We start from the raw sequence: 50352 nt of genomic DNA, 5'->3' as shown, positions 1-50352 counted from the left end.
CAAGGAACACCTGGCCGTCGTCCTCGGCGACCCGGGCACGGACCCGCTGGCTCACGGCTGCGCGGACGCCCCTCGGGGGCCGCGGAAACCGGTGGCCCGGCCGGGCCCGGATTCGTACGCTGGTGATCTCCCGGTGCGCCGGCAGCGGTTACTTCGGTGGAGTGCGCCCCCTGGGCGTGCGGTGATTTCGGAACGGCAGTCCGCCGCCACCTCGATCTCGGGAGACCCGGCACCGCCGTGCCCGGTGCGATGGCCGCGGGTACTTCCGGGTGATGTCCCCTCGCAGGTTCGAATCCTGCTGCCGGTCCTGGACCGGTATGGCCGAGCGGCCCATGGCAGAAGAGCCACCAGGTCCTGGTGGCGTTCGCGATCCGCGGCCGGCCTGATCTCGGGCCCATGGCGGTGTCGGTGCGGTCTGGTAGGAATACTGCTGTGAGCAGCACGAACGGGCGGCCCGAGAGCGCTGGGGCCGACGCGGACGACAGGGGCGGCTCGGACGGTGCGCCGCCCGAGCAGCTCGCGCTGATCCGGGAGACGGTCCGCCGGTCGAAGGAGCCGAGGGCGCCGAAGGCCAAGCCGCGGACCTGGCGCGGGGCGGCGGTGGCGAAGGAACTGCCCGTCGCGCGCGTCCTCGTCGACAAAGGGGTGCTGCACCTCGACCGCTACTTCGACTACGCCGTGCCCGAGGACCTCGACGAGGCCGCTCAGCCGGGCGTGCGGGTGCGGGTGCGGTTCGGCGCCGGCGGACGCAACGTCCGGGACGGTCGGCGCGAGGGCGGCGGCCTGATCGACGGCTACCTCGTCGAGCGGGTCGCCGAGTCCGACTACGCGGGGCCGCTCGCCGCCCTCGCCCAGGTCGTCTCGCCCGAGCCCGTCCTCGGACCCGACCTGCTCGGACTCGCCCGCGCCGTCGCCGACCGGTACGCGGGATCGCTCGCCGACGTCCTGCAACTGGCCGTTCCGCCACGGCACGCCCGGGCCGAGGCACGCGAGTCGACGCCGCCTCCTCCGCCGCCCGCGGCGCCCGACCCCGGAACCTGGCGGCGGTACGGGCGAGGGGCCGACCTCCTCGCCTCGCTCGCCTCCGGCGGTGCCCCGCGCGCCGTGTGGACCGCGCTGCCCGGACCGGAGTGGGCCGAGGAGATCGCCCGGGCCGTGCAGGCGACGCTCGCCTCCGGGCGCGGCGCCCTCGTCGTCGTGCCGGCCGGACGCCCCACCGCCCGCGTGGACGCGGCGCTCCGGGCCCTGCTCGGGGAGGGGCACCACGCGGTACTGACCGCCGACGCCGGACCGGAACGGCGCTACCGCGAGTGGCTGGCCGTACGACGCGGCGCGGTGCGGGCGGTCGTCGGCACCCGTGCGGCGATGTTCGCCCCGGTACGCGACCTCGGGCTCGTCGTCGTGTGGGACGACGGCGACGCCGGACACAGCGACGACAACGCCCCCTTCCCGCATGTCCGCGAGGTGCTGGAGCTGCGCGCCTCGCGGGACAAGTGCGGCTTCCTGTTGGGCAGTTGGACCTGCACGGTGGAGGCGGCCCAGTTGGTCGAGACCGGCTGGGCGCTGCCGCTGGTCGCCGACCGGGAGCAGGTGCGCGCCGCCGCGCCGCTGGTACGGACCGTCGGGGACGGCGATCTCGCACGCGACGAGGCGGCCCGCGCCGCGCGACTGCCCACGGTCGCCTGGCAGATCGTGCGGGAGGGGCTGCGACAGGGCCCCGTGCTGGTCCAGGTGCCCCGGCGGGGCTATGTGCCGCGGATGGCGTGCGCCCAGTGCCGGGCGCCCGCACGGTGCCGGCACTGCGCGGGCCCGCTGGAGGCGCAGGACGCGCAGGCCCTGCGGTGTGCGTGGTGCGGACGCGACGAGACGGCCTGGCACTGTCAGGAGTGCGGCGGGTTCCGGCTGCGGGCCCAGATCGTCGGCGCGCGCCGGACCGCCGAGGAGCTGGGACGCGCGTTCCCGGCGGTGCCGGTGCGTACGTCCGGGCGGGAGCAGGTGCTGGACACGGTGTCCGGCACCCCCGCCCTGGTGGTGAGCACCCCGGGCGCCGAACCGGTCGCCGAGGGCGGCTACGCGGCGGCCCTGCTGCTCGACGGCTGGGCCATGCTCGGCCGGCCCGACCTGCGGGCCGGGGAGGACGCGCTGCGCCGCTGGATCGGCGCGGCTGCCCTGGTCCGTCCGCAGGGCGAGGGCGGCACGGTCGTGGTGGTGGCCGAACCGACCCTGCGGCCCGTGCAGGCGCTCGTGCGGTGGGATCCCGTCGGCCACGCGGTGCGTGAACTCGCCGAGCGGGCCGAGCTGGGCTTCCCGCCGGTCTCCCGGATGGCGGCCGTTTCCGGCACCCCTGAGGCGCTCGCCGGTTTTCTGGCCGGGGCCGAACTGCCGGGTGACGCGGAGGTGTTGGGGCCTGTCCCGATCCCGGCCGCCGAGGCGGCACGCGGACGTCGGCCCGGCGGCCCACCCACCGGGGAGCCCGCGGAGCGTGTGCTGGTCCGGGTGCCACCGGGCAGTGGCGCCGCACTGGCGGCGGCCCTGAAGAACGCACAGGCGGCACGCATGGCCCGCGGTGGCACCGAGCCCGTACGGATCCGGATCGATCCCCTCGACATCGGCTGACACCGACCGGCGCAGGGCGCCTTCCTTTGGCCCCAAGAGGAGTGGGACGGGTCCCGGTGCCGGATGAGGGGGGAGACGCACGACTGCCTCCCGGGGCCCTGGCCGGGAGGCAGTTCTCGGTCTGTGGTGGGGGAGTGGGTCAGCCGTTGCGCGGACCGGGGAAGGCCGTGGGCCTGACCTCGTCGCGGAAGGGGCTGCCCGCGGTGGGCTGGGTGGGCATGGAGCGGGCCGCGGGGACCGTGGGCACCGCGGGGAGTCCGGCGCCGACGGTGACCGTGCGGGTGCTCGCCGTCTCCGTGGCGCGCTCCGCCTCGGCTGCGGCCTGGGCGGCGGCGCGGCGGGCGCCGTAACGACGGTGCACCGCCTGCTTGGTGACCCCGAGAGCCGATCCCACCGCGTCCCACGAGAATCCGAGTGAGCGGTCGAAGTCCACGGCGGCCGTGACCAGGGTCTCGACACTGTCCCGCAGTTCCTGCGCGAGGCGGACGGTCGGGGCGGGGGCACGCCCGTAGACGACGAAGCCCGTGGAGGGGCCGGAGCGGCGCGGGCGGTAGACGTTGCCCAGTTGGGCGGTGAGCGTGCGCAGTGCGTCCACCTGCCGGCGGACCCGCTCGATGTCCCGCACCAGCAAGTGCAGGCTTGCGCGAGCCTGGGCGTCGTGGGTTGCGTGGTCGGCCATGAACAAGCCTCTCGAACCGGCGTTGAAAAGGATCGGGCCGCTCGTGCAGCCCGCTGTGGTCAACTCTTTCTTGACCAACGCGTGGACGGGTGAGTGGTCACGCTGCGGGGGCGTGAGGGCATATGCACGGGGCGCGCCGCAGGACGTACGCCCCCTGTCATGGGGTTGACGCGCCCCCGGTCCGGCGTCCGGACGCGTCACCCGCCCGGGCCCGTCGGACGGGGGCGGGAGAACCCCCGAGCCGCGGCGCCGCAGGCGGCATAGACTGGTGCGCTGCCCCGCGCTCCGCCCTTCCCGGCTCGCGCGTGGGCATGGAAGAGCTCCCGCCCGAGAGGCCAACCGCCACCCATGAAGCTCGTCTTCGCAGGTACCCCCGAGGTCGCCGTTCCCGCCCTGGACGCCCTGATCGCCTCCGGGCGGCACGAGGTGGCCGCCGTCGTGACCCGGCCGGACGCGCCGGCCGGCCGAGGACGGCGGCTCGTCGCGAGCCCGGTCGCCGTACGGGCGGAGGAGGCCGGGATCGAGGTGCTCAAGCCCGCGAAGCCCCGTGACGAGGATTTCCTGGCCCGGCTGCGGGAGATCGCCCCCGACTGCTGTCCCGTCGTCGCCTACGGCGCGCTGCTGCCCCGCGTCGCCCTCGACGTCCCCGTGCACGGCTGGGTCAACCTGCACTTCTCGCTGCTGCCCGCCTGGCGCGGCGCCGCCCCCGTGCAGCACGCGATCATGGCCGGCGACGAGATCACCGGTGCCTCCACCTTCCTGATCGAGGAGGGCCTCGACTCGGGCCCCGTCTACGGGACGGTCACCGAGGAGATCCGGCACACCGACACCAGCGGCGACCTGCTGACGCGGCTCGCGTTCGCCGGTTCGGGACTGCTCGCCGCCACGATGGACGGCATCGAGGACGGCACCCTCAAGGCCGTGCCGCAGCCCGCCGACGGTGTCAGCACCGCGCCGAAGATCTCCGTCGAGAACGCCCACGTCGACTGGGCCGCCCCGGCGCTGCGGGTCGACCGTGTGGTGCGCGGGTGCACCCCCGCCCCCGGCGCCTGGACCGTCTTCCGGGACGAGCGGCTCAAGCTCATCCAGGTCGCCACCGTGCCCGACCGCACCGACCTCGCCCCGGGCGAGCTGTCCGTCGCCAAGAACAACGTCTACGTGGGCACCGGCTCGTACGCCGTCGAGCTGCTGTGGGTGCAGGCCCAGGGCAAGAAGCCGATGCGCGCGGCCGACTGGGCCCGCGGGGTGCGGATCCCCTCCGGCGAGCGGCTCGGGGTCTGACGTCCGCCCCACGGCCGGCCTGCGCCGCGCGGCGTAGGCTGATGAACGCACCTTTTCCCGGATCCGGAGCACCTTTTTCGTGAGTGAGCAGTCCCGTCGGCCGAACAAGCCCGGCAAGCCCTATCGCCGCCCCCAGAAGGACCCGGTCCGCATGCTCGCCTTCGAGGCGCTGCGGGCCGTGGACGAGCGCGACGCGTACGCGAACCTCGTCCTGCCGCCCCTGCTGCGCAAGGCGCGCGAGAAGGGCGACTTCGACGGCCGCGACGCCGCGCTCGCCACGGAGCTGGTCTACGGAACGCTGCGCCGGCAGGGGACGTACGACGCCGTCATCGGTGCCTGCGTCGACCGGCCGCTGCGCGAGGTCGACCCGCCCGTCCTCGACGTGCTCAGCCTCGGCGTCCACCAGCTGCTCGGCACGCGCATCCCGACCCACGCAGCCGTCTCCGCCTCGGTGGAACTGGCCCGGGTGGTGCTCGGCGACGGACGGGCCAAGTTCGTCAACGCCGTCCTGCGCAAGGTCGCGAAGCAGGACCTCGACGCCTGGGTGGAGCAGGTCGCGCCGCCCTACGACGAGGACGCCGAGGACCACCTCGCCGTCGTGCACTCGCACCCCCGCTGGGTCGTCTCCGCGCTGTGGGACTCCCTCGGCGGCGGCCGGGCGGGCATCGAGGACCTGCTGGAGGCGGACAACGAACGGCCCGAGGTGACGCTCGTCGCCCGGCCCGGACGCACCACCGCCGACGAGATCCTCGGCACGCTCGACGAGGACTCGGCGCTGCCGGGTCGCTGGTCGCCGTATGCCGTGCGGCTCTCCGAGGGCGGCGAACCGGGCGCGATCGACGCCGTCCGGGAGGGGCGTGCCGGCGTCCAGGACGAGGGCAGCCAGCTCGTCGCCATCGCCCTCGCGAACGCGCCGCTCGACGGGCCCGACCGGGTCTGGCTGGACGGCTGCGCCGGACCCGGCGGCAAGGCCGCGATGCTGGCGGGCCTCGCCGCCCAGCGCGGTGCCACGCTGCTCGCCTCCGAGAAGCAGCCCCACCGCGCGGGACTGGTCGCCAGGGCACTTGCCGGGAACCCCGGCCCCTACCAGGTCATCACCGCGGACGGCACGCGTCCGCCGTGGCGTCCCGGCACCTTCGACCGGGTGCTCATGGACGTGCCCTGCACAGGTCTGGGCGCCCTGCGCCGTCGTCCCGAGGCCCGCTGGCGGCGCCGTCCCGAGGACCTCGACGGCTTCGCCCCGCTCCAGCGCGGGCTGCTGCGCACGGCCCTCGACTCGGTGCGGGTCGGCGGTGTCGTCGGGTACGCGACCTGTTCCCCGCACCTCGCCGAGACCCGAGCGGTCGTCGACGACGTCCTCAAGCACTACGACGGCGGCTCCGCCGAGCTCCTCGACGCCCGCCCGCTGCTGCCCGGCGTCCCGGCCCTCGGCGACGGCCCCGACGTCCAGCTGTGGCCGCATCTGCACGGCACGGACGCCATGTACCTGGCACTGATCCGCCGGACGGGCTGACCGCCGCCGCGCTCCCGCACGGCCGCCGCCTCAGTCCGGGGGAGCGGCCGGTCCCGGCGCCTCACCGGGCTGCGGCGAGGCTGGGTCCGGCGGGGGCCGGGTCCCGCCGTCCTCGTGCGCCAGCCGGTTCGGCCACCACACCTTCGGGCCCACGTCGAGGAAGAGCGAGGTCACGAGGACCGAGCGCACGATGAAGGTGTCCAGCAGCACGCCGAAGGCGACCGCGAAGCCGATCTCGGCGAACCCCACCACCGGCAGGGTGCCCAGCGCCGCGAACGTGCCCGCGAGGACGAGGCCTGCCGAGGTGATCACCGCCCCGGTGGTGGCCAGCCCGGTGACCACTCCGCGCCGCGTGCCCTGATGGGCCGCCTCCTCGCGGATACGGGTGGTCAGGAAGATGTTGTAGTCGATCCCGAGCGCCACCAGGAACACGAAGACGAACAGCGGGAAGGACACGTCCTCCCCCGCGTAGTCGAAGACGTGCCGGAAGACCAGCGCGCTCACCCCCAGAGCGGCGGCGAGCGAGAGGACCACGGTCCCGATCAGCAGCAGCGGTGCGACCAGGGCCCGCAGCAGCACGCTCAGGACGAGCAGGACCACGATCAGGACGAGCGGGATCACGAGGTAGTTGTCGTGCGTCTGGGCGTCCTCCATGTCCAGCAGGGCCGCGGTGCCGCCCCCCACCTTCGCGTCGGCGTCGGGCAGCGCGTGCACGGAGTCCCGCACCCGGTCGACCGTGGCCTTCGCCGCGTCGCTGTCGGACGGATCGCGCAGCGTCGCCTCGAACAGCACCCGGCCGTCGTGTTCCGGCGCCGTGCCCGGTGGCACCCCGATGCTCGCGGGCACCACCCCGGGATCCGCCTCCACGGTCCGGCGGACCTGCCCGGCCGCCGTCGCGTCCGACACCACCACCAGCGGATCACCGGCGCCCGCGGGGAAGTAGTGCTCGGAGATCTCCTGGCCGACGATCGAGTCGGGTTTCCCGGTGAACTGGTCGGCGGTGGGGATGCCCGCGGCTCGCAGCTCGACGAGCCCGATGGAGAGGGCCGCGAGCACCAGCGCCGTCCCGATCCAGGTGGTCCGGGGACGTCGGGCGATGCGGTGGCCGATGCGCGACCAGAAGCCGCTGCGGGTCGGGTCGGACGAACCGACGTGCGGCAGGGCGGGCCAGAAGATCCAGCGCCCGAACACGAGGAGCAGGGCGGGGAAGAGGGTGAGCATGGCCAGCAGGGCGACGGCGACGCCGATCGCCGCGACCGGGCCGAGGCCCCGCGTCGAGTTCATCTCGGCGACCAGCAGCACCAGCATGCTCAGCACGACCGTCGCACCCGAGGCGAGGACCGCGGGGCCCGCCCGGTTCATGGCGCGCGCCATCGCCTCGTGCCGGTCCTCGTGACGGCGCAGTTCCTCCCGGTAGCGGGCGACGAGCAGCAGGGCGTAGTCGGTGCCCGCGCCGAACACGAGCACCGTGAGGATGCCGGCGCTCTGCCCGTTGACGGTCAGCCCGGCATGGGTCGCCAGCAGATAGATCAGCGCCTGGGCCGTGAACAGGGCGACGATCACCCCGAGCAGCGGTACGAAGAGCAGGGTCGGGCTGCGGAAGGTGATCAGCAGCATCACGATGACGACGGCCATCGCGGCGTAGAGCAGCGTGGAGTCGATGCCCTCGAAGGCCTTCGAGGAGTCCGCGGAGGTGCCGCCGGGCCCGGTGATGTGCACGGCGAGCCCGTCGCCGCCCTTGCCCACCTGGTCACGGATCGAGTCGACGGCGGGAGCGATCCGCTGCCAGCCGGCCGCGTCCATGGTGATCGGCACGTAGATCTGCGCGGCGCGCGGATCGGCCGGCCGGTCGAAGAGCGGTCCCCGGGTCTCCGCCCCGCGGATGCCGTGGTCCCGCAACTTCTTGATCTGCTGTACGTCCTCGCCGATCTGCCGCCGGTCCTGCGCCGTCAGGCCGCTCTCCCGGGCGTAGACGACGACCGCGGGGATCTGCTCGGGACGGAACTCGTTGGAGACGTCGAGGACTTGGGTCGACTCCGCCGAGCCGGGCAGCCAGGACTGCGCGTCGTTGTCCTGGGCGTCGCCGAGCTTCATACCGAGCGGTGCCACGAAGAGCAGCACCAGCAGCCACAGGGCCAGCACCAACCACTTGGACCGGCGTCCGCACACGACGCCGACGGCCGCCCGCTTCCAGGCGTCGAGCCGCTTCATTCCCACCCCCGTGGTCGGACGCAGCGCCGTTGGGCCGCCCAGCATGGCACGCGGGACGCCCGCAGGACATCGGCGGAGAGACCGAGGTCCGGACCGAGGAGAGCAACCGGCCCGGGACATGGCAGGCTTGGGGCATGGCCGCGCAGATCAACCCCAGCATCCTGTCCGCCGACTTCGCCCGTCTTGCCGAGGAGGCAACAGCGGTGCAGGGGGCGGACTGGCTCCATGTCGACGTGATGGACAACCATTTCGTTCCGAACCTCACGCTCGGTGTGCCGGTCGTAGAGTCCCTGGCCAGGGCGACGGAGACTCCGCTGGACTGCCATCTGATGATCGAGGACGCCGATCGGTGGGCGCCCCAGTACGTGGAAGCGGGTGCCGGTTCGGTCACCTTCCATGTGGAGGCGGCCGCGGCGCCGATCAGGCTCGCCCGCGAGATCCGGGCCAAGGGTGCCCGTGCCTCGATGGCACTCAAGCCGGCGACGCCCATCGAGCCGTACGAGGATCTGCTTCCCGAGCTCGACATGCTGCTGATCATGACCGTCGAGCCCGGATTCGGGGGTCAGGCCTTTCTCGACATCATGCTCCCGAAGATCCGCCGCACCCGCGAGTTGATCAAAAAGCACGGCCTCGAGCTGTGGCTCCAGGTCGACGGTGGTGTCTCGGAGTCCACCATCGAGCGGTGCGCCGACGCGGGAGCCGACGTCTTCGTCGCCGGATCGGCCGTCTACGGGGCCGCGGACCCCGCCCAGGCGGTACGTGCACTGCGCACCCAGGCGGAGGATGCGACGGCCCGCGCCTCGTGGGCGTGCGGCCACTGAACCAAGGGAACGTGAACGCCGCCCTTCGGGGCGGATCAAGTGCGCCGGATCTGCGAGGATGAACGGCGAATCCAGAGTGTGAACAGCAGTGAGGAGATCGCCGTGTCGGGTATGTCGGCGGGCCGGTCAGCCATGCGGATGGGACCCGCTGAGCTGGTGCAGGCGGCGGCCATGGCCCGCCGCTTCTACCTCGAGGGCAAGTCCAAGATCCAGATCGCCGAGGAGTTCGGCGTCAGCCGCTTCAAGGTGGCCCGGGTTCTGGAGACCGCTCTCGAACGGGATCTCGTGAGGATCGAGATCCGCGTCCCCGCCGAGCTGGACGCGGAGCGCTCGGACGCGCTGCGTGCCCGGTACGGCCTGCGGCACGCCGTGGTCGTCGAGTCCCCGGCGGACGCCGAGGAGTCGCCCGACCCGGAGAACCTCGGTGAGGTGGCCGCGGACCTGCTCGGCGAACTGGTCAACGAGGGCGACGTGCTCGGCCTCGCCTGGGGCCGCTCCACGATCCACATGGCGGCGGCGCTCGACCGGCTCCCGCCGTGCACCGTGGTGCAGCTGACGGGTGTCTACGACGCCGGGACCGCCGAGCGCGGCTCCGTCGAGGCAGTACGGCGCGCGGCGCAGGTGTCGGGCGGCGACGCCCATCCCATCTACGCGCCGATGCTGCTGCCCGACGAGGCCACCGCGGCGGCGCTGCGCAACCAGACGGGGATCGCCCGCGCCTTCGAGTACTTCGACAAGGTCACGGTCGCCTGCGTCTCCATCGGCTCCTGGGAGCCCGGCATCTCGACGGTGCACGACATGCTCAGCGACGAGGAGCGCGCGCACTACGCGTCCCTCGGTGTCGCCGCCGAGATGTCCGCCCACCTCTTCGACGCCGAGGGCCGGCGGGTCGGACGTGACCTGGGGGAGCGCTGCATCACGGTCGAGGCCGACCGGCTGCGCCGTATCCCCGAGGTCGTGGCGATCGCGGGCGGCCAGCGCAAGGCGGCCGCCATCGACGCGGTGCTGCGTTCGGGGCTCGTCACCAGCCTGGTGACGGACACCTCGGCCGCCGACTATCTGATGACGGCGGGCACGACCCCGCGTCCGGCGCTGAACCGGGCGGACCCGGACGGCCCCTGAGAGCACCCCAACGCGCGCCCCGAGGGGACGGCCGTGGCAGCATCGACCCATGCTGCTGCGGCCGTCCCCTCGTGCGTTCGCGGGCCGTCTGACGGCCCTCCTGCTGGTCTGTCTGGTGGCGCTGCTGACGGGCTGCTCGTCGACGGACACCGCCGCGTCGGGCGACCGGGTGACGACCACCGCGAACCGCTCCGGGGACCGCCCGTCCTGGGCGGGCGACCTGGCGACCGTCCGCGCGGCCGAGCTGCCCGCCGAGGCCCGCACGACCCTCGCCCTCATCGACCGGGGCGGCCCCTACCCGTACGCCAAGGACGGAGCCGTCTTCGGCAACTTCGAGCGGGAGCTGCCGCAGCGTCCGAGGGGGTACTACCACGAGTACACCGTGCGGACACCCGGCGAGGGCGACCGGGGAGCCCGGCGCATCGTCACCGGGCAGAGCGGGGAGATCTACTACACCGATGATCACTACGACTCGTTCAAGGCGGTGCTGAGATGACCCGTGGGCCGCTCGCGGAGGTGTGCCACGCGGCCGGATGGCAGGTCAGCGAGCTCGACCTCACCGGCGTCCTCGACAAGGCCGGCTTCATGGCCCGCTGCGTCCGCGCCCTCGACCTGCCCGAGTGGTTCGGCCGGAACTGGGACGCGCTCGCCGACGTCCTGGGCGACCCCGACTGGGGACCCGCCACCCCGGGCAGGCTCCTCGTGGTGAGCGGCTGGCGCCCGTACGCGCGGGCACGGCCCGACGAGTGGGAGACCGCTCAGGAGATCCTGGAGGCGGTCTCCGGCCGCTACCAGCAGTTCGACGCCACGCTGTCGGTCGTCCTCGTTCTTGGAGGATCCGACCAATTGCCCCCTGACCTGCCTGGATGATCTGTCCGGGCATCGCATACCGGCTGTCATGGGACAATGAAGTACGTGCTCTTCCCCCTGGCTGACCTGTCCGGGGGCCACCTCTGATCGACTGGGATGTGCAGCACGTGCGTTTCCTCAACGACATCCAGCCCCCGTACGACCTGACGTACGACGACGTGTTCATGGTGCCCAGCCGCTCCGCGGTCGGCTCGCGTCAGGGCGTGGACCTCAGCTCTCCGGACGGCACGGGCACCACCATCCCGCTCGTCGTCGCCAACATGACGGCGATCGCCGGCCGACGGATGGCGGAGACCGTCGCCCGCCGCGGTGGCCTCGTCGTCATCCCGCAGGACATCCCGATCGACGTCATCACCGAGGTCGTCTCCTGGGTCAAGGGGCGCCCCCTGGTGCTCGACACCCCGATCGTCCTCGCGCCCCACCAGACCGTCGCCGACGCACTGGCGCTGCTGCCCAAGCGCGCCCACAACGCGGGCGTCGTCGTGGACGAGGAAGGCCGCCCGGTCGGTGTCGTCACCGACGCCGACCTCACCGGCGTGGACCGCTTCACGCAGCTGTCCGAGGTCATGTCCAAGGACCTGCTGCTCCTCGACGCGGACATCGAGCCCCGCGAGGCGTTCAACCGGCTCGACGGCGCCAACCGCCGCTACGCCCCCGCGGTGGACGCCGACGGCCGCCTCGCCGGCATCCTCACCCGCAAGGGCGCCCTGCGCGCCACGCTGTACACGCCGGCCACCGACGCCGACGGCAAGCTGCGCATCGCCGCCGCCGTGGGCATCAACGGCGACGTGGCCGGCAAGGCCAAGCAGCTCCTCGACGCGGGCGTGGACACGCTCGTCATCGACACCGCGCACGGCCACCAGGAGTCGATGATCAGCGCCGTACGCACCGTGCGCGCGCTCGACCCGCAGGTGCCGATCGTCGCGGGCAACATCGTCGCCGCCGAGGGCGTCAAGGACCTCATCGACGCGGGCGCCGACATCATCAAGGTCGGCGTCGGCCCCGGCGCCATGTGCACCACCCGGATGATGACCGGCGTCGGCCGGCCGCAGTTCTCCGCCGTCCTGGAGTGCGCCGCCGAGGCCAAGAAGTACGGCAAGCACGTGTGGGCCGACGGCGGTGTCCGGCACCCGCGCGACGTGGCGATGGCGCTGGCCGCCGGTGCGTCCAACGTCATGATCGGCTCCTGGTTCGCCGGGACGTACGAGTCCCCGGGCGACCTCCAGCAGGACGCCAACGGACGCCTGTACAAGGAGTCGTTCGGCATGGCGTCGGCGCGCGCCGTCAAGAACCGCACCAGCGAGGAGTCGGCGTACGACCGGGCCCGCAAGGCGCTGTTCGAGGAGGGCATCTCCACCTCGCGCATGTTCCTCGACCCGTCCCGTCCGGGCGTCGAGGACCTGATCGACTCGATCATCGCGGGCGTCCGGTCATCCTGCACGTACGCGGGCGCCAACTCCCTGGAGGAGTTCGCCGAGAACGCGATCGTCGGCATCCAGAGCGCCGCCGGTTACGCCGAGGGCCAGCCGCTGCACGCCAGCTGGAGCTAGCCGCGCACAACGGCCGGAGCCGCCGCACGCCGACCGCCGCGGCTCCGTCCCTCGCCTCCACGGCCCCTGTTCCCCCTCGTGGGAACAGGGGCCGTGCGCGTGTCCGGGCGCCCCCACGACGGGCCGACGGGTGCCTCGCGGACGGCGGACAGGCTTGCCGCGAGGAGTGGACCGGCGCCCCCGGGGCGGGAATTGACGCACCGTCGGTTCAGCGGCGCGCGAACCGCTTCCACCAGCGAAAAGGCGGTTTGCGCAACCATCGAAAGGCCCCGCGCAACGAACACCCGCGCTGCCGCGATGAACGCAACGATCTTGCGGAGACGCGCAAGGTTGCTGCATTACGCCCGCGAAGCCCTGGCTCATAGGGTCAAGCGCTGTACACAGGCGTGGCGGGGACCCCGCTCGGTGGGTCCCTCCTGTCAGGGGTGCCGCCGGTCCCCGCCGTTCCCGACCGGCAGCGATGAAGGAGCCACCCGCGTGCTCGACCCCGGCGCACCCCCGCAGTCCCGAACCACCTCCTCCCCACCGTCCCCGGGGTTCGGCGCGCGCCTGATGCGCCGCAAGCCCGTGGAACGCCTGGTCGCCGAGGGTGGCCAGGGCGAGGGAGGCTCCCTGCGCCGCTCCCTCGGTCTGTGGCAGCTCACGATGATCAGCATCGGTGCCACGCTCGGCACCGGCATCTTCGTCGTCCTCGGCGAGGCCGTCCCCAAGGCCGGTCCCGCGGTCACCCTGTCCTTCGTGATCGCCGGTCTCACCGCGCTCTTCTCCGCCCTCTCCTACGCCGAACTGGCGGGCACCATCCCGGTCGCCGGGTCCTCGTACTCGTACGCGTACGCAACGATGGGCGAACTGATCGCCTGGATATGCGGCTGGTGTCTCGTCCTGGAGTACGGCGTCTCGGTCGCGGCCGTCGCGGTCGGCTGGGGCGAGTACCTGAACGAACTGCTCGACGGCACCATCGGCGTCACCATCCCGGACGCGCTGTCCGCGCCGCCCGGCGACGGCGGCGTCTTCAACCTGCCGGCCCTCATCGTCGTCCTGCTCGCCATGGCGTTCCTGCTCGGCGGAGCCAAGGAGTCGGCGCGTGCCAACACCGTCATGGTGACCGTGAAGATCGCCGCGCTGGTGATGTTCTGCGCGATCGGCATCCAGGGCTTCCGCTCGGGCAACTACGAGCACTTCATGCCGCTCGGCATGGCGGGCGTCAGCGCCGCCGGTGCCACGCTGTTCTTCTCCTACATCGGCTTCGACGCCGCCTCCACGGCGGGCGAGGAGGCCAAGGACGCGCAGCGCGACCTGCCGCGCGCGATCATGCTCTCGCTGGTCATCGTGACCGCCCTGTACGTCCTCGTCGCGGCCGTCGCCGTCGGCGCGAAGCCCTGGCGGCGCTTCAACGACTCCGAGGCCGCGCTCGCGGAGATCATGAAGGACGTCACCGGGCAGACCTTCTGGGGGACGCTGCTGGCCGCCTGTGCCGTCATCGCCATCGCCAGCGTCGTGCTCACCGTGCTGTACGGCCAGACCCGCATCCTGTTCGCCATGTCCCGGGACGGTCTGGTCCCCAAGGTCTTCGCACGCGTCGACCCGAAGACCGGCACGCCCCGCGCCAACACGGTGATCGTCTCGCTGTTCTGCGGTGTCCTCGCCGCCGCGATCCCGCTCGGCCAGCTCGCCGACGCCACCAGCATCGGCACGCTCTTCGCCTTCGCGCTGGTCAACATCGCCGTCGTGGTGCTGCGCCGGACGCGCCCGGGCATGCGCCGCACTTTCCGGGTCCCGCTCGCGCCGGTGCTGCCCGCGATCGGCTTCCTGCTGTGCCTGTGGATGATGGCCAGTCTCTCCGCCGTCACCTGGGTGGTCTTCGGTGTCTGGATGGCCGTCGGGCTCGTGTTCTACTTCAGTTACGGCTACCGCCGGTCCCGGATGGCGACCGCGGAACCCGTCGCCGAGCAACCGTAGAACCCCCGCAAGCACCTCGCAGAAAAGTGAACCACCCGCAGTGCTGAACGATCTCGACGAACGCATCGTGCACGCCCTCGCCGAGGACGCCCGCCGCTCCTACGCCGACATCGGGCAACAGGTCGGCCTGTCCGCGCCCGCGGTGAAACGGCGGGTCGACCGGCTGCGGGCCACCGGGGCCATCACCGGGTTCACCGTCCGGGTGGACCCGGCGGCGCTCGGCTGGGAGACCGAGGGGTTCGTCGAGATCTACTGCCGCCGCAACACCTCGCCGGAGACGATCCAGCGTGGTCTCGAGCGGTACCAGGAAGTCGTGGCCGCCTCCACCGTCACCGGGGAGGCGGACGCGGTCGTACAGGTCTTCGCCTCGGACATGCGGCACTTCGAGCGGGTGCTGGAGCGGATCGCGGGCGAGTCGTTCGTGGAACGGACGAAGTCCGTTCTGGTGCTGTCGCCGCTGCTGCGGAGGTTCTCCTCGGGGTCACCCACGTAGTCGGCGCCCCCCGTCAACGCCTTTGAGCCCAGGAAGGTGGGGGGTTCCCCGCCGCGCGGCTGCGGGTGCGTCGTGGCCTGTCGCGCGGTTCCCCGCGCCCCTGAAGGGGCGCTCCCGTGCTCGGCGTTCGAACAGTGGACTGCGCCTGAAGAGCGACCGGAGCGCTATTCGGCTGTCTGTCGTGCCAGGGCGTTGTTGTCCATCGAGTTGTGGACGCTGAAGCTCACCGCGTCGGAGCGGTAGCGGTCGTCGGACCATTCGACCGGGCGGCCCTCGCGGGTGGTGGTGACGCGGCGGACCCGCAGCAGGGGGCTGGTGCGGCGGACGCCGAGGAGTTCGGCATCCTGCGCGCCCGCGGCGACGGCGTCGATGACGTGCTCGCCGTACGCGAAGACCAGGCCGGTGTCCTCGAAGAGGCGCTGCGTGACGGACGGGCACCCGGGCTCGATGGCCGCCACGGCGGGCGAGATCCAGTCCGCGTACACCGTGCGCTCCAGCAGGACCGGCTCGCCGTCCAGGCCGCGGACCCGCAGCACGTGCAACACCGGTGTCTTTTCCCGCAGTTGCAACCGGACGGCGTCCGCCGCCGTGGCCGGCAGGTACTCCTGTGACACCACGTGCCCGGTCGCCTCGCGGCCCATCGCGCGTGCCCACTGGGCGAAGCTGCGCAGCTCGGCGAAGCTCTGGCTGCGGCGGCTGGCCAGGACCACCCGGCGGGCGCCCTGGCGGGAACCGATCAGCCCCTCGGCGGTCAGGGCCGCGACGGCCTGGCGGACCGTGCCGCGCGAGACGCCGTAGTGAGCCGCGAGGTCGGTCTCCGCGGGCAACAGGCTGCCCACGGTGTACTCCTCGCGGTCGATCGCCCGCCGCAGTTCCTCGGCGATCTCCTCGTGTCGCGCCGGCATGCTTCCCCTCTGCCTGGACCACTGTGCACAGCGTGATCACCCTAATCGACCGCGCGGTGGGATCCGTGTCTGCCGGAATTGTGCAGGGAACCAGGGGTCACGGTTTGGCCAAAGTTTACGAACAAGACACCAACGCCGGGCCTACTTGGGCCAACTTGTTCAGACAAGTTCTCCGTACCACCACACCCTCGTGCGTCATTCTGGAGAGACCGTGACCGTGTTCCTGCCGAGGACCGCCCTCCTCACCGGCGGCCTCGCCGTCGCCGCAGCCCTCACCCTGAGCGCCTGCGGCGCCGCCCCCGACGACAAGGCGACCACCGCCGACGGCAAGAGCGCGGCCACCGCGACCTCCGCCGCGGACTTCGGCGGCCTCGACGCCCTGGTCAAGGCCGCGAAGAAGGAGGGCACGCTGCACGCGATCGCCCTGCCCCGCGACTGGGCCAACTACGGCGCCCTGATCGACGGCTTCACCAAGAAGTACGGCATCAAGATCGACGTCGAGAGCCCCGACGGCTCCAGCCAGGACGAGATCACCGCCGTCACCTCGCGCAAGGGCCAGGACCGCGCCCCGGACGTCCTCGACCTCGGCAGCTCCTTCGCCCTCAGCGCCGCCCAGCAGGGGCTGCTCGCCCCGTACAAGGTGGCCGCCTTCGGTGACATCCCCGAGGGCCAGAAGGACGCCACCGGCCGCTGGTTCAACGACTACGGCGGCTACATCTCCATCGGCTGCGACGCCAAGAAGGTCAAGGAGTGCCCGACGACCTTCAAGGACCTGCTCAAGCCGCAGTACAAGGGCCAGGTCGCCCTCAACGGCAACCCCACCAAGTCCGGTTCGGCGTTCGGCGGCGTGTACGCGGCCTCGCTCGCGAGCGGCGGCTCCTTCGACGACATCCAGCCCGGCCTGGACTTCTTCGCCAAGCTGAAGAAGAACGGCAACTACACGCCCGTCGAGTCGACCCCGGCCACCGTCGAGAAGGGCGAGACGCCCATCAGCATCGACTGGGACTACCTGAACGCCGGTTACGCCGACGAGTTCAAGTCCAAGGGCGTCGACTGGAAGGTCGCCATCCCCTCCGACGGCCAGTTCGCCCAGTACTACTCCCAGGCGGTCAACAAGGGTGCCCCGCACCCCGCGGCCGCCCGCCTGTGGCAGGAGTACCTCTACAGCGCCGAGGGTCAGAACCTCTGGCTCAAGGGCTACGCACGCCCGGTCCTGATGCCCGCGATGGACAAGGCCGGCACGCTCGACAAGACGGCCGCCGCGAAGCTCCCCGCGGTCACCGGGACGCCGAGCTTCCCGACCGAGGACCAGCAGAGCAAGGCCAAGACCGTGCTCGGTCAGGGCTGGGCCAAGGCCGTCTCCGGATGACCACCGCCCTCACCGAGGCCCCGGCCGACGTGGCGCCCGCCGCTGCCCACCCGCAGCGGCGGCGCCGCCGCGCCCCCGGCTGGCTCGCCGTCGCACCCCTGCTCGTCTTCGTGGCGATCGCCTTCGGCATCCCCGCCCTCGCCATGCTCAACGGCGCCTTCACCGTCAAGGACCAGACGACCGGCGCCAGTTCGTACACCACGGACAACCTGACCGGCTCGTTCCAGGGGGCCTACCTGACCGCCCTGATCGGCAGCGTCAAGCTGTCCGCGGTCTCCGCCGGCATCGCGACCGTCCTCGGACTGCCGCTCGCCCAGGCCGTGGTGACCTCCCGCTTCCGCGCGCTGCGCGAGGCCGTGCTCACCGCCTCCGGCGTCCTCGCCAACTTCGGCGGCGTCCCGCTGGCCTTCGCCTTCGTCGCCACCCTCGGCAACTCCGGCGTCCTGACCCGGCGTTTCGGCCTGGCCGACAAGGGCTGGAGCCTCTACAGCTTCTGGGGCCTGGTCATCGTCTACCTGTACTTCCTGATCCCGCTCATGGTCCTCACCATCACGCCGGCCCTCGACGGACTGCGCTCGCAGTGGCGCGAGGCGGCGCAGAACAACGGCGCGACCTCCGTCCAGTACTGGCGGCACGTGGCCCTCCCGGTGCTCGCGCCCTCGCTGCTCGGAGGCCTGGTGCTCCTGTTCGGCAGCGCCTTCGCCGCGTACGCCACCGCCGCCGCCATGGTCGGCAGCGCCGTCCCGCTGGTCACCCTCCAGATCGCCGACGCCATCTCCGGCAACGTGCTGGTCGGCCAGGAGAACGTGGCGCTCGCCCTCAGCCTCGACATGGTCCTCATCGCGGGCCTTGTCATGGCCGTGTACCTGCCCCTGCAACGACGGAGCGCGCGATGGCTCGCCTGAACCTGTGGCGCTGGGTGGTCCTCGCCCTCGCCGCGCTGTACTTCCTGGTGCCCATGGCCGCGTCCGTGATCTTCACGGTCGACGTGCCCGGGCAGGGCGTCACCTTCGACGCCTACACCCAGATCGTCTCCGCCGACGGATTCGTCTCCAGCCTGCTGCTCTCGCTGGAACTCGCCGTCGCCACCATCGTCGTGGTGCTGCTCCTGATGGTGCCGGCCGCCGTCGCGCTGCGGCTCGGCTCGCCCCGGCTGCGGCCGGTCGTCGAGGTGGTGTGCTCGCTGCCCCTGGTCGTCCCGCCGATCGCCTTCGTCGCCGGCATGGCGACCGTTCTCAAGTGGGGACCCGAACACCTCTCGCGCACCCCGCTGTTCCAGACCTTCGTGGCCATCCAGAACCCGGACTTCCCCGTGGTGCTCGTCCTCGCGTACGTCGTGATGGCACTGCCGTTCGTCTACCGGGCCCTGGACGCCGGACTGCGCGCCGTCGACGTGCGCACCCTCGTCGAGGCCGCCCGCAGCTGCGGCGCGAGCTGGCCGCAGGCGCTCGTCCGGGCGGTGCTGCCCAACCTGCGCGGCGCACTGCTCAACTCCTCCTTCCTCACCCTCGCCCTGGTGCTCGGCGAGTTCACGGTCGCCCGACTCCTCGGCTATCAGCCGTTCGCCGTGTGGATCTACAACGTCGGCGGCTCGCAGGCCCAGATGTCCGTCGCCGTCTCCGTGCTCAGCCTGTTCGTCACCTGGGCCCTGCTCCTCGCGCTCGCCGGCTTCGGCGGCCGCTCCCGTACCGCTTCCGCCTCCCGGGGATGACCATGACCCTCGCCACGCTCGAAAAGGCCGCCACCGTCGAATTCCGCGGACTGAGGAGGGAGTTCGGTCCGACCGTCGCCCTCGACGGCCTGGACCTCACCGTCCGGCCCGGTGAACTCCTCGCCCTGCTCGGTCCCTCCGGCTGCGGCAAGACCACCGCGCTGCGCATGCTCGCCGGCTTCGAACACCCCGACTCCGGCGAGGTGCTGGTCGACGGCGAGGACGTCACCCGGGTCCCGGCGCACCGCCGCGACGCCGGGATGGTCTTCCAGTCGTACAGCCTCTTCCCGCATCTGAGCGCCGTCGACAACGTCGCCTTCGGGCTGCGGATGCGCAAGGTGCGCACGGCCGAACGGCGCACCCGGGCAGCCGAGTTGCTCGATCTGGTCGGCCTCGCGGACAAGGGGGAGCAGTACCCGCACCAGCTCTCCGGCGGTCAGCAGCAGCGCGTCGCGCTGGCCCGCGCGCTCGCCCTGCGGCCCCGCGTCCTGCTGCTCGACGAACCGCTCTCGGCGCTGGACGCCAAGGTGCGCCTCTCGCTGCGCGAGGAGATCAGCCGCCTCCAGCGGGAACTCGGCATCACCACCCTGTTCGTGACGCACGACCAGGAAGAGGCGTTGTCCATGGCGGACCGGGTCGCCGTGATGCGGTCCGGAAAGCTCGAACAGTGCGCGGCGCCCGCCGAGTTGTACGGGCGCCCCGCCACCGCCTTCGTCGCCGAGTTCGTGGGCACGATGAGCCGGATACCCGGGACGCTCGACGGCGAGTCGGTCGAGGTCCTCGGCCGGCGCCTGCCGGTGGACGGGGAGGCGCCCGCCGTACGGGAGGTGGACGTGCTGGTGCGGCCCGAGGCCGTGCGGGTGAGCGCCGACGAGTCGGGTGACGCGCGGCTCGTGGCCACCGCGTTCCTCGGCGCGGCCACCCGGGTCACCGTGCGGCTCGCCGACGGCACCGAGGTCAAGGCCGACCTGCCCACGCACGAGGCGGCGGCCCTCGCCCCGGGCGCTCCCGTGACGGTCACCCTGCCCGAGCGCCCCGTGCTCGTCGCCGCCCGCACGAGCTGAGGAGCGGCCACCGTCCCTGACCCGGTGCTCCCGGCACCGGCATCCAGCAGGGTGTCCCGCCCCGAGACCGCGCCGGGCCGCGCGTCCGCCGACCTCCCGGCGGACCGGCCCGGCCTCCGTGGCCGGGCGAGGGCCGCGGCGCGGCAGCGGCCCTCGCCCCGGGCCGTGTCGCGGCGCGGACGCCTTCCGGCCGGGCAGCCGCCTGACCGGGCGCTGCCGACCGGGCGGGCACCCGACCGGGAAGCCTCCGGCCAGGTGGCTTCCCTGCCGGGAGGCCATCTGGCCGGACAGCCTCCTGGTCACGAGGCCACCTGCCGGACGGCCACCCGATCAGGCGGCCTTCCGGCTGTGCGGCCTCCTGCCGGGCGGCTTCCGACCGGGGCCTTCTGCCAGGTGGCTCCCTGCCGGGCGGCCACTCGGCAGGACGGCCGCCACCGACCGGGCGGTCAGCTGACCGTGCGGCCCCTGCCAGGGGGCCATCCGGCCACGGGCCCTTCCTTCCGGGCGGTCCCCTGCCGGGCGGCTTCCCGACGGGGCGGTCGGGGATGCCCTCCCCGTCCCCGACCGCCCCCCCCACATCTCCCACCGACGAAAGAGACCACCGTGAGCCACCGCGCCACCGTCCGACTCCCGCTCCAAGCCGTTCTGTTCGACATGGACGGCACGCTCGTGGACACCGAGCGACTGTGGTGGGAGGCGGTCGAACAGGTGGCCGACGGGCTCGGACACGCGCTGACGGGGGCCGACCAGCCCGAGGTGCTCGGACGGCCCGTCGAGCACACCGCCGCCTGGCTGGCCGGCATCACCGCCTCCCCGGCGGAGACGATCGCCGCCGAGCTCCACCACGAGTTCGCGGACCGGGTCCGTACCGGCATCGTGCCCCGCCCCGGAGCGACGGAACTGCTCGACGCGCTCGCCCGCGAAGGCGTCCCCACCGCCCTCGTCACCGCCTCCCCGCGCGCGGTCGCCGACACCGTGCTGGCGGCGCTGGGCGCCGAGCGCTTCGCCGTCTCCGTCACCGCCGACGACACCGAGCGCACCAAGCCGGCACCCGACCCCTACCTCGCCGCCTGCCGCGCCCTCGGCGTCGAACCCGCCGCCTGCGTCGCCGTCGAGGACACCCAGACCGGTGTCACCTCCGCCGAGTCCGCGGGCTGCGCCGTCCTCGCGGTGCCCTCGCTCGCGCCGATCGGCCCCGCCGCCGGACGCACCGTGCTCGGCAGCCTGGAGGAGGTGTCCCCGGCCCTGCTGCGCGCCATGGTCGCCCCGGCGGAGTTGCGGGTGCTGAGCTGGAACCTCTGGTACGGCGGGACCAAGGTCGACGACCACCGCGAGAAGCAGCTCAAGGTCATCGCGGAGACGGGTGCGGACGTGGTCGGGCTCCAGGAGACGTACGGGGACGCGGCGCGGGAACTCGCCGAGGCCCTCGGCTGGCACCACCACCGGGCGGGCGACAACCTCGGCGTCATCAGCCGCCACCCGATCGTCGCGCGGCTCGGCGACCCGGACGTCGGCTTCTACGGCGGCACCGGCGTCCGCGTCGAGCTGGTCGGCGGCCGACGGGTGGACGTCTGGAGCGCCCACCTCGACTGTGCGCCGTACGGCCCCTACGAGGCCCGCTTCGACGGGCTCCCGGCCGCCGAACTGGTCGCGCACGAGAGCGGCCGGCTCGCTCGGATGCGGGAGATCCTGCGGATGATCGCCGACTCCGCCGAGCCGGCCACGCCGGTCGTCCTCGTCGGAGACTTCAACGCGCCCTCGCACCGGGACTGGACGGACGTCGACTGGCCGGTGACGAAGGCGGCCGAGGACGCGGGCCTGCGCGACTCCTACCGCGAGATCCACCCCGACCCGGTCCGGGACCCGGGACACACCTGGTCGCCGGTCCATGACGACCACGAGGACGGCAGCGGGCGCCCCGAACCCCAGGACCGCATCGACTTCGTCCTGCACCGCGGGCTGACCGCCCTCGACTCCCGCACCGTCGTCAGCGGCACCCCGCGCTCCTGGCCCGACGTGGCGGGCAACGACTGGCCCTCCGACCACGCGGCGGTCCTCACCGTCTTCGGAGTGCCCCGCGGGGAGTGAGGGGAACGGGGCGAGGGCGCGTCCCACCGGCCCGCGCCGGTCCCGGCCGGTCGTGAGCGCCCGGCGGGACCCGGCGCCGCCCGGCGGTACGGGCGTCGCGCGCGGTGCGCCGCGCGTCACCGTTCCGCGACGCGGAAACCCACCTGTGACCTGCGTCTCCCCGCGTTCTCCGGGGAATCAGGGCCCCTGGGCGGACACGCAACGAATCGCCGCCGAGGGACCGCCGCACGCAACGTTTCGTTCGGTGGCGCGCAACGGGTCCTTCTTGTCCGGCCGAGGCCGCCGACCGTACCGTCTAACAGGCCCCCCAAACCCTCCGTACCGGTGGAGAACACGCATGCGCACAGCCCTGCTCCAGAGCTCCGGCCGCCCCGGCTCGGTCGCCGAGAACCTCAAGGTGCTCGACGACGCCGCGGGCCGCGCCGCCGCAGCGGGCGCGGGGCTCCTGGTGACCGCCGAGATGTTCCTCACCGGCTACGCCATCGGCGACGACATCGGCCGTCTCGCCGAGCCCGCCGACGGCGACTCGGCCGACGCGGTCGCCGAGATCGCCGGCCGGCACGGCGTGGCCGTCGCCTACGGCTATCCCGAGCGCGGGCACGGCGAGGGCTCCCCGGCCGACGGCGGCACGGCGCACGTGTACAACTCCGTCCAGCTGATCTCCGCCGACGGGACCCGACTCGCGAACTACCGCAAGACCCACCTCTTCGGCTGCTTCGAGCGCGACCACTTCACGCCCGGCGACCGGCCCGTCGTGCAGGCGGAGCTGAACGGCCTCCGGGTCGGCCTCATGATCTGCTACGACGTCGAGTTCCCGGAGAACGTCCGCGCGCACGCCCTCGCCGGCACCGACCTGCTTCTTGTCCCGACGGCGCAGATGCACCCCTTCCAGTTCGTCGCCGAGTCCGTCGTCCCGGTGCGCGCCTTCGAGAACCAGATGTACGTCGCGTATGTCAACCGCACCGGCCCGGAAGGGGAGTTCGAGTTCGTCGGACTCTCCACGCTGGCCGGCCCCGACGGGGTCGCCCGGGCCCGCGCGGGCCGCGGCGAGGAACTGGTCCTCGCCGACGCCGACCCCGTCCTGCTCGCGGCCTCGCGGGAGACGAACCCGTATCTCCAGGACCGCCGCCCCGGCCTCTACGGGTCCCTCGTCTGACCCCGCCCGCCCGGACCCCCGATCCGGCCCGGCCGAACCAGCCTTCCCCTCAGCAGTTTTCGCGCAAGGAGTCCGCACCCCATGACGTCCACCGTGCCCAACGCCGTCCAGCACGCCGACGTGCAGCAGCCGCCGATCACCATGTTCGGCCCGGACTTCCCCTACGCCTACGACGACTTCCTCGAGCACCCCGCGGGCCTCGGACAGATACCCGCGACCGAGCACGGCACCGAGGTCGCCGTCATCGGCGGCGGACTCTCCGGCATCGTGGCCGCGTACGAGCTGATGAAGATGGGCCTCAAGCCCGTCGTGTACGAGGCCGACGAGATCGGCGGCCGGCTGCGCACCGTCGGCTTCGAGGGCTGCGACCCGTCGCTGACCGCCGAGATGGGCGCGATGCGCTTCCCGCCGTCCTCCACGGCCCTCCAGCACTACATCGACCTGGTCGGCCTCACCACCCGGCCCTTCCCCAACCCGCTCGCGGAGTCCACGCCCTCGACGGTCGTCGACCTGAAGGGCGAGTCCCACTACGCCACCTCCGTCGACGACCTGCCGCAGGTCTACCGCGACGTGATGAACGCCTGGAACGCCTGCCTGGAGGACGGCGCCGACTTCTCCGACATGAACCAGGCCATGCGGGAGCGCGACGTGCCGCGCATCCGGGAGATCTGGGCGAAGCTCGTCGAGAAGCTCGACAACCAGACCTTCTACGGCTTCCTCTGCGACTCGGAGTCCTTCAAGTCCTTCCGGCACCGGGAGATCTTCGGGCAGGTCGGCTTCGGCACGGGCGGCTGGGACACCGACTTCCCGAACTCCATCCTGGAGATCCTGCGCGTCGTCTACACCGAGGCCGACGACCACCACCGCGGCATCGTCGGCGGCTCCCAGCAGCTCCCGCTGCGGCTGTGGGAGCGCGAGCCGGAGAAGATCGTCCACTGGGCGTACGGCACCTCGCTGTCGTCGCTGCACGACGGCGCCCCGCGCCCGGCCGTGACCCGGCTGCACCGCACCGCGGGCAACGGCATCACCGTCACCGACGCGAACGGCGACATCCGGACCTTCAAGGCCGCGATCTTCACCGCCCAGTCCTGGATGCTGCTCTCCAAGATCGCCTGCGACGACTCGCTCTTCCCGATCGACCACTGGACCGCGATCGAGCGCACCCACTACATGGAGAGCTCCAAGCTCTTCGTTCCCGTGGACCGGCCGTTCTGGCTGGACAAGGACGAGGAGACGGGGCGTGACGTCATGTCGATGACGCTCACCGACCGCATGACGCGCGGCACCTACCTGCTCGACGAGGGCCCGGACAAGCCGGCCGTCATCTGCCTCTCGTACACGTGGTGCGACGACAGCCTGAAGTGGCTGCCGCTGTCCGCGAGCGAGCGGATGGAGGTCATGCTGAAGTCGCTCGGCGAGATCTACCCGAAGGTCGACATCAGGAAGCACGTCATCGGCAACCCGGTGACCGTGTCCTGGGAGAACGAGCCCTACTTCATGGGCGCGTTCAAGGCCAACCTGCCGGGCCACTACCGCTACCAGCGCCGTCTGTTCACGCACTTCATGCAGGACGGTCTGCCCGAGGACAAGCGGGGCATCTTCCTCGCCGGCGACGACATCTCCTGGACGGCCGGCTGGGCCGAGGGCGCCGTCCAGACCGCGCTGAACGCGGTCTGGGGCGTCATGCACCAGCTCGGCGGCACGACCGACCCGACCAACCCCGGCCCCGGTGACGTCTACGACGAGATCGCGCCGGTCGAACTCCCCGAGGACTAGGGCCTGTCGTCCGGATCATGCGGCGGGATGCGGGGCAGGGCACGACAGGCCCCAGGGGGAGCCGCGGACCGGGGGCCCGAGGGCGGGTGGCTCAGACGCCGGCCGCCCGCGCCGCGCCGTACACCGCTGCGGCCACGTCCTTGAGCTCCTCGGCGTCCCGGACCGTGCTCTGCAGGTCGAGGAAGATCTCGTCCAGGCCGAGCGCGGCGTGCGCGACGAGATCCTCCACGATCTGGTCCACCCCGCCGTGGAAGGGCTGCCGGTCCTCGCCCTCGTACCCCTTCGCGGTGTAGCGCACGTTCGTCCGCAGGACCGTGCGGATCGGCTCGGTGCGCCCGCGTTCGGCGGCCAGGTCCCGCAACGCACTCCATTGCGCGGCCAGTTGGTCCACGCCCATGCCGATCGGCATCCAGCCGTCGGCGTGGTCCACGAGCCGGCGCCGAGCCCTGCCGGTGTTGGCGGCCAGCAGCACGGGGATCGGCCGGGCGGGCTTGGGGCCGACCACGGCCGACGCGATCCGGGTGAGGTCGCCCTCGTAGACCACCGGGTCGGGGCCCCAGACCGCGCGGCACACCTCGATCACCTCGTCGAGGACCCGGCCGCGGTCCTCGAAGGGCCGCGGTGACGCCGCCGCGTACTCGTCGTGCGACCAGCCCGTGCCCAGACCCGCGACGACCCGGCCGCCGCTCGCCGCGTCGAGCGTGGCGAGGGACTTGGCGAGCTGGAAGGGGAGGTGCAGCGGGGCGACCAGGACGCTGGTGCCGAGCAGGGCGCGCTCGGTGACCGCGGCCGCGAGCGCCAGGGTGATCAGGGGGTCGGCGACCCCGCGGTAGGTGTCCGGCCAGGGCAGGCCCTCAATGCCGTACAGGCCCTGGGTGGCGGGTTCGGGGAACAGGGCGCGCTCGAAGACCCACAGACTGTCGTAGCCGATCGCCTCGGCGGTGCGCCACGTCGGGCACGTCCCGTCCGATGTCGTACTGCCTCATCTGGGGGAGGGCCAGACCGAGTCGCGTCGCCATGCCTGTTCGCTCCTTCGTGTCGGGGGTGCCGATCGGTCAACGTACAGCGGGGGCGCGGGAGTTTCGGGTCGGACCGCGCGGCGTGGCCGGATCAGTCCGGCAGGGGAGTGAGCAGCATCCGGCCGGCCAGGCCGACCACGGCGTCGAGGCGCTCGGCGAACTCCTCGGCCAGATCGGGCAGTCCGCGCAGCGCCCACAGGGCCCGGGCCGCGGACCAGGTCGCCTCACGGGCCCGCTCCAGGCTCCAGGAACCGAGCAGATGGGTGAGCGGATCGGCGATCTGGAGCAGGTCGGGGCCCGGCATCAGGTCCTCGCGGATGTGTTCCTCCAACGAGGCGAGGAGGTCGCCGACCCGGTCGAACTCGTCCTCCAGATCGGCCGGTTCGCAGCCGAGCGTACGGCAGGTGTCCACGAGGGCGAGCGCGAGGTCGTGCCCGATGTGCGCGTTGATGCCCGCGACCGCGAACTGCAGCGGACGTACTCCCGGATGGCGGCGGAACTGGAGCAACGGGCGCCAGCAGGCGGGCGCCCGGCCCTCCTCGGCCACCGCCAGATAGCGCTCCGCGAACCGCACGTCCAAGGCGGTCGCGGCCCGGCGGTCCGGGAAGAACCCGGAGTCCAGGCGCCGGTCGAACTCCTCGGTGACGGTGAGGTAGACACGGTTGAAGACCGCGACACCGTCCCGCTCCGGCAGCGTCGCGTCCAGGACCCGCATCCGCGCGACGACCGCGTCTACGGGAGTGGTGAGGTGTGCCGACTGGGCCATGGGGGCAGCGTCCCAGTCCTAGGGTGGCCGCGGTGCCACCGGGCCGGAGGCTTCCCCAGAACGGGGGAACGCGTCCGGGGCGCAGTGGGGGGAACAGGACGTGCCAGGCTTACGTGCCCAGCGGCTGTCCGAGCGCAGGGCGGAGCGCAGGCGGTCCGCCGGACGGGGGTTCATGGTCGCCGCGGCCTCGGCCGTGGTGGCCATCGCGACGGTGACGGGGATGGTGTCCGCGCTGGGCGACGGCCGCGCCTCCGACGAGGCGAGGCCGTTGCCGAGCGGGCCGCCGAGTCTCGCTCCGCTGCCCGGCGTGCCGACGTCGTCCCCGAGCCGGGCGACCCCGTCCCCGTCGGCGACGGCCTCCGCGAGGAAGCCGGCCGCCCGCCCCTCGGCGGGCGCGAGCGAGGCCCGGACGGCGGCCGCTCCGGCGCGCCTCTACAGCCATCCCGACTCGCAGGTCCAGGAGTGGGTCGACGCCCATCCGGGCGACGCGCGGCGCGCGGTGATCGAGTCCCGGATCGCGGACCGGCCGGCCGCGGTGTGGTTCGCGGACTTCACGCCGTCCACCGTCACCGCGCGGGTCAGGGCGGTGACGTCGGCGGCCGCCGCGGACGGCCGGGTCCCGGTCGTCGTGCCGTACGCCGTGCCGCAGCGCGACTGCGGTGGTGCCTCGGAGGGCGGGGCGCCGGACCTCGCCGCGTACGACGCCTGGATCGACGACTTCGCGGCAGGGCTCGGCTCCGGCGAGGTCGTCGTCGTCCTGGAGCCGGACTCGATCGCCCAGGCCGACTGCCTCACCGCGGACCAGCGGGCCGGCCGTTTCGCCTCCCTGGCCCGCGCCGGCCGGGTGCTGAAGGCGGCGGACCCCCGAGCCCGGGTCTACTACGACGCCGGTCACTCCGACTGGAACCCGGCGGCCCGGCAGGCCGAACTGCTCGGGCGGGCCGGCGCCGCCTCGGCGGCCTCCTCCGACGGCGTCTTCACCAACGTGTCCAACTTCAACCGGACGAGCGACGAGATCGCCTACGCCCGCAGCGTGCTGTCCGCGCTCGGCGGATCGCCCGGGCTCGGCGCCGTCATCGACACCAGCCGCAACGGCAACGGCGCCCCGGCCGACGGCGAGTGGTGCGACCCGTCGGGCCGCAGGATCGGACAGGCGCCGACCCTCGCCACCGGGGTGGCCGGGATCGACGCCTATCTCTGGGTGAAGCTGCCCGGCGAGTCGGACGGCTGCAAGGGCTCACCCGGGACCTTCTCGCCGGAGTACGCCTATGAGCTGGCGCGCTGATCGCCCGGCTCGTCGTACGAGGACGTCCCCGAGTCCAGCAGCGGCTCCTGCCCCTTGAGGTGGGCCGGTGCCATCGCCCGCAGCGCGTGGTAGCCGGTGATGACGACGATGGTGCCGAGGGCGATGCCGTTCAGCGAGAAGGTGTCGGTGAACTTCAGGCTCACGCCGCCGATCCCGATGATGATGCCCGCGGCGGCCGGCACAAGGTTCAGCGGATTGCGCAGGTCCACCCGGGCGTTGAGCCAGATCTGGGCGCCGAGCAGGCCGATCATGCCGTACAGGATGACGGTGATGCCGCCGAGGACACCGCCCGGGATCGCCGCCACCACCGCGCCGAACTTGGGGCAGACGCCGAAGAGCAGGGCGAAGCCGGCGGCGGCCCAGTAGGCGGCCGTGGAGTAGACGCGGGTCGCGGCCATCACGCCGATGTTCTCGGAGTACGTGGTGTTGGGCGGGCCGCCGACCGCGGTGGAGAGCATCGAGGCGACGCCGTCCGCGGAGATCGCGGTGCCCAGCTTGTCGTCCAGCGGGTCGCCGGTCATCTCGCCGACGGCCTTGACGTGCCCGGCGTTCTCGGCGACGAGCGCGATGACGACCGGGAGCGCCACGAGGATCGCCGACCACTGGAACGTGGGCCCGTGGAACGACGGGAGCCCGATCCAGTCGGCCTTGCCGACGGCGGAGAAGTCGAGGCGCCAGTGGTCCGTGATCTTGCCGCTCGCGTCCACCGAGTGGATGCGGCCGAAGATCCGGTCGAAGACCCACGAGATCACGTAGCCGAAGACGAGGCCGAGGAAGATCGCGATGCGTGACCAGAAGCCGCGCAGGCACACCACGGCCGCGCCGGTGAGCAGCATGGTGAGCAGGGCGGTCCACTGGTCCTGCGGCCAGTAGGTGGACGCGGTCACCGGCGCCAGGTTGAAGCCGATCAGCATGACGACCGCGCCGGTCACGATCGGCGGCATCGCGGCGTGGATGATCCGCGCCCCGAAGCGCTGTACGGCCAGCCCCACCAGGAACAGGGCGACCCCCACCACGAAGACGGCGCCGGTCACCGTCGCGCTGGTGCCGCCCTGCGCGCGGATCACGGCGGCGACGCCCACGAAGGAGAGCGAGCAGCCCAGGTAGCTGGGCACCCGGCCGCGCGTGGCCAGGAGGAAGATGACCGTCGCCACGCCGGACATCATGATCGCGAGGTTCGGGTCGAGTCCCATCAGGACGGGCGCCACGAACGACGCCCCGAACATGGCCACCACGTGCTGGGCGCCGAGCCCCAAGGTCCGGGGCCAGGAGAGGCGTTCATCGGGGCGGACGACCGCTCCGGGGGCGGGGGTCCGCCCGTCGCCGTGCAGTTTCCAGCGCACGCCGAGGTCCATGGTGAGGGTTTCGCTTTCTCTGTACGTGAATCTGTCCGGACCATTGTCAGGGGTAACCAGCGGCCCTACGCTCACACGGTCCTACTCATGAACGTCGTTCATATGTCTGATCGGAGTGTTCCGTGAGTGCACGTTCCCGGTTCCGACCGGGCCTGGTCGCGGCGGCCGCCGTCGCGCTCGCGTCCGCGCTTGTCTCCCCGGCGTCCGCCGTCGGCCCCCCAGCCTCCGCCGCTGCCTCGGCGTCCGCCCACGCCGTGCCCGTACCGAGAACCGCCGTCCTCGACGGTCAACGGCTTCAGCGGACCCGGATCCGCCTCGACCACGGTGACCGGCAACTCGCCGGTTCGCTGCGGGACTTGAGCGCACGCGCCGACACCTGGCTGGACCAGGGGCCCTGGACGGTCGTCGACAAGCCGAAGCCCGCGCCCGGAGGCGACGTCCACGACTACCTGAGCCAGGCCCCTTACTGGTGGCCCTCGCAGCCCGCCACCGCCGACAACCCCTGGGGCTGCCCCTACGTCCAGCGCGACGGGCAGCGCAATCCCGAGGTCGACACCGGCACCGACCGTCAGGACGTCGAGAAGGTCTTCGACTCCACGTACGACCTCGCGCTCGCCTGGTACTACACCGGGCGCCGGCAGTACGCCGAGAAGGCGTCCCAGGTCCTGCGCACCTGGTTCCTGGCCCCCGGCACCCGGATGAACCCGAACCTGGACCACGGCCAGTTCATCCCCTGCAAGTACGACGGCCGGGCGATCGGCATCATCGACTTCTCGCAGTCCTATACGAGCGTCCTCGACGCGATCGCCCTGCTGGACACCGGAGCGCCCGGCTGGTCCCGGCGCGACCGCGCCGCGATGCTCGACTGGAACACCGACTTCCGCGACTGGCTGGCGGACGGCGCCTTCGGCAAGGAGGAGGCTGCCGCCCAGAACAACCACGGCACCTTCTACGACATGCAGCTCGCCGCCCTCGCGTACGCCACCGGCGACACCGGCCTCGCCCGGCGGACCGTCCTCGCCGCGCGGACCCTGCGGATCGCCCCGCAGATCGCCGCCGACGGCAGCCAGCCCCAGGAACTCGCCCGCACCCGGAGCTGGCACTACTCGACCTTCGACCTCGTGGCCTACACCCGGCTCGCGGCCATCGGCCGGCACGTCGGCGTGGACCTCTGGTCGTACCGGGGGCCCGACGGGCAGAGCCTGTTCAAGGCCGTGGACTACCTGCTGCCCGCCGCGACCGGTGCCGAGCCGTGGCCGCATCCCGAGCTGGAGTTCCACCGGTTCGCGGCGAGTGACGTCGTGCACGCGGCGGCCGACGCGGGGGACCGGGTGGCCCGGGCGGCGGTCCCGCGGCTCGAAGCCCCGCCCGGCGGTGACCTGTGGGCCCTGCGCCCGGCCGCCGAGCAGCTCGACTCGATCGCGGGCTGATCCCGCGCGGGCGGCACTCCTGAGCGTTTGCTTAGGATGAGGGCATGTTTCCGGCCAGAGGATGTCGTACGGACCGGACCGCTCCGTACGACATCCTCACGGGCCGCCCCGTCCGCACCCCGCGCGCAGCACAACCAGGAGAGTCCCGCCCGTGACCGCCGAAGCCCCCGCCGCACCCGTTCTCGCCCACGGCAGGCTGCTGCCCGTCACCGTGCACTTCGACGACCTCGACGCGCTCGGCCTGCTGCACAACGCCCGCTACCCCGTCCTGGTCGAACGCGCCTGGACCGCCCTCTGGAGCGAGCGCGGCTTCGGCTTCGACGGTGACTGGGAGGCGGCGGGCGACGCCTGCAACGCGGTCAAGGAACTGCGGATCACCTACGACGCCCCGGTCGGCCGCCCCGGGGCGTACGCCGTCCACCTGTGGCTGGAACGGCTCGGTACCACCGGACTCACGTACGGCTTCCGCTTCTGCTCCGCCGACGGCGCGGTGACCTACGCCCACGGCACCCGCGTCCTCGTCCGGCTGGACGCGGCGACGCTGCGCCCCACGCCGTGGAGCGAGTCGTTCAGGAGTGCGGGTCAGGGACTGCTGCGCTCGGCGGACTGACCTTCGGGCGGTCGCGGTCACCCGCGCGCAGTACTCCGGCGAGCACGGTGAGCCCGCACACCAGCACGGTGACCAGGGTGAACGACACGACCAGGCTCGTCGCCTGCGCCACCGAACCGATCAGGCTCGGCGCGACGAGTCCCGAGGTGTACGTGATGGTGGCGACGCCCGCGATGGCCTGGCTCGGGTTGGGGCCGCTGTGTCCGGCCGCCGCGAAGCAGAGCGGGACGACGACCGCGATGCCGAGACCGAGCAGCGCGAAGCCGCCCATCGCCGGCGCCGGACTGTCCGCGACGACGATCAGTACGCCGCCCAGTGCCGCGAGGACACCGCCCGCCCGCACGGTGCGCACGGCGCCGAAGCGGTTCACCACGGTGTCGCCGACCAGCCGGGCCACCGCCATGGTCAGCATGAAGCCGGTGGTCGTCGCGGCCGCGAGTCCGGCCGAACTGTCCATCTGGTCGCGGAGATAGACGGCCGACCAGTCCAGGCTCGCGCCCTCCGCGAACACCGCGCAGAAGCCGACCGCGCCGATCAGCAGGGCCGACCGCGGCGGCAGGGCGAACCGCGGGGGCGGCTCCTCGTCCTCGGTGGGCTGCAGGTCGAGCACCCAGTGACAGGCGACCAGCCCGAGAACCGTGAGTGTCGCCGCGGCCAGCGCGTGGTGCACCCGCGCGTCCGAGCCCAGATGGGCGGCGAGCGTGCCGGCCGCCGAGCCGATCAGGGCACCGGCGCTCCACATGCCGTGCAGCCCCGACATGATCGACTTGTCGAGTCGTTGTTCGACCTCGACCCCCAGCGCGTTCATGGCGACGTCCGCCATGCCGGCCGTCGCCCCGTACACGAACATCGCCACGCACAGGGTGAGCAGGCTCGGCGCCACGGACGGGAGGATCAGCGCCAGCGTCCACAGGGCCAGCAGGCCGCGCAGCGCCGTACGGCTGCCGAAGTGATGCGTGATCCGCCCGGCCAGCGGCATCGAGCAGGAGGCGCCGAGTGCCGTGAAGGCGAGGGCGAAGCCCAACTGTCCGGCGCTGACGGAGGCATGGTCCTGGATCCACGGCACGCGGGTCGCGAACGATCCGGTGACGGCTCCGTGCACGGCGAACACGGCCGCCACGGCGTACCGCGCGCGCTTCACCGTGCGCCGGTCGTACAGCACTTCACTCATGCTCGGGCCCCTCCCCGGGTCACACTTCCCCGCTCTGCCGCCGTAAACTATCAGGAACCCTGCCTGATAGATAGACGACTGTTCGTCGCCCCGTCCGGGGCGGTCCCGCCGATCTGGGAGGATTCCCGGCATGCCCGCATCCCCGAGCACCGCCCGGGCCATCAACGACCGGCTCGCCCTGCGCCTGTTGCAGCAGGAAGGCCCTTTGACGGCAAGCCGGTTGAAACAGCTCACCGGACTGTCCCGGCCCACCGTCGCCGACCTCGTCGAACGCCTCACGGACTCCGGTCTCATCACGGTCGTCGGGGAGTCGGGGGAGCAGCGGCGCGGCCCGAACGCCCGGGTCTACGGGATCGTCGCGGACCGCGCGCACCTGGCCGCGCTGGACATCCGCACCGAGGGCGTCTCCGTGGTCGTCTCCGACCTGCTCGGCGACGTCCTGGCCGAGGCGTCCGCGCCCATCGGCGGCGACACGGGGACCGGCCCGGCGGTGGAGCAGGCCGTCGCGCTGGTCGAACGGGCGGCGAAGGAGGCGGGAGCCCTCGGCGCCGCGCCCCCGCCGGAACTCGTCCGGGGCTGGGGCCGGCTGCACACCGTCGGCATCGGCGCGCCCGGTCTGATCGACCCCGCAACCGGTGAACTCCGGGACTCCTCGGGCCTGCCCGCGTGGCATCGCAGTCTGGTCGCCGCCCTCCAGGAGCGGCTGCCCGAGGCTCGCGTCCTCGTCGAGAACGAGACCAACCTCGCCGCCCTCGCCGAACAGCGCGACGGCGTCGCGCGCGACCGCGACACCTTCGTCCTGCTCTGGATCGGCCACGGCACCGGCGCCGCCGTCGTCCTCGACGGCGCCCTGCGCCGCGGCGCCTCCGGAGGCACTGGCGAGATCGGCTTCCTGCCCGTCCCGGGCACCACGACCCTCCCCTCGGCGACCGACTGCGAGGGCGGCTTCCACTCCCTCGCCGGTGCCGCCGCGGTCGCGGCCCTCGCGGCGGAACTCGGGGTCGCGGCGGAGCCGGAAGGGCACGAACCGCACGCCGCCGCGCTCGTCCGCCGGGCCGTCGCCGCCGGTCCCGACTCCCCGGCGGCGACGGCCTTCCTGGATGCGCTCGCCGACCGCCTCGCCATCGGCGCCGCGTCCGTCATCGCCGTCCTTGACCCCGGCTGTGTGGTCCTCGGCGGCGAGGTCGGCCAGGCCGGCGGGACCGCTCTCGCCGAGCGGGTCGAGCGGCGGCTCGTCCGGATGTCGCCGCTGCCGACCGAGGTGCGCGCCAGCACGCTGGGCGGCCGCGCGGTGCTGCGCGGCGCTCTGCTGACCGCCCGCGACGGCGCCCAGGACGAGCTGTTCGCACCCCCTCCCGGGCGGTAGCGCGCTCGGCGATCACCGGGCCGCCGGGTACCGCTTCTTCAGGAAGTCCTCGAACGTTCCCTTGCCCACGGCGTGTTCCGGGGTGAGGTGGTGGCCGTCACGGAAGGCGCGGTAGGTGCTGCCCCAGAGCCGTACGTCGACGACGGGACGCCGTTTTCCGGTGGCGCGGAGGTGGGCGGCGGCCAGCGAACGGAACGTCCGCACCTCGGGCCCGCCCATGTCCGCGACCCGCCCCGCCGGTGCCCCGGCCGCCAGCCCCGCCAGCCGGTCGGCGACCTCGCCGACCTCGATGGGCTGGTCGGACGCGCCGGCGGGAAGGAGCAGCAGCGGCGGCTTGGCGAGTCCGGTGAGGACCTGGTCGACCAGCTCGTGGAACTGTGTGGCGCGCAGGATCGTCCATCCGAGCCCCGACTCCTCGATCTGCCGCTCGACCGCCAGCTTGGCCTTGTAGTAGCCCATCGGCACGGCGTCGACGCCGACGATCGAGATGTAGAGCAGATGAGGGACGGCGGCCCGCCGTGCCGCCGCCACGAGATGCCCGGCCGCCCGTTCGTCGCCGCCCCGCGGGCTCGACGCGCAGTGCACGATCGCGTCCACCCCGGAGACGGCCGCGTCCAGCGCGCCGCCTCCCTCGCGCAGATCGACGGCGTACGGCTGTGTGTGCCGGCTGAGCACCCGCACCTCGTGGCCGTCCGCCCGCAGCCGCTCGCAGACGAGCCGGCCGAGGGTTCCGGTCCCGCCGGTCACCAGGATCGTGGTCATGCCCGTTCAGCCCCTTTCGACGCGGGACGCTCCGGTGCGGAGCCTCCTCGTCAGTTGAGACCGGACAGCCCGCCCGAATGTGACACCGAGCCGTCCCCGGCCGTCCCTGGGCACCGTCCCACGAGCACCCGTCGCGCCGACCGACACGCCCGGGCCGTCAGGACAGTGACGGTGACGGTGAGCGCCGCAGCGCTCAGGAGCCGTCCCGAACCGTTGCCGGCTGGCGCCCCACGAACTTCAGTTTGTCGGGGTTCAGGACCGCCCGCACCCCCGTGAACACCCCGTCGCGCACCTCGAACGCCACCACACCGATGAGAGGGCCGGCCGCGGAGCCGACCGGGGAACCTTCGTCCGTGCCCGCGGGGCCGCGCGCGACCAGACCGGCGCCGCCGTTGACCTCGACGACCGACAGCCGGACGCCGTCCGCCGCGGACCGGCCGAGGAGACCCGCCAGGAGCCGCAGCACCTTGTCGCGTCCCTCGACGGGCCGCCGCGCGGCGGAGAGCTTGCCGCCGCCGTCCGACCACCAGATGACCTCGGCGGCGAACAGCCGCTCCAGGCCCGCGAGGTCGCCCTCGCGGGCGGCCGTGAGGAACGAGGCGACGAGCTCGGCCTGCCGTTCCGGCGGGGCCTCGAAGCGGGCCTGGGGCGCGGCGATCCGCCGGACCGCCCGCCGGTACAGCTGACGGCAGTTGGCCTCGCTCAGCTCCAGGACCCCGGCGATCTCCCGGTGGCCGTACGCGAACGCCTCGCGCAGGACGTAGACGGCCCGTTCGGTCGGGGTGAGCCGTTCCAGGAGGACGAGCAGGGCCAGCGACACGGCGTCCCGCTGCTCCGCGGACTCCAGCGGGCCGAGCGTGCCGTCCGCGGTGACGACCGGCTCCGGCAGCCAGGGACCCGGGTACCGCTCACGTCGCGCACGAGCGGAGGTGAGCCGGTTCAGGCAGAGGTTGGTGACGACCTTGGCGAGCCAGGCACCGGGCCGGCCGATTCCCGGCCGGTCGGCCTCGCTGAAGCGCAGATAGGCGTCCTGCACGGCGTCCTCCGCGTCGGTGGCGGACCCGAGCAGGCGGTAGGCGAGCCCGAACAGCCGGGGGCGGTGGATCTCGAACTCGTCGGCGGCGCTGGTCGTCACACCGTCAGCCTCCCAGAGGCCGGGCTACGGCGGCGGGGAGGGCGGCGAGGGAAAGAGGAAGGGGCGGCCGTGCCCGTGTCCACCGTGCCGGTTGGGGAGACCCGGCGGCGGGGCAAGGGCCTTCGTCACCGCCGCCGGGTCGATCGTGGGGGGACCGGCGCTGGTTGATCACGCAGTCTTGGTCGAGGACACTAAGAGGACTAGACCATAGCGTCAATAGGTATGGACCAATAGTGTGAGCGTGTGCTCGGCGCCCAAGGTCCGTCGCCCTGGCGGAGGTTGGCCGGAGGCCGGCTGGAGAAAGGCTCGCGCAGAAGTCCATGACGACCCCCTGTGAGCCACCCCACAGAGGATCACCCGCATGGTCGCCGAGCGGGCGTGGCACACTGGCCGTGTACCAGAAGCAGCGCACTCCGGGGTCGGTGAAATTCCGAACCGGCGGTTACAGTCCGCGACCCGGTCGCTTCCAGCGGCCGGTTGACCAGGTGAAATTCCTGGACCGACGGTTAAAGTCCGGATGGGAGGCAGTGCGCGGCGGGCGGGCCTTCGTGCGCGCTGCCGTTTGTAGCTGCTCGTCCTTCGGGACGAGTGTCCCTTTCGGTGTCGCTTCCGATGTGCCGTCGTCCGTTCGTTCTGTCGTCATCGACAGGCCCCGGAGTCCGTGCCCCATGAGGCAGGAGGACCCGGGAAGTGTTCACCGGAATCGTCGAAGAGCTGGGTGAAGTCACCGCCGTCGAGACCCTCGACGACGCCTCGCGTTTCCGTCTGCGTGGCCCCGTCGTCACGCAGGGCGCACAGCACGGGGACTCCATCGCCGTCAACGGAGTCTGTCTCACCGTCGTCGAGCACGAGGGCGACGAGTTCACCGCCGACGTCATGGCGGAAACCCTCAGCCGTTCCAGCCTCGGCGCCCTCGCCGTCGGCTCGCGCGTCAACCTCGAACGGCCCATGGCCGTCGGTGACCGCCTCGGCGGCCACATCGTGCAGGGGCACGTCGACGGCACCGGCACCGTCCTCGAGCGCAAGCCGTCCGAGAACTGGGAGATCGTGAAGGTCTCGCTGCCCGCGGACCTCTCCCGCTACGTGGTCGAGAAGGGCTCCATCACGGTCGACGGCATCAGCCTGACCGTCGTCGACGCGGGCCCGGACTTCTTCACCGTCAGCCTCATCCCCACCACCCTCGACCTGACCACGCTCGGCCACAAGCAGCCCGGCGACCCGGTCAACCTCGAGGTCGACGTCATCGCCAAGTACGTCGAGCGGCTGCTCGGCGCACGCGGGGAGCAGCCGGCCGGTCTGCCCGGCGTCCAGGGGGCCGGACAGTGAACTGGCTCAACTCCGAGGCCTTCGTCCTCTTCGACCAGCACATCAAGTGGTCGGACATGATCGGCAACGTCATCGGTCTGCTCGCCCTCGCACTCGGCTGGCGTCGCTCTCTCTGGAGCTGGCCCGCCCAGTTCGTCTCCGGCGTCATCCTCTTCGCCGCCTTCGCCACCGCCCACCTCTCCGGCAGCGCCGGCAAGCAGGTCGTCGTCATGGTCGTCGCGGTGTACGGCTGGTGGCAGTGGAACCGCGGCAAGGAGCGCGACGGCTCCGTCGCCGTACGGTTCGCCACCTGGCGGGAACGCGCCGCGATGGCCGCCGCCGCCGGACTCGGCACCGTCGCGGTCGCGGAACTGTTCACCGCCTACCCGTCCCTGTCCTGGGACCCCTGGCCGGACGCCTACATCTTCGTCGGCACCATCGTCGCGATGTACGCCCAGGCCCGCGGCATGGTCGAGTTCTGGATCGCCTGGCTGCTCGTCGACCTCGTGGGCGTCCCGCTCAACTTCGCCAACGGATTCGCCTTCTCCGGTTTCGTCTACGTCCTGTACGGCGCGCTCGTCCTGTGGGGCCTGCGCGACTGGTGGCTGCGTTCCCGCAAGGCCGGGCAGCCCGTCCTGGAAGGAGCCCCGGCATGACAACGACGCCGGTTTGGTACAGCACCGGGCACGATCAAGACGCCTCGGACTTCGCGCTCGACCCCGTCGAGCAGGCCGTCGCGGACATCGCCGCGGGCCGCCCCGTCGTGGTCGTCGACGACGAGGACCGGGAGAACGAGGGCGACCTCGTCCTCGCCGCCGAGAAGGCCACCCCCGAGATCGTCGCCTTCATGATGAGCGAGTGCCGCGGGCTGATCTGCGCCCCCATGGAGGGCGACGAACTCGACCGGCTGCGGCTGCCGCAGATGGTCGACGACAACACCGAGTCCATGAAGACGGCGTTCACGGTGTCGGTGGACGCGTCCGCCGCGCACGGCGTGACCACCGGCATCTCCGCGTCCGACCGCGCCGCCACCCTGCGGCTCCTCGCGGACGGCACGTCGGGAGCCGACGACTTCGTGCGCCCCGGCCACATCTTCCCGCTGCGCGCACGGCCCGGCGGCGTCCTGGCCCGCAACGGCCACACCGAGGCGGCCGTCGACCTGGCCCGGCTCGCCGGTCTGCGTCCGGCCGGGGCGATCGTCGAGATCGCCGGCGAGGACGGCCGGATGCTCCGGCTGCCCGAGCTGATCCCCTTCGCCCGCAAGCACGGCCTGACGATCATCTCCATCGAGGACCTCATCGCCTACCGCCGTGCCGCCGAGAGCGCGCCGTCCGCCGCCCACGGAGCGCCGCTCGCGGCGCCCGCCGTCCGCCGCGAGGCCGAGGTCCACCTGCCCACCGCCTTCGGCGAGTTCACCGCCTACGGCTACCGCTCCACCGCCGACGGCGTCGAGCACGTCGCCCTCGTCCACGGCGAGATCGGCGACGGAGAGGACGTTCTGGTCCGCGTCCACTCCGAGTGCCTCACCGGCGACGTCTTCCACTCGCAGCGCTGCGACTGCGGGCCCCAGCTCCAGACGTCCCTGGAACGCATCCAGGCCGAGGGCCGCGGCATCGTCGTCTACCTGCGCGGCCACGAGGGGCGCGGCATCGGACTGCTGTCCAAGCTGCGCGCCTACGAACTCCAGGAGCGCGGCCGGGACACCCTGGACGCCAACCTGGAACTGGGCCTGCCCGCCGACGCCCGGGACTACGGGGCGAGCGCGCAGATCCTGGAGGACCTCGGCGTGCGCAGCCTGCGCCTGATGACCAACAACCCCGACAAGACCGACGCGCTCGTCGGACACGGCCTGCGGGTCTCCGGCCGCGAGCCGATGCCCGTCCAGGCCGGCGAGCACAACCTGCGCTACCTGCGCACCAAGCGGGACCGGATGGGACACGACCTGCCCTGGCTGGACGCGACGACCGTGTCCGCCTGCGGGAGCCAGTGACACTGCCCGACCGGGCACCACGGCACCACCGGCAACACACCAGCACTATCGGCAACGCAGCACAGTGGGACTGAGGAGAGACGTGAGCGGCAAGGGTGCACCTGAACTGTCCGTACGCAACTGCGGCGACCTGCGGGTCGCGGTCATCGCGGCACAGTGGCACGACAAGGTGATGGACGGACTCGTCGACGGCGCCCTGCGCGCCCTGCACGAGCTGGGGATCGACGAGCCGACCCTGCTGCGGGTCCCCGGCAGCTTCGAGCTGCCGGTCGTCGCCAAGGTCCTCGCGGGCCGCGGCTACGACGCGATCGTGGCGCTCGGCGTCGTCATCCGCGGCGGAACCCCCCACTTCGAGTACGTGTGCCAGGGGGTCACCCAGGGCCTCACGCAGGTCTCCATCGACACCGGAGTCCCCATCGGCTTCGGCGTGCTGACCTGCGACACCGAGGAGCAGGCCCTGGACCGCGCCGGTCTGGAGGGCTCCAACGAGGACAAGGGGCACGAGGCGGTCACCGCCGCCGTCGCGACCGCGGCCACCCTGCGCTCGGTATCCGAACCCTGGCGCTGAGGCACGGCACCGAGCGCGTAGGCTGAGGACCACCATGTCCAAGAAGACGTTCGAGGAGCTGTTCACCGAGCTCCAGCAGAAGGCCGCCACCGGCGACCCCGCCACTTCGCGCACCGCCGAGCTGGTCGGCAAGGGCGTCCATGCCATCGGCAAGAAGGTCGTCGAAGAGGCCGCAGAGGTCTGGATGGCCGCCGAGTACGAGGGCAAGGACGCCGCCGCCGAGGAGATCTCGCAGCTGCTCTACCACGTCCAGGTGATGATGGTCGCGCGCGGGATCTCCCTCGACGACGTGTACGCGCATCTGTAGGGGCAGACCCCCGTATCGCCCCGCAGTGCCCGTCCAGCCGTCCCGCCCCCAGCCCCGCACCACCTCACGCAAAGGAAGCCGACCTCATGCTGCGCATCGCCGTCCCCAACAAGGGTTCCCTCTCAGGACCTGCGGCGGACATGCTGCATGAGGCCGGCTACCAGCAGCGTCGCGAGTCCAAGGAACTGCGGATCGTCGACCCGGTCAACGAGGTCGAGTTCTTCTACCTCCGCCCCCGCGACATCGCGATCTACGTCTCCTCCGGCCGCCTCGACATCGGCGTCACCGGCCGCGACCTGCTGATCGACTCCGGAGCCAGTGCGGAGGAGATCCTCCCGCTCGGCTTCGCCCGCTCCACCTTCCGCTTCGCCTCCAAGCCCGGCACCGCGAGCGGCGTCTCCGACCTGAAGGGCAAGACGGTCGCCACCTCCTACGAGGGCATCGTCGCCAAGTACCTCGCCGACAGCGGCATCGACGCCTCCGTCGTGCACCTCGACGGCGCCGTCGAGACGGCCATCGAACTCGGTGTCGCCGAGGTCATCGCGGACGTCGTCGAGACCGGCACCTCGCTGCGCAATGCCGGCCTGGAGGTCTTCGGCGACCCCATCATGAAGTCCGAGGCCGTCGTCATCCGCCGCGTCGGGGCCGACCTCACCGAGGACGCCGAGCCCAAGGTCCAGCAGTTCCTGCGCCGACTCCAGGGCGTCCTCGTCGCCCGGACGTACGTGATGATGGACTACGACTGCCGCGCCGAGCACCTGGAGAAGGCCATCGCCCTCACCCCGGGCCTGGAGTCGCCGACCATCTCGCCGCTGCACAACGAGGGCTGGGTCGCCGTCCGCGCCATGGTCCCCTCCAAGGAGGCCCAGCGGATCATGGACGACCTGTACGCCGTCGGCGCGCGGGCCATCCTGACCACGGCCATCCACGCCTGCCGGCTCTGACGGGACCTCTGGACATGTCGGACCTTCCCCGCCTCCCCGTCACCTTCAGGCCGTCCCGTACCCGGGCCGTGCTGCTCGGCGCGGGCGCCGCGATCCTTGTGGTCATCACCACGGTCGCGATGCTCCTGGAGCAGCTCAGCCCGGGGGAGCGGCTCAGCTTCATCCTCACCGCCGCCCTGCTCTTCGGCGTGCTCCTGCTGCTCTCGCGGCCCAAGGTCGTCGCCGACGAGACCGGGGTCACCGTGGTCAACATCGCGGGCCGACGCCGCCTGGACTGGGCGGAGATCCTGCGGGTCAACCTGCGGCCCGGCGACCCGTGGGTGTTCCTCGACCTCAGCGACGGCACCAGCCTGCCGGTGCTCGGCATCCAGCCGGGCATCGCCAAACGGCGTGCCATCGAGGACGCGCGGAGCCTGCGCGCCCTCGTCGAAGCCCGCTCCGTCCGTGAGCCCGGTGGGCGGCGTGACGAACATCAGGGCTGACTCTCGCCCTTCCACCCTGCCCTGAGGGCCCATGTCTTGATTAATCTGGTGGCGGAGGCGTTTCACCGCGCCTCCGCCTCCGATGTGGCCCCCGCCCTCAGAGGCTCCCTGCTACCCGAGGAGTGACTCCCTCCAGCGATGGACGGATCGTCCTGTAGTACCTGCGCCGCCCCCTGTCGACATAGCGAGGCGGCGGCATGACCATCCCCCTGTTGCTCCTTGGCGCGGCGTTCCTGCTGATTCTCGCCAACGGCTTCTTCGTGGCCGCCGAGTTCGGCCTCGTGACGGTCGAGCGCCCCGAAGCCGAGAAGGCCGCGGCCGAGGGCGACAAGCGCGCCGCCACGGTCGTCGAGTCGCTCAAGGAGCTCTCGTTCCAGCTCTCCGGAACACAGCTCGGCATCACCATCACCTCCCTCGTCGTCGGCATGCTCGCCGAACCGGCGCTCGCCGAGCTGCTGCACGGCCCGTTCACCGCGATCGGCCTGCCCGAAGGGGCGGTGCCCGGCATCGCCGTCGTGGTCGGCATGCTGCTGGCCTCCGCCGTGCAGATGGTGATCGGTGAACTCGTGCCGAAGAACTGGGCGGTGTCCAAGCCGCTCCAGGTCGCCCGGTTCGTGGCCGGCCCGCAGCACGTCTTCTCCCGTCTGTTCCGGCCGGTGATCGCCGCGCTCAACACGGTCGCCAACCGGCTCGTCCGGGCCCTCGGCGTCGAGCCCGCCGAGGAGCTGGCCTCCGCCCGCACCCCCGGCGAACTCGTCTCCCTGGCCCGTCACTCGGCCCGGGCCGGCGCCCTGGAACAGGACACCGCGGACCTCTTCGTCCGCACCATGTCCCTCGCCGACCTCACCGCGCAGCACGTCATGACGCCCCGCGTGAAGGTCAGCGCCCTGCAGTCCTCGGCGACCGCCGAGGACGTGGTCAACCTCACCCGGGCCACCGGCCTGTCCCGTTTCCCGGTCTACCGGGAACGGATCGACGAGATCGTGGGCATGGTGCACCTCAAGGACGCCCTCGCGATCCCCTCGCACGACCGGCTGCGCACCCCCGTCGGCCGGATCGCGCAGGCCCCGCTGCTCGTCCCGGAGACGCTGCCCGTGCAGCCGCTCCTGGAGCAGTTGCGCAGCGAGCAGCCGATCGCCGTGGTCGTCGACGAGTACGGCGGTACGGCCGGGGTGGTCACCCTGGAGGACATCGTCGAGGAACTCGTCGGCGAGGTCCGCGACGAGCACGACGACGTGCTCGGCGAACCGCCCGAGCTCGCCGCCGCCCCGCCGGAGGACGGCAGGCCCGCCTGGGACGCCGACGGCAGCTGCCGGGTGGACGTCCTGCAGCGCATAGGCCTGGACGTGCCCGAGGGGCCGTACGAGACCGTGGCGGGCCTCGTCGCCGACCTGCTCGGCAGGATCCCGGCCCCCGGTGACAAGGCCGAACTCCCCGGCTGGCGTCTGTCGGTCCGGCAGGTCGGCCACTACCGCGCCGAACGTGTCCGCCTGGTGCGGACCGCGCTCGCCCCGGAGGCCGTCCGATGAGCGTTCTCCAACTTCTTCTCGCCGGTCTACTGGTCCTCGCCAACGGCTTCTTCGTCGGCGCCGAGTTCGCCCTCGTCTCGGTGCGGCGCAGCCAGATCGAGCCGCTGGGCACCACGCGCTCCCGGCAGGTCCTGTACGGCCTGGAGCGGCTTCCGCAGATGATGGCGGCGGCCCAGTTCGGCATCACCGTCTGTTCGCTGACGCTCGGCGCGGTCGCCGAACCGACGGTCGCCCATCTGCTGGAACCCCTCTTCGAGGCGGTCCACCTGCCCGACGGGGTGATCCACCCCCTCGGCTACGTGATCGCGCTCGCCCTCGTCGTCTTCTTCCACCTCGTGATCGGCGAGATGGTCCCGAAGAACCTCGCGATGGCGGCGCCGGAGAAGACGGCTCTGTGGCTCAGCCCCGGTCTCGTCGCCTTCGCCCGGTTGTGCCGGCCGGTCACCCTCGGCCTCGGTGCCTGCGCCCGGCTCATCCTCAAGCTGTTCGGGGTGGAGCCCCGGGACGAGGTCGAGGCGGTCTTCACCAGCGAGCAGCTCAACCGCCTGGTGGAGGACTCGGGGCAGGCCGGCCTGCTCGACCCCGAGGAGCAGGAACGCCTCGAGGACGCCCTGGAACTGGGCTCCCGCCCGGTCACCGACGTCCTGCTCGACGGCGACTCGCTGATCACCGTGGACCCCTCGGTGACCCCGGGCCAGGTCGTCGCGCTCACCGCGCGCACGGGCTACTCGCGGTTCCCGGTGGTCGCGGAGAACGGCGCCTTCATGGGCTGCTATCTGCACGTGAAGGACGTCCTCGACCTGGAGGAGTCCGACCGCGCGGTCCCGCAGCAGATGTGGCGCCCGATGACCACGCTGCGGGCCGAACTCCCACTGGACGACGCCCTCACCGTGATGCGGCGTGCCGCCACCCACCTCGCCCAGGTCGCCGACGCGGCCGGCAAGGTCCTCGGCCTGGTGGCGCTGGAGGACGTACTGGAGCTGCTCGTCGGCGAGGTGCGTGACCCGGCGCACCGGGACGTCACACCGGTGCGGGTCGCGGAGGTGCGCCCGAGTCCGAGTGCGGCCCCGGCCGCTCCGGAGGAGGCGCTGGCCGGCTGACCGTGCGCGTGGGCCCCGGTTCTCCGCGGGCCGTTCGACCCCCCCTGGTGGTCGCACGGCCGACGGAGGCCGGGGTCTTCTCACATCCCCGACGGGTCGTGCGGGCCCCGTCCCGACAGGACCTCCCCGTAGGCCTGCATGAGGTCCGGCAGTCGCAGCGTCGACAGGTCGTCGCGGGACGGCGTGGAGGTGTATCCCGTCAGCCGCAGATCGCGGTAGGCGCAGCTCTTCTCGTACAGCGTGCGCAGGAAGCGGCCGTTGCCGAGTTCGTCGATCCAGCCCTGGTCGACGACGTGGCCGGCGATGGAGCGCAGTTCGTCGAGCGCCTCCTCGTCCCAGACGTCGCCGTTCTCGGCGGCCAGCACCTCGCCTATCGAGGTCAGTTCGAGCGGGCGGTAGGAGGGGAAGTCCACCCGGCTGGTGAAGCGGGAGGAGAGGCCGGGGTTGGCGGCCAGCAGGCGGTCCATGCCCTCGGGGTAGCCGGCCAGGATGACGACGAGGTGGTCGCGATTGTCCTCGGCCCGCTTCAGCAGGACCTGCAGGGCCTCGTCGCCGTACGCGTCGCCCTTGCCGTAGCCGGAGTTGGACAGGGAGTACGCCTCGTCGACGAAGAGAACGCCGCCGATGGCCGAGTCGATCAGCTCGTTGGCCTTCACCGCGGTCTGGCCGAGGTACTCGCCGACCAGGTCGGCCCGCTGGGCCTCCACCAGGTGGTCGCCGCCGAGGAGACCGAGGGCGTAGAAGACCCGGCCGAGGATGCGGGCCACCGTGGTCTTGCCGGTACCGGAGGGGCCGGAGAAGACGAAGTGACGTTTGGGCGGCTGCACCGGCAGGCCCTGTCCGGCGCGCAGCCGCGCCATGTTCAACTGCGCCGACAGCGCCTTGACCTGGCGTTTCACCGGCTCCAGGCCGACCATGCGCTCCAGTTCGGCGAGCGCCTCCTCAAGTAATGCCGGGTCGGTCGGACCGGTGGGCAGCGGCTGCACCGGCACCATCGCCTTCTCCCGGAAGACGTCGGTCTCCGGCTGGAGGCCGCCCGGCGGCGGATCGGGCTCCGAGAGCTTCAGGTCCCGTCCCTCGGAGCCGAAGAGCGGGTCCACTCCGTCCGGGCCCTCCAGGACGTCCTGGCCCACTCCGGCGAGGGTGATCGCCGCGAGGTCCGCCGCGGCGTCGTCGTAGCCGTCGCCCTCGGAGATGGCGGCGAGCCGTGCCGAGGTGTCCATGAACGACGGGTCGACCCGGTGCACCGCCCGGTACAGGGGGAGGGCCGCCGCGGACCGGCCGGTGCCCTCGTGGGCGCGGGCGAGCCAGTAACGCAGTTCCTTGCGCTGCGGCTGCTCGCTGCGGCAGCGCATCAGCGCGGACGACAGCAGCGGCTCCGCGTGCCCGAACATCTCCAGCCTGACGCGTGCCATGCCGCCGAACAGGCCGGCCTCTATGCCGAGCATCGGATCGTCGATCAGCGGGTCGGTGTGCCGGACCAACTGCTCCCAGTCCTTGACCAGATAAGCGCGGCACGCGTGCAGGAACCGCACCTGGTGGTCCGCGTCGACCGGCGGCAGCCCGGCCAACGCCCGGTCCAGCTCCGGGACATGGCGTCCGTCGAGCCAGTGCGATGCGTGCGCGAGCAGCAGGTCCCGCGGGCTCTCCAGTACCGGCTGCACCCACCAGCCCAGCCAGTACCAGGAGTTGATGGTGCGCCGGTGGCGGGCGCGTTGTTCGCCGAAGCGGTCCCGGTGCCGGAACATCCGCAGCAGCGCGGTCGTCGTGTCCACCCGTAGCGCGTGCAGTCCGAGCCAGCCGTCCGCCATACCGGGGTCCATCCGGACCGCGGCGCGGAACTCCTCCTCCGCCTGCGGGTAGGCGCCCATCGTGTAGGCGTCCACACCTCGCAGCCAGGCGAGGTCGGCCGGGGCCTCGGGGCCCTGCGTGCCGAAGTCCATCACGTCCCCCACAAACCGTGCCCCCGATGGTCGGGAAGTGTCTCGTGGATCAGGACACCTCCCTTGCCGCCGGGCAGGTGCCCGTCGGCATCTCTGGTCGAACGACTGTGCCGCGGACGGGAGTTGCAACGGCGCGCAGAGCAGCCGTCCGAAGGTCGCACCGAGAGGCATCGTACCTGCGGTTCATGGGCGTGCCGAAGGGTGCCGCACGCCCCGTTCCACGAGGTGGGAGCAGACGGGGCGCACAACCGGCGGTGACCCTGGGTGAGCGAATCGCGTCGCAGGGCGTCCGGAAAAGGAGGGTGTGGGCAGAACGAAGCCCCCGATCACGGGGGAACAACCGGGGGCTTCGCGACTGCGGGGCGACTCCCGAAGGCCGCTCATTCAGAACGTAAGACCTGTACGGCCCCTCGGTCAAGGAGAGTTGAGGCACTGGGAGAACTTCTCCGGCGCCGCTCTTCACAAGTTCAGCACACTGCGGATGGTCCGTCACGGTGCGTGATGAATCGGTCCTGTCCTGGCGCCCCAGCGGGCCCCGGGAGCACCTCGTACCCCTCGGAACTCTGCCGCACCACATCGTGCGCGGAAGGCCGCGAGGGGTCCTCGGCGAAGTGCCGGCGCTCGGCGCGGACCCAGTCGGCCCAGAAGTCGCTCTGCGCCGCACCGTCCCGTCGCATCCCGCGCGCCCAGGCCTCGTCGTGCGGCAACTCCATCCACAGCAACCGCGCGAGCCACGGACGCACCGCGCGACGCCCCGCTCCGACACCTTCGAGGAGCACCACCGGCGCGGCGGGCAGTTCACGGACCGGCCCGAACTCCCGGGCGGTCCAGTCGTACGGGGTGTACCGCGCGCCCTCGCCCCGCCGCAGCGGCTCGATCACCTGGCCCAGCAGCCGCCCGGTCCACGCGAAGAGCTCCTCGTGGGTGGCGACGTCGTCGAGGTGCAGGACGGGCGCGCCGTCGAGTGCCGCCGCCAACTCCCCGGCGAACGTGGTCTTTCCGGAGCCCGCGTGGCCGTCGACGCCGATGAGACGGACGGGCCCGCAGGAGGGCGGCAGCCGGCGCAGCCGGGTGGCGAGGGTGTCGAGGGCGTGGATGGGGCGTCCCGGAGTGAGATCGGAGGTGAGATCGGAGGTGAGCATATTCCTGGGGAACATTCTATCGAGGAGCCGTGCGTGATGGATCCGTGGGTGCTGAATGGTGTCGTGTTGAACCACTGTTTGAACATTCCTCAAGAAAGCCCGTCGCCGGGCCCAAAGGTCCAGGTCCCGGCGGAAGCAGGTATTTCGGATACGGCGTTCCGGTTCTCCGGGAAGCTGAGTAGGGTGCCTGGTGCGCAATGGCGGGACGTCGCACGGGGATGGACAGGGGAAGATGGCCGCGGGGTTATTCGAGGGGCAGTACGTGTGGCATCCGGCGGCCGACGACCGCAGACTCGCGAGCGTCTGCGTGGATGTCCGGGCGGGCCGTTATCTGAGCGCCCACGAGGCTCTGACGGACACCCGCGCGGATTTCCCGCTCCGGGCCCACCGCTCCCTGGTCCTCGCCTCCGAGGCGGCCGACTCCGACCTCGCCGAGCGCTGGCTGGCCGAGGAGGGATCGCCCGAGTCCGCGCTCCTGTGGGCCCGCGTGGCCGTCCTGCGGGCGCTGCGCGCGGCCGACGCGAAGGACGACCGGGCCGAGGCGCTGGAGCGGATAGCGCTGACCGCCTGCGACCGGGCCGCCGTCATGGACCGCGCCGATCCGACGCCCTGGGTGGCCCGGCTGTCCATGGCCCGGCTGCACGACCTGCGCGACGCCGCGCCGCACGGACTGCTCACCCAGCCGCCCGGTCCCTGGCAGCTGTTCTCGCACATCCTGCGCCTCGACCCCTGGCACCGTGAGGGCCACCACCGGTTTCTGGCCTTCTTCTTCACGCGGTACGGCGGCTCGGTGAACGCGGCCTGGGACGTCGCCGCCTTCCTGAGCCAGCGCGCCCCCGCCACCTCCCCGCTGCGCCTGCTGCCGCTGGTCGCCCTGGTGGAGAGCTACGACCCCTCGCAGCTGCTCGTCGACCGCACCTGGGAGCAGCCGCAGTGGCGTTCGACGGCGCTCGCGATCTACCGGCACTGGCTGCCGGAGGCGTCCGGATACCGCTTCACACCGGTGCTGGACCTGGCGTACCTGGCGCACGCGCTCTTCATGGCGCAGTGCGAGTTCGAGGCGCGCGCGGTCCTCACGGCCATGGGGCCGTACGCGAGCCGCATGCCGTGGAGCGTGTTCGGCGAACCCGAGGAGCAGCTCTCCCGGGCCCGCCGCGCCTGCGGCCTGGCCGTACCGGGAGCCCCCTGACCGGTCGCCCCGCACGGTCTTCGGAGCGGCATCGAGAGGCCGTCCGGACCCCACCGGGACACCGTCCGGAACACCCCGAGAGACCCCACGACATCTCCGAGAGAAAGGTCAGTTGTGTCAGAACGGATAGCGGCCCCCCACGCCCGAGCCCGTGCCGGACAGGATTCCGCCACGCTCGACGACGACGCGACACTGCACGCGATGGGATATCCGCGAAAACTCACCCGCCGATTCAAGGCGTTCGACAATTTCGCGATCTCCTTCACGATCATCAACATCGTGTCGGGCATTTTCTCCTCCTTCGGATTCGGGATGAACGCCGGCGGCCCCCGCATTCTCGTGTTCGGCTGGATCGGCGTCTCCGTGATGGTCCTCTTCATCGGCGCGGCGATGGCCGAGGTGGCCTCCGCCTATCCGACCAGCGGGGCCCTCTATTTCTCCGCCGGAAAGCTCGCCAAACGGCACAAGGGTGCCTGGTCCTGGTACACGGGCTGGCTGAATTTCGTGGGTCAGGTGGGCGGCACGGCCGCGACCGGATACGCGGCCGCCACGTTCATCCAGGCCTTCGTGGCCCTGCAGTGGCACAGCTACGAGCCGACCGCGCAGCAGACCGTCCTGATCACGGGGCTGATCATCGTGCTCCAGGGTCTGGCCAATACCTACACGGTCCAGCTGGTCGCGCTGCTCAACCGGATCTCCGTCTGGTGGCTGCTGATCGGGCTCGTCGTGATCGTGAGCACCCTCGTCGTGATGCCCGACGACCACCAGTCGCCGTCGTTCGTCACGCATTTCGCGAACAACACCGGTTTCACGAACGGGCTTTACGGCGGGATGCTCGGCCTGCTCGTCACCAGCTGGACCTTCACGGGCTTCGACGGCAGCTTCCACATGTCCGAGGAAACGGTCCGGGCGACGGTCAACGCGCCCAAGGGGATCACGCGGGCGATCGGCTATTCGGCGATCACCGGTCTCGTCCTGATGCTGGCCCTCGTCTACAGCATTCACGACTACGACAAGGTGGCCGCGTCCTCGGCGCCGCCCGTCCGGATTCTCATCGACGGGCTTGGCATGGGCATGGCTAAGGTCATCCTGCTCATCGTGATCGGGGCCATGCTGTTCTGCGGACTGGCCAACCTGACCAGCAACACCCGCCAGATCTTCGCCTTCTCCCGGGACGGGGCGATGCCGGGATCCCGCTGGTGGCACTCCGTCTCGCCCCGCACCCGTACGCCCGTCAAGGCCGTGTGGCTGGCCGTCGGCTGCTCGCTGGTGCTCGTCCTGCCCGGCTGGTGGTCGCACACCGCCTTCACCGCGATCGTCAGCGTCAACGTCGTCGGGCTCTTCCTCGCCTACGCCGTGCCGATCTTCCTGCGGCTGCGGCTCGGGGACGAGTTCCAGCCCGGCCCCTGGAACCTGGGCCGCTGGAGCAGGCCGGTCGGCTGGGTGGCCGTGATCTGGATCCTCGCCAGCAGCGTGCTCTTCATGCTGCCGCAGGGCTCGCCCATCACCGGTGACACCTTCAACTACGCCTCGATCGCGCTCGCCGTGGTCCTGATCGTGGCCACGGTGTGGTGGTTCGCCACCGCGCGCCGCCGCTTCCAGGGGCCCGTGAGCTACGGCCGTCCCGACGAGGTCGCGGCCATGGACCTCGTCTGATCGGCCCGCGCCCCGGCCCCGTCGGCCGACGGGGCCGGCCGATGGGCACGATGGTGCCGGCGGGGGTGTCGGGGTCGCAGAGGCCGAGGGTGG

The 50352-nt window shown here is 72.2% G+C and carries 42 protein-coding genes, 1 pseudogene and 1 riboswitch; of the genes and pseudogenes, 32 read left to right on the top strand and 11 right to left on the bottom strand.

Annotation, left to right across the window (positions count from 1 at the left end):
* Positions 1–396 precede the first annotated feature (396 nt).
* Entirely contained in the window at positions 397–2616 is a 2220-nt protein-coding gene (locus AB0C62_RS37855) for a primosomal protein N' (protein WP_362981191.1), read from the top strand.
* Between the two features lie 139 nt (positions 2617–2755).
* On the opposite strand, the gene AB0C62_RS37850 is transcribed toward AB0C62_RS37855, so the two are convergent.
* A complete protein-coding gene (locus AB0C62_RS37850) occupies positions 2756–3295 on the bottom strand; it encodes a hypothetical protein (RefSeq protein ID WP_362981185.1) in 540 nt (179 codons plus the stop codon).
* A 348-nt stretch (positions 3296–3643) separates the two neighbouring features.
* Here AB0C62_RS37850 and fmt point away from each other — a divergent pair, with 348 nt between their 5' ends.
* Both fmt and AB0C62_RS37840 read left to right on the top strand, forming a co-directional pair.
* The gene (fmt, locus tag AB0C62_RS37845; RefSeq protein ID WP_362981183.1) at positions 3644–4576 is read left to right on the top strand and encodes a methionyl-tRNA formyltransferase; all 933 of its coding nucleotides are present in this window, start codon (positions 3644–3646) and stop codon (positions 4574–4576) included.
* A 79-nt stretch (positions 4577–4655) separates the two neighbouring features.
* Complete coding sequence (locus AB0C62_RS37840) at positions 4656–6089, top strand: transcription antitermination factor NusB (RefSeq protein WP_362981181.1); 1434 nt, start codon at positions 4656–4658, stop codon at positions 6087–6089.
* Between the two features lie 30 nt (positions 6090–6119).
* On the opposite strand, the gene AB0C62_RS37835 is transcribed toward AB0C62_RS37840, so the two are convergent.
* Entirely contained in the window at positions 6120–8300 is a 2181-nt protein-coding gene (locus tag AB0C62_RS37835) for an MMPL family transporter (RefSeq protein WP_362981179.1), read from the bottom strand.
* Positions 8301–8434: 134 nt separating this feature from the next.
* Between AB0C62_RS37835 and rpe the strand changes: the two genes are divergently transcribed.
* From rpe to AB0C62_RS37800, 7 genes are all read left to right on the top strand, one after another.
* Positions 8435–9121 carry a ribulose-phosphate 3-epimerase gene (gene rpe / locus AB0C62_RS37830; protein ID WP_362981177.1) on the top strand — a complete coding sequence of 229 codons (687 nt, stop codon included), beginning with the start codon at positions 8435–8437 and terminating at the stop codon, positions 9119–9121.
* Between the two features lie 78 nt (positions 9122–9199).
* Entirely contained in the window at positions 9200–10243 is a 1044-nt protein-coding gene (locus tag AB0C62_RS37825) for a sugar-binding domain-containing protein (protein WP_081223325.1), read from the top strand.
* A gap of 49 nt (positions 10244–10292) precedes the next feature.
* Positions 10293–10739, top strand: coding sequence for a ribonuclease domain-containing protein (locus AB0C62_RS37820; protein ID WP_362981175.1), 447 nt, complete (start codon positions 10293–10295; stop codon positions 10737–10739).
* Positions 10736–11113, top strand: a complete 378-nt coding sequence (locus AB0C62_RS37815) for a barstar family protein (protein WP_362981173.1) — start codon at positions 10736–10738, stop codon at positions 11111–11113. The genes AB0C62_RS37820 and AB0C62_RS37815 overlap by 4 nt, the downstream gene beginning before the upstream one ends.
* A gap of 107 nt (positions 11114–11220) precedes the next feature.
* Positions 11221–12663: a GuaB1 family IMP dehydrogenase-related protein gene (locus AB0C62_RS37810; protein WP_362981189.1), complete on the top strand. Its 1443-nt coding sequence runs from the start codon at positions 11221–11223 to the stop codon at positions 12661–12663.
* A 477-nt stretch (positions 12664–13140) separates the two neighbouring features.
* The gene (locus AB0C62_RS37805; protein ID WP_362981171.1) at positions 13141–14622 is read left to right on the top strand and encodes an amino acid permease; all 1482 of its coding nucleotides are present in this window, start codon (positions 13141–13143) and stop codon (positions 14620–14622) included.
* Between the two features lie 40 nt (positions 14623–14662).
* A complete protein-coding gene (locus AB0C62_RS37800) occupies positions 14663–15115 on the top strand; it encodes an Lrp/AsnC family transcriptional regulator (protein ID WP_081223320.1) in 453 nt (150 codons plus the stop codon).
* A gap of 164 nt (positions 15116–15279) precedes the next feature.
* On the opposite strand, the gene AB0C62_RS37795 is transcribed toward AB0C62_RS37800, so the two are convergent.
* Complete coding sequence (locus tag AB0C62_RS37795) at positions 15280–16020, bottom strand: GntR family transcriptional regulator (protein ID WP_362981169.1); 741 nt, start codon at positions 16018–16020, stop codon at positions 15280–15282.
* A gap of 211 nt (positions 16021–16231) precedes the next feature.
* Between AB0C62_RS37795 and AB0C62_RS37790 the strand changes: the two genes are divergently transcribed.
* From AB0C62_RS37790 to AB0C62_RS37760, 7 genes are all read left to right on the top strand, one after another.
* Positions 16232–17389 carry an extracellular solute-binding protein gene (locus AB0C62_RS37790; protein WP_362981167.1) on the top strand — a complete coding sequence of 386 codons (1158 nt, stop codon included), beginning with the start codon at positions 16232–16234 and terminating at the stop codon, positions 17387–17389.
* Positions 17386–18294: an ABC transporter permease subunit gene (locus tag AB0C62_RS37785; protein ID WP_362981165.1), complete on the top strand. Its 909-nt coding sequence runs from the start codon at positions 17386–17388 to the stop codon at positions 18292–18294. The genes AB0C62_RS37790 and AB0C62_RS37785 overlap by 4 nt, the downstream gene beginning before the upstream one ends.
* Complete coding sequence (locus tag AB0C62_RS37780; RefSeq protein ID WP_362981163.1) at positions 18282–19100, top strand: ABC transporter permease subunit; 819 nt, start codon at positions 18282–18284, stop codon at positions 19098–19100. Before AB0C62_RS37785 ends, AB0C62_RS37780 begins: the two co-directional genes overlap by 13 nt.
* Entirely contained in the window at positions 19097–20164 is a 1068-nt protein-coding gene (locus tag AB0C62_RS37775) for an ABC transporter ATP-binding protein (protein ID WP_362981161.1), read from the top strand. Before AB0C62_RS37780 ends, AB0C62_RS37775 begins: the two co-directional genes overlap by 4 nt.
* 603 nt (positions 20165–20767) lie before the next feature.
* The gene (locus AB0C62_RS37770) at positions 20768–22252 is read left to right on the top strand and encodes an HAD-IA family hydrolase (protein ID WP_362981159.1); all 1485 of its coding nucleotides are present in this window, start codon (positions 20768–20770) and stop codon (positions 22250–22252) included.
* A gap of 337 nt (positions 22253–22589) precedes the next feature.
* On the top strand, positions 22590–23408 hold the full coding sequence (locus AB0C62_RS37765) for a carbon-nitrogen hydrolase family protein (RefSeq protein ID WP_362981157.1): 819 nt from the start codon (positions 22590–22592) through the stop codon (positions 23406–23408).
* Between the two features lie 81 nt (positions 23409–23489).
* Positions 23490–25184 carry an NAD(P)/FAD-dependent oxidoreductase gene (locus tag AB0C62_RS37760; RefSeq protein ID WP_362981155.1) on the top strand — a complete coding sequence of 565 codons (1695 nt, stop codon included), beginning with the start codon at positions 23490–23492 and terminating at the stop codon, positions 25182–25184.
* 91 nt (positions 25185–25275) lie between these two features.
* On the opposite strand, the pseudogene AB0C62_RS37755 reads toward AB0C62_RS37760, so the two are convergent.
* Positions 25276–26203: pseudogene (locus AB0C62_RS37755) on the bottom strand (LLM class F420-dependent oxidoreductase).
* Positions 26204–26294: 91 nt separating this feature from the next.
* A complete protein-coding gene (locus AB0C62_RS37750) occupies positions 26295–26969 on the bottom strand; it encodes a DUF5995 family protein (RefSeq protein WP_362981153.1) in 675 nt (224 codons plus the stop codon).
* Between the two features lie 172 nt (positions 26970–27141).
* On the opposite strand from AB0C62_RS37750, the gene AB0C62_RS37745 reads away from it, so the two are divergent.
* The gene (locus AB0C62_RS37745) at positions 27142–28254 is read left to right on the top strand and encodes a glycoside hydrolase family 6 protein (protein ID WP_362981187.1); all 1113 of its coding nucleotides are present in this window, start codon (positions 27142–27144) and stop codon (positions 28252–28254) included.
* On the opposite strand, the gene AB0C62_RS37740 is transcribed toward AB0C62_RS37745, so the two are convergent.
* Positions 28236–29630, bottom strand: a complete 1395-nt coding sequence (locus tag AB0C62_RS37740; protein ID WP_362981151.1) for a solute carrier family 23 protein — start codon at positions 29628–29630, stop codon at positions 28236–28238. The genes AB0C62_RS37745 and AB0C62_RS37740 overlap by 19 nt on opposite strands.
* Positions 29631–29752: 122 nt before the next feature.
* On the opposite strand from AB0C62_RS37740, the gene AB0C62_RS37735 reads away from it, so the two are divergent.
* Positions 29753–31060 (top strand): alginate lyase family protein, encoded by a 1308-nt coding sequence (locus tag AB0C62_RS37735; RefSeq protein WP_362981149.1) that lies wholly within the window; start codon positions 29753–29755, stop codon positions 31058–31060.
* Positions 31061–31211: 151 nt separating this feature from the next.
* Entirely contained in the window at positions 31212–31670 is a 459-nt protein-coding gene (locus AB0C62_RS37730; protein ID WP_362981147.1) for a thioesterase family protein, read from the top strand.
* Here the strand turns inward: AB0C62_RS37730 and AB0C62_RS37725 are convergent.
* Complete coding sequence (locus tag AB0C62_RS37725; protein WP_362981145.1) at positions 31630–32841, bottom strand: MFS transporter; 1212 nt, start codon at positions 32839–32841, stop codon at positions 31630–31632. The two genes, AB0C62_RS37730 and AB0C62_RS37725, sit on opposite strands and share 41 nt — an antisense overlap.
* A gap of 130 nt (positions 32842–32971) precedes the next feature.
* Here AB0C62_RS37725 and AB0C62_RS37720 point away from each other — a divergent pair, with 130 nt between their 5' ends.
* Entirely contained in the window at positions 32972–34207 is a 1236-nt protein-coding gene (locus AB0C62_RS37720; protein WP_362981143.1) for an ROK family transcriptional regulator, read from the top strand.
* A gap of 12 nt (positions 34208–34219) precedes the next feature.
* Here the strand turns inward: AB0C62_RS37720 and AB0C62_RS37715 are convergent, their stop codons facing one another.
* On the bottom strand, positions 34220–34969 hold the full coding sequence (locus AB0C62_RS37715; RefSeq protein WP_362981141.1) for an NAD(P)H-binding protein: 750 nt from the start codon (positions 34967–34969) through the stop codon (positions 34220–34222).
* 193 nt (positions 34970–35162) lie between these two features.
* Entirely contained in the window at positions 35163–36104 is a 942-nt protein-coding gene (sigJ, locus tag AB0C62_RS37710; protein WP_362981139.1) for an RNA polymerase sigma factor SigJ, read from the bottom strand.
* Positions 36105–36508: 404 nt separating this feature from the next.
* A riboswitch (FMN riboswitch) is annotated at positions 36509–36639 on the top strand.
* Between the two features lie 155 nt (positions 36640–36794).
* Between sigJ and AB0C62_RS37705 the strand changes: the two genes are divergently transcribed.
* The 9 genes from AB0C62_RS37705 to AB0C62_RS37665 all read left to right on the top strand — a co-directional run bounded on the left by AB0C62_RS37705 (position 36795) and on the right by AB0C62_RS37665 (position 44329).
* Complete coding sequence (locus AB0C62_RS37705; protein WP_329189152.1) at positions 36795–37430, top strand: riboflavin synthase; 636 nt, start codon at positions 36795–36797, stop codon at positions 37428–37430.
* Entirely contained in the window at positions 37427–38065 is a 639-nt protein-coding gene (locus AB0C62_RS37700) for a nicotinamide mononucleotide transporter family protein (protein ID WP_362981138.1), read from the top strand. Before AB0C62_RS37705 ends, AB0C62_RS37700 begins: the two co-directional genes overlap by 4 nt.
* Positions 38062–39399 (top strand): bifunctional 3,4-dihydroxy-2-butanone-4-phosphate synthase/GTP cyclohydrolase II, encoded by a 1338-nt coding sequence (locus tag AB0C62_RS37695; protein ID WP_362981136.1) that lies wholly within the window; start codon positions 38062–38064, stop codon positions 39397–39399. The genes AB0C62_RS37700 and AB0C62_RS37695 overlap by 4 nt, the downstream gene beginning before the upstream one ends.
* Positions 39400–39481: 82 nt before the next feature.
* Complete coding sequence (ribH, locus tag AB0C62_RS37690; RefSeq protein ID WP_081223299.1) at positions 39482–39967, top strand: 6,7-dimethyl-8-ribityllumazine synthase; 486 nt, start codon at positions 39482–39484, stop codon at positions 39965–39967.
* Between the two features lie 34 nt (positions 39968–40001).
* Complete coding sequence (locus tag AB0C62_RS37685) at positions 40002–40274, top strand: phosphoribosyl-ATP diphosphatase (RefSeq protein WP_081223298.1); 273 nt, start codon at positions 40002–40004, stop codon at positions 40272–40274.
* An 86-nt stretch (positions 40275–40360) separates the two neighbouring features.
* Positions 40361–41218, top strand: a complete 858-nt coding sequence (gene hisG / locus AB0C62_RS37680; protein WP_362981134.1) for an ATP phosphoribosyltransferase — start codon at positions 40361–40363, stop codon at positions 41216–41218.
* A 14-nt stretch (positions 41219–41232) separates the two neighbouring features.
* Positions 41233–41700, top strand: a complete 468-nt coding sequence (locus AB0C62_RS37675; RefSeq protein ID WP_362981132.1) for a PH domain-containing protein — start codon at positions 41233–41235, stop codon at positions 41698–41700.
* Positions 41701–41897: 197 nt separating this feature from the next.
* A complete protein-coding gene (locus AB0C62_RS37670) occupies positions 41898–43229 on the top strand; it encodes a hemolysin family protein (protein WP_362981130.1) in 1332 nt (443 codons plus the stop codon).
* Positions 43226–44329: a hemolysin family protein gene (locus AB0C62_RS37665; RefSeq protein WP_362981128.1), complete on the top strand. Its 1104-nt coding sequence runs from the start codon at positions 43226–43228 to the stop codon at positions 44327–44329. The genes AB0C62_RS37670 and AB0C62_RS37665 overlap by 4 nt, the downstream gene beginning before the upstream one ends.
* Before the next feature lie 80 nt (positions 44330–44409).
* Here the strand turns inward: AB0C62_RS37665 and AB0C62_RS37660 are convergent, their stop codons facing one another.
* Entirely contained in the window at positions 44410–46272 is a 1863-nt protein-coding gene (locus AB0C62_RS37660; RefSeq protein WP_362981126.1) for an AAA family ATPase, read from the bottom strand.
* A 467-nt stretch (positions 46273–46739) separates the two neighbouring features.
* Positions 46740–47414: a hypothetical protein gene (locus tag AB0C62_RS37655; RefSeq protein ID WP_362981124.1), complete on the bottom strand. Its 675-nt coding sequence runs from the start codon at positions 47412–47414 to the stop codon at positions 46740–46742.
* Between the two features lie 232 nt (positions 47415–47646).
* On the opposite strand from AB0C62_RS37655, the gene AB0C62_RS37650 reads away from it, so the two are divergent.
* Entirely contained in the window at positions 47647–48603 is a 957-nt protein-coding gene (locus AB0C62_RS37650) for a hypothetical protein (RefSeq protein WP_362981122.1), read from the top strand.
* A 114-nt stretch (positions 48604–48717) separates the two neighbouring features.
* Positions 48718–50259: an amino acid permease gene (locus tag AB0C62_RS37645; RefSeq protein WP_362981120.1), complete on the top strand. Its 1542-nt coding sequence runs from the start codon at positions 48718–48720 to the stop codon at positions 50257–50259.
* Positions 50260–50352 lie beyond the last annotated feature (93 nt).

The sequence above is a fragment of the Streptomyces sp. NPDC048643 genome (assembly GCF_040650615.1).
In the GTDB taxonomy this organism is placed as follows: Bacteria; Actinomycetota; Actinomycetes; order Streptomycetales; family Streptomycetaceae; genus Streptomyces.
The sequence above is the reverse complement of the archived record's forward strand: the minus strand, read 5'-3'. Positions and strand labels throughout refer to the sequence as shown.

What these genes read in the sequence shown, in the direction of transcription:
- AB0C62_RS37795 (WP_362981169.1), bottom strand. Translation starts at nt 16,020, where the DNA reads ATGCCGGCGCGACACGAGGAGATCGCCGAGGAACTGCGGCGGGCGATC.
- AB0C62_RS37675 (WP_362981132.1), top strand. Translation starts at nt 41,233, where the DNA reads ATGTCGGACCTTCCCCGCCTCCCCGTCACCTTCAGGCCGTCCCGTACC.
- AB0C62_RS37725 (WP_362981145.1), bottom strand. Translation starts at nt 32,841, where the DNA reads ATGAGTGAAGTGCTGTACGACCGGCGCACGGTGAAGCGCGCGCGGTAC.
- AB0C62_RS37820 (WP_362981175.1), top strand. Translation starts at nt 10,293, where the DNA reads ATGCTGCTGCGGCCGTCCCCTCGTGCGTTCGCGGGCCGTCTGACGGCC.
- AB0C62_RS37850 (WP_362981185.1), bottom strand. Translation starts at nt 3,295, where the DNA reads ATGGCCGACCACGCAACCCACGACGCCCAGGCTCGCGCAAGCCTGCAC.
- AB0C62_RS37765 (WP_362981157.1), top strand. Translation starts at nt 22,590, where the DNA reads ATGCGCACAGCCCTGCTCCAGAGCTCCGGCCGCCCCGGCTCGGTCGCC.
- AB0C62_RS37740 (WP_362981151.1), bottom strand. Translation starts at nt 29,630, where the DNA reads ATGGACCTCGGCGTGCGCTGGAAACTGCACGGCGACGGGCGGACCCCC.
- AB0C62_RS37745 (WP_362981187.1), top strand. Translation starts at nt 27,142, where the DNA reads ATGGTCGCCGCGGCCTCGGCCGTGGTGGCCATCGCGACGGTGACGGGG.
- AB0C62_RS37855 (WP_362981191.1), top strand. Translation starts at nt 397, where the DNA reads ATGGCGGTGTCGGTGCGGTCTGGTAGGAATACTGCTGTGAGCAGCACG.
- hisG (WP_362981134.1), top strand. Translation starts at nt 40,361, where the DNA reads ATGCTGCGCATCGCCGTCCCCAACAAGGGTTCCCTCTCAGGACCTGCG.
- AB0C62_RS37720 (WP_362981143.1), top strand. Translation starts at nt 32,972, where the DNA reads ATGCCCGCATCCCCGAGCACCGCCCGGGCCATCAACGACCGGCTCGCC.
- AB0C62_RS37665 (WP_362981128.1), top strand. Translation starts at nt 43,226, where the DNA reads ATGAGCGTTCTCCAACTTCTTCTCGCCGGTCTACTGGTCCTCGCCAAC.
- AB0C62_RS37670 (WP_362981130.1), top strand. Translation starts at nt 41,898, where the DNA reads ATGACCATCCCCCTGTTGCTCCTTGGCGCGGCGTTCCTGCTGATTCTC.
- AB0C62_RS37835 (WP_362981179.1), bottom strand. Translation starts at nt 8,300, where the DNA reads ATGAAGCGGCTCGACGCCTGGAAGCGGGCGGCCGTCGGCGTCGTGTGC.
- AB0C62_RS37685 (WP_081223298.1), top strand. Translation starts at nt 40,002, where the DNA reads ATGTCCAAGAAGACGTTCGAGGAGCTGTTCACCGAGCTCCAGCAGAAG.
- AB0C62_RS37655 (WP_362981124.1), bottom strand. Translation starts at nt 47,414, where the DNA reads ATGCTCACCTCCGATCTCACCTCCGATCTCACTCCGGGACGCCCCATC.
- AB0C62_RS37650 (WP_362981122.1), top strand. Translation starts at nt 47,647, where the DNA reads ATGGCCGCGGGGTTATTCGAGGGGCAGTACGTGTGGCATCCGGCGGCC.
- AB0C62_RS37715 (WP_362981141.1), bottom strand. Translation starts at nt 34,969, where the DNA reads ATGACCACGATCCTGGTGACCGGCGGGACCGGAACCCTCGGCCGGCTC.
- AB0C62_RS37785 (WP_362981165.1), top strand. Translation starts at nt 17,386, where the DNA reads ATGACCACCGCCCTCACCGAGGCCCCGGCCGACGTGGCGCCCGCCGCT.
- AB0C62_RS37775 (WP_362981161.1), top strand. Translation starts at nt 19,097, where the DNA reads ATGACCATGACCCTCGCCACGCTCGAAAAGGCCGCCACCGTCGAATTC.
- AB0C62_RS37815 (WP_362981173.1), top strand. Translation starts at nt 10,736, where the DNA reads ATGACCCGTGGGCCGCTCGCGGAGGTGTGCCACGCGGCCGGATGGCAG.
- AB0C62_RS37660 (WP_362981126.1), bottom strand. Translation starts at nt 46,272, where the DNA reads ATGGACTTCGGCACGCAGGGCCCCGAGGCCCCGGCCGACCTCGCCTGG.
- fmt (WP_362981183.1), top strand. Translation starts at nt 3,644, where the DNA reads ATGAAGCTCGTCTTCGCAGGTACCCCCGAGGTCGCCGTTCCCGCCCTG.
- AB0C62_RS37760 (WP_362981155.1), top strand. Translation starts at nt 23,490, where the DNA reads ATGACGTCCACCGTGCCCAACGCCGTCCAGCACGCCGACGTGCAGCAG.
- rpe (WP_362981177.1), top strand. Translation starts at nt 8,435, where the DNA reads ATGGCCGCGCAGATCAACCCCAGCATCCTGTCCGCCGACTTCGCCCGT.
- AB0C62_RS37695 (WP_362981136.1), top strand. Translation starts at nt 38,062, where the DNA reads ATGACAACGACGCCGGTTTGGTACAGCACCGGGCACGATCAAGACGCC.
- AB0C62_RS37780 (WP_362981163.1), top strand. Translation starts at nt 18,282, where the DNA reads ATGGCTCGCCTGAACCTGTGGCGCTGGGTGGTCCTCGCCCTCGCCGCG.
- AB0C62_RS37750 (WP_362981153.1), bottom strand. Translation starts at nt 26,969, where the DNA reads ATGGCCCAGTCGGCACACCTCACCACTCCCGTAGACGCGGTCGTCGCG.